This is a genomic window from Leifsonia lichenia, assembly GCF_054780215.1.
In genome coordinates, this window is the sequence record NZ_BAAGWT010000010.1 from 337,531 (window position 1) to 378,081 (window position 40,551).

At 69.7% G+C, this 40,551-nt stretch carries 37 protein-coding genes (1 of these 37 only partly in view); 16 read left to right on the top strand and 21 right to left on the bottom strand.

Annotated features, from left to right (window positions below):
- The 3 genes from ACYVGI_RS18890 to ACYVGI_RS18900 all read left to right on the top strand — a co-directional run.
- Positions 1-1,979, top strand: the 3' portion of a protein-coding gene (locus ACYVGI_RS18890) for an alpha-L-rhamnosidase-related protein (protein ID WP_460634122.1). Its footprint begins 577 nt before the window's first position; 1,979 of the gene's 2,556 nt are visible here — the last part of the coding sequence; the start codon falls outside the window, past its left edge; it ends in the stop codon at positions 1,977-1,979.
- A gap of 67 nt (positions 1,980-2,046) precedes the next feature.
- The gene (locus ACYVGI_RS18895; RefSeq protein WP_460634123.1) at positions 2,047-2,793 is read left to right on the top strand and encodes a nucleoside/nucleotide kinase family protein; all 747 of its coding nucleotides are present in this window, start codon (positions 2,047-2,049) and stop codon (positions 2,791-2,793) included.
- The gene (locus ACYVGI_RS18900) at positions 2,790-3,044 is read left to right on the top strand and encodes a glutaredoxin family protein (protein ID WP_460634124.1); all 255 of its coding nucleotides are present in this window, start codon (positions 2,790-2,792) and stop codon (positions 3,042-3,044) included. Before ACYVGI_RS18895 ends, ACYVGI_RS18900 begins: the two co-directional genes overlap by 4 nt.
- 58 nt (positions 3,045-3,102) lie before the next feature.
- Here the strand turns inward: ACYVGI_RS18900 and ACYVGI_RS18905 are convergent, their stop codons facing one another.
- The gene (locus tag ACYVGI_RS18905) at positions 3,103-3,732 is read right to left on the bottom strand and encodes an MBL fold metallo-hydrolase (protein WP_460634125.1); all 630 of its coding nucleotides are present in this window, start codon (positions 3,730-3,732) and stop codon (positions 3,103-3,105) included.
- A 114-nt stretch (positions 3,733-3,846) separates the two neighbouring features.
- Here ACYVGI_RS18905 and ACYVGI_RS18910 point away from each other — a divergent pair, with 114 nt between their 5' ends.
- Both ACYVGI_RS18910 and ACYVGI_RS18915 read left to right on the top strand, forming a co-directional pair.
- Positions 3,847-4,818: an aldo/keto reductase gene (locus ACYVGI_RS18910; protein WP_460634126.1), complete on the top strand. Its 972-nt coding sequence runs from the start codon at positions 3,847-3,849 to the stop codon at positions 4,816-4,818.
- Positions 4,815-5,675 (top strand): aldo/keto reductase, encoded by an 861-nt coding sequence (locus tag ACYVGI_RS18915; protein WP_460634127.1) that lies wholly within the window; start codon positions 4,815-4,817, stop codon positions 5,673-5,675. The genes ACYVGI_RS18910 and ACYVGI_RS18915 overlap by 4 nt, the downstream gene beginning before the upstream one ends.
- Before the next feature lie 111 nt (positions 5,676-5,786).
- Here the strand turns inward: ACYVGI_RS18915 and ACYVGI_RS18920 are convergent, their stop codons facing one another.
- From ACYVGI_RS18920 to ddaH, 7 genes are all read right to left on the bottom strand, one after another.
- Positions 5,787-7,415 (bottom strand): beta-N-acetylhexosaminidase, encoded by a 1,629-nt coding sequence (locus tag ACYVGI_RS18920; RefSeq protein ID WP_460634128.1) that lies wholly within the window; start codon positions 7,413-7,415, stop codon positions 5,787-5,789.
- A gap of 46 nt (positions 7,416-7,461) precedes the next feature.
- Complete coding sequence (locus ACYVGI_RS18925) at positions 7,462-8,343, bottom strand: LysR family transcriptional regulator (protein ID WP_460634129.1); 882 nt, start codon at positions 8,341-8,343, stop codon at positions 7,462-7,464.
- Between the two features lie 190 nt (positions 8,344-8,533).
- Entirely contained in the window at positions 8,534-8,842 is a 309-nt protein-coding gene (locus ACYVGI_RS18930; protein ID WP_460634130.1) for a hypothetical protein, read from the bottom strand.
- Positions 8,839-9,486, bottom strand: a complete 648-nt coding sequence (locus ACYVGI_RS18935; RefSeq protein ID WP_460634131.1) for an MOSC domain-containing protein — start codon at positions 9,484-9,486, stop codon at positions 8,839-8,841. Before ACYVGI_RS18935 ends, ACYVGI_RS18930 begins: the two co-directional genes overlap by 4 nt.
- An 87-nt stretch (positions 9,487-9,573) precedes the next feature.
- Complete coding sequence (locus ACYVGI_RS18940) at positions 9,574-11,061, bottom strand: peptide MFS transporter (RefSeq protein ID WP_460634132.1); 1,488 nt, start codon at positions 11,059-11,061, stop codon at positions 9,574-9,576.
- Between the two features lie 75 nt (positions 11,062-11,136).
- Positions 11,137-12,432, bottom strand: coding sequence for an ornithine--oxo-acid transaminase (rocD, locus tag ACYVGI_RS18945; RefSeq protein ID WP_460634133.1), 1,296 nt, complete (start codon positions 12,430-12,432; stop codon positions 11,137-11,139).
- A gap of 11 nt (positions 12,433-12,443) precedes the next feature.
- The gene (gene ddaH / locus ACYVGI_RS18950) at positions 12,444-13,304 is read right to left on the bottom strand and encodes a dimethylargininase (RefSeq protein WP_460634134.1); all 861 of its coding nucleotides are present in this window, start codon (positions 13,302-13,304) and stop codon (positions 12,444-12,446) included.
- Positions 13,305-13,490: 186 nt separating this feature from the next.
- Between ddaH and ACYVGI_RS18955 the strand changes: the two genes are divergently transcribed.
- The 5 genes from ACYVGI_RS18955 (at position 13,491) to ACYVGI_RS18975 (ending at position 17,091) form a co-directional block, all read left to right on the top strand.
- Positions 13,491-13,928 carry an Lrp/AsnC family transcriptional regulator gene (locus ACYVGI_RS18955; RefSeq protein ID WP_055891313.1) on the top strand — a complete coding sequence of 146 codons (438 nt, stop codon included), beginning with the start codon at positions 13,491-13,493 and terminating at the stop codon, positions 13,926-13,928.
- A gap of 66 nt (positions 13,929-13,994) precedes the next feature.
- Complete coding sequence (locus tag ACYVGI_RS18960; protein ID WP_460634135.1) at positions 13,995-14,417, top strand: SRPBCC family protein; 423 nt, start codon at positions 13,995-13,997, stop codon at positions 14,415-14,417.
- A gap of 95 nt (positions 14,418-14,512) precedes the next feature.
- The gene (locus ACYVGI_RS18965; protein WP_055889002.1) at positions 14,513-15,205 is read left to right on the top strand and encodes a response regulator transcription factor; all 693 of its coding nucleotides are present in this window, start codon (positions 14,513-14,515) and stop codon (positions 15,203-15,205) included.
- 66 nt (positions 15,206-15,271) lie between these two features.
- Positions 15,272-16,702, top strand: coding sequence for a sensor histidine kinase (locus ACYVGI_RS18970; RefSeq protein ID WP_460634136.1), 1,431 nt, complete (start codon positions 15,272-15,274; stop codon positions 16,700-16,702).
- Positions 16,699-17,091 carry a GntR family transcriptional regulator gene (locus tag ACYVGI_RS18975; protein WP_460634137.1) on the top strand — a complete coding sequence of 131 codons (393 nt, stop codon included), beginning with the start codon at positions 16,699-16,701 and terminating at the stop codon, positions 17,089-17,091. Before ACYVGI_RS18970 ends, ACYVGI_RS18975 begins: the two co-directional genes overlap by 4 nt.
- A 40-nt stretch (positions 17,092-17,131) precedes the next feature.
- Here ACYVGI_RS18975 and ACYVGI_RS18980 read toward each other — a convergent pair whose 3' ends face one another.
- The gene (locus ACYVGI_RS18980; RefSeq protein WP_460634138.1) at positions 17,132-17,959 is read right to left on the bottom strand and encodes an aldo/keto reductase; all 828 of its coding nucleotides are present in this window, start codon (positions 17,957-17,959) and stop codon (positions 17,132-17,134) included.
- A 29-nt stretch (positions 17,960-17,988) separates the two neighbouring features.
- Positions 17,989-21,630, bottom strand: a complete 3,642-nt coding sequence (locus tag ACYVGI_RS18985) for a proline dehydrogenase family protein (protein ID WP_460634139.1) — start codon at positions 21,628-21,630, stop codon at positions 17,989-17,991.
- Between the two features lie 157 nt (positions 21,631-21,787).
- Here ACYVGI_RS18985 and ACYVGI_RS18990 point away from each other — a divergent pair, with 157 nt between their 5' ends.
- From ACYVGI_RS18990 to ACYVGI_RS19000, 3 genes are all read left to right on the top strand, one after another.
- The gene (locus ACYVGI_RS18990; protein ID WP_460634140.1) at positions 21,788-22,681 is read left to right on the top strand and encodes a LysR family transcriptional regulator; all 894 of its coding nucleotides are present in this window, start codon (positions 21,788-21,790) and stop codon (positions 22,679-22,681) included.
- A gap of 67 nt (positions 22,682-22,748) precedes the next feature.
- Positions 22,749-24,410: a phytoene desaturase family protein gene (locus tag ACYVGI_RS18995; protein ID WP_460634141.1), complete on the top strand. Its 1,662-nt coding sequence runs from the start codon at positions 22,749-22,751 to the stop codon at positions 24,408-24,410.
- 95 nt (positions 24,411-24,505) lie between these two features.
- Entirely contained in the window at positions 24,506-25,072 is a 567-nt protein-coding gene (locus ACYVGI_RS19000; protein WP_460634142.1) for an SRPBCC domain-containing protein, read from the top strand.
- Between the two features lie 152 nt (positions 25,073-25,224).
- Here the strand turns inward: ACYVGI_RS19000 and ACYVGI_RS19005 are convergent, their stop codons facing one another.
- Complete coding sequence (locus tag ACYVGI_RS19005; protein WP_460634143.1) at positions 25,225-26,268, bottom strand: DNA-3-methyladenine glycosylase family protein; 1,044 nt, start codon at positions 26,266-26,268, stop codon at positions 25,225-25,227.
- A gap of 79 nt (positions 26,269-26,347) precedes the next feature.
- On the opposite strand from ACYVGI_RS19005, the gene ACYVGI_RS19010 reads away from it, so the two are divergent.
- Positions 26,348-27,730, top strand: coding sequence for an FAD-binding oxidoreductase (locus tag ACYVGI_RS19010; RefSeq protein WP_460634144.1), 1,383 nt, complete (start codon positions 26,348-26,350; stop codon positions 27,728-27,730).
- A gap of 85 nt (positions 27,731-27,815) precedes the next feature.
- On the opposite strand, the gene ACYVGI_RS19015 is transcribed toward ACYVGI_RS19010, so the two are convergent.
- The 4 genes from ACYVGI_RS19015 to ACYVGI_RS19030 form a co-directional block, all read right to left on the bottom strand.
- A complete protein-coding gene (locus ACYVGI_RS19015) occupies positions 27,816-28,361 on the bottom strand; it encodes a thioesterase family protein (protein WP_460634161.1) in 546 nt (181 codons plus the stop codon).
- A 177-nt stretch (positions 28,362-28,538) separates the two neighbouring features.
- The gene (locus ACYVGI_RS19020; RefSeq protein WP_460634145.1) at positions 28,539-30,410 is read right to left on the bottom strand and encodes a potassium transporter Kup; all 1,872 of its coding nucleotides are present in this window, start codon (positions 30,408-30,410) and stop codon (positions 28,539-28,541) included.
- A gap of 224 nt (positions 30,411-30,634) precedes the next feature.
- Positions 30,635-32,395, bottom strand: coding sequence for a 2-succinyl-5-enolpyruvyl-6-hydroxy-3-cyclohexene-1-carboxylic-acid synthase (gene menD / locus ACYVGI_RS19025; protein ID WP_460634162.1), 1,761 nt, complete (start codon positions 32,393-32,395; stop codon positions 30,635-30,637).
- Entirely contained in the window at positions 32,388-32,744 is a 357-nt protein-coding gene (locus ACYVGI_RS19030; RefSeq protein WP_055888961.1) for a PLD nuclease N-terminal domain-containing protein, read from the bottom strand. The genes menD and ACYVGI_RS19030 overlap by 8 nt, the downstream gene beginning before the upstream one ends.
- Positions 32,745-32,786: 42 nt before the next feature.
- Between ACYVGI_RS19030 and ACYVGI_RS19035 the strand changes: the two genes are divergently transcribed.
- Positions 32,787-33,080 (top strand): DUF4229 domain-containing protein, encoded by a 294-nt coding sequence (locus ACYVGI_RS19035; RefSeq protein WP_460634146.1) that lies wholly within the window; start codon positions 32,787-32,789, stop codon positions 33,078-33,080.
- 83 nt (positions 33,081-33,163) lie between these two features.
- Here ACYVGI_RS19035 and ACYVGI_RS19040 read toward each other — a convergent pair whose 3' ends face one another.
- The 3 genes from ACYVGI_RS19040 to ACYVGI_RS19050 form a co-directional block, all read right to left on the bottom strand.
- On the bottom strand, positions 33,164-34,141 hold the full coding sequence (locus ACYVGI_RS19040) for a 1,4-dihydroxy-2-naphthoate polyprenyltransferase (RefSeq protein WP_460634147.1): 978 nt from the start codon (positions 34,139-34,141) through the stop codon (positions 33,164-33,166).
- A gap of 26 nt (positions 34,142-34,167) precedes the next feature.
- Entirely contained in the window at positions 34,168-35,337 is a 1,170-nt protein-coding gene (locus tag ACYVGI_RS19045) for an AMP-binding protein (RefSeq protein ID WP_460634148.1), read from the bottom strand.
- Between the two features lie 66 nt (positions 35,338-35,403).
- The gene (locus tag ACYVGI_RS19050) at positions 35,404-36,315 is read right to left on the bottom strand and encodes a 1,4-dihydroxy-2-naphthoyl-CoA synthase (RefSeq protein WP_460634149.1); all 912 of its coding nucleotides are present in this window, start codon (positions 36,313-36,315) and stop codon (positions 35,404-35,406) included.
- A gap of 56 nt (positions 36,316-36,371) precedes the next feature.
- On the opposite strand from ACYVGI_RS19050, the gene ACYVGI_RS19055 reads away from it, so the two are divergent.
- Entirely contained in the window at positions 36,372-37,364 is a 993-nt protein-coding gene (locus tag ACYVGI_RS19055; protein ID WP_460634150.1) for an o-succinylbenzoate synthase, read from the top strand.
- A 4-nt stretch (positions 37,365-37,368) separates the two neighbouring features.
- Here ACYVGI_RS19055 and ACYVGI_RS19060 read toward each other — a convergent pair whose 3' ends face one another.
- The 3 genes from ACYVGI_RS19060 to ACYVGI_RS19070 are packed head-to-tail and all read right to left on the bottom strand — an operon-like array spanning position 37,369 to position 40,143.
- Positions 37,369-38,391, bottom strand: coding sequence for an HAD-IIA family hydrolase (locus ACYVGI_RS19060; RefSeq protein WP_460634151.1), 1,023 nt, complete (start codon positions 38,389-38,391; stop codon positions 37,369-37,371).
- Positions 38,366-39,310, bottom strand: coding sequence for a hypothetical protein (locus tag ACYVGI_RS19065; RefSeq protein WP_460634152.1), 945 nt, complete (start codon positions 39,308-39,310; stop codon positions 38,366-38,368). Before ACYVGI_RS19065 ends, ACYVGI_RS19060 begins: the two co-directional genes overlap by 26 nt.
- Positions 39,268-40,143 carry a hypothetical protein gene (locus ACYVGI_RS19070; RefSeq protein WP_460634153.1) on the bottom strand — a complete coding sequence of 292 codons (876 nt, stop codon included), beginning with the start codon at positions 40,141-40,143 and terminating at the stop codon, positions 39,268-39,270. Before ACYVGI_RS19070 ends, ACYVGI_RS19065 begins: the two co-directional genes overlap by 43 nt.
- Positions 40,144-40,551: the final 408 nt, after the last annotated feature.

A 40,551-nucleotide genomic window follows, 5' to 3' on the forward strand; every position in this document is an offset into this window, starting at 1 on the left:
CCGTCGAACGGGTGGATGCGCGCGAGCTCCCGACCGGCTGGGCCGGGCCGCGCTTCGACGACAGCGCCTGGGGTGCCGCGCAGCTCCGCCCCGCCGCGCACATCGGCGGTTTCGGCCGCACCCAGCCGCCGACCGACCCGTACGGCGCACTGCTCCCCCGCGGCACGGCGCCGGTCGGCGGCGTGACCGTCGGCCCGGCCGAGCTGCGCGTGAGCGGCCCGCTCAGCACCGCGACCCGTCCCGAACCTGTGGCTGCGCGTCCCGTGGATGCGCATCCCGTGGATGCGCATCCCGTGTCCCGCGTGCGCTCCGCCCTCGACGGGCACGACGTCTCCGCAGACCCGCTCGCCGCCTTCCCGGTGTCGGTGCCCGCCGGCGGGGTGCTGTCGCTGGACTTCGGCCGCGTCGTGGTGGGCACCGTGCACGTGCGGCTGGCCGCCGCATCCGGAACCGTCGTCGACCTGCTCTATCGCGAGCGCCGCCACCGCAACGACGAGCTGGAGAGCTTCTCCATCCCCAAGACCGGCGCGAGCTACACCGCCCGCGGCGAGGCCGACGTGTTCGACGCGGTCGAGGTCAACGGGATGCGCTTCGTCCACCTCCTGGTGTCGGCCGACACGGTCGTGGAGGACATCGAGGTGCGCGAGCGCGTGTACCCGCACAGCGGCGACGCCTTCTTCCGCTCCGACGACCCGGAGATCGACGCGCTGTACACCGCGGGCATCCGCACCGTGCAGGCGAACGCGCAGGACGCCTTCACCGACTGCCCCACCCGGGAGCAGCGCGCCTGGGTCGGCGACGGCGTCGTGCACCAGCTCGTGCACCTCACCACCAACGCCGACTGGCGGATGGCCCGCAACTATGTCGCGCTCGGCGACTCGCCTCGGCCGGACGGCATCCTGCCGATGAGTGTGGTGGGCGAGATCGAGTCGTCCGGTGGGTACACCATCCCGGACTGGTCGCTGCACTGGGTGCACGGCGTGCACAACCTGTACCGCTACCTCGGCGACGCCGACGAGGTCCGCGCGCTGCTGCCGACTGTCGAGCGCATCCTGCGCTGGTACCTGCCGTATGTGGACGAGCGCGGGACCATCGCCGACGTGCCCGAGTGGAACCTGGTGGACTGGTCGAGTGTGTTCGTCACCGGTCGCAGCAGCATCCTCACCGCCCTGTGGGCGCGTGGGCTGCGCGAGTTCGCCGAGCTGAGCTGGTTCGTCGGCAACCAGGGCTCCGCGATGTGGGCGGACGACATGCACGCGCGGGCCGCCGCCGGTTTCGAGGACTTCTGGGACGCATCCCGTAGCACATACCGAGACCACATCGTCGACGGTGAGCTGCTTCCCGCCGCATCGCAGGCGGCAGGGGCCACGGCGATCGTGTCCGGCCTCGCGCCGCGCTCGCGCTGGAACGCCATCGTGGATGCGATCACCGACCAGGACACCCTGGTGGTGCGCTCGTGGATCGGCGGCGACGACGGTTCGTACGACCAGCAGAAGATCGCCGACCAGATGCGCGGGGTGCAGCGCATCGACTGGGATGCGGAGCGCGAGGTGGTCATCGCCGAACCGTTCTACAGCTATCTCGTGCACGACGCCGTCGCGGCGGCCGGCCGCTCGGGCGACCTCGTGACGTTGATCCGCCGCTGGACGACGTTCCTCACCGACGGCTACGACACCTTCGGCGAGTGCTGGGGCTGGGGGACGCCGGTGCACGGCTGGAGCAGCACGCCCACGAAGGACCTCGTGCAGTACGTCCTCGGCGTCACCCCGGAGACACCGGGCTTCGCGACGGTGAGCGTCGCACCGGCGCTCGGCCCGCTGCGCTCGGTGGAGGGGTCCGTCCCGACACCGCACGGCTCCGTCCGCGTCTCCGTCGCGGACGGCGCGGTCACCGTCGCCACTCCCGTCCCCGGCACCCTCCACCACCCGGACGGCCGCACCACAGCGCTCCCCGCAGGCACCACCACCCTCCCCCTCTGACCCCCGCCATCGAGCCCAGGCTTTTTCACCGTATTCCGCGGTTTTGCGGTGAAGAACCCTGGGCTCGATGGCTGAGAATGAGGGAGTGAGCGAAGAGTGGGCCGCGCGGGCGGAAGAGGTGCTGCGCGCGGCGCGCGGTGGCCGGGTGCTCCTGGGCATCGCGGGCAGCCCGGGGTCGGGCAAGACGACGCTGGCGCGCGCGGTGGTGGAGCGCGTGAACGCGCGAGCGGGCGCGGCGCAGCAGGGCGCGCAGGGCGGCGGGCAGGGCGGCGGGCAGCACGGCGCGCATCCCGTTGCCGCTTCCCTGCCGATGGACGGCTTCCACCTCGCGAATGCGACCCTGGATGCGCTCGGTCGCCACGACCGCAAGGGCGCGATCGACACGTTCGACGCCTGGGGTTTCGTCGCGCTGCTCGAACGCGTGGCGACGGACCGGGAGCACACGGTCTACGCCCCCGGCTTCGACCGCACCGTGGACGAGCCGGTCGCCGCCGGCATCGCCATCGCACCGGAGACGAGGCTGGTGGTGGTGGAGGGAAACTACCTGCTGGTCGACGCTGAGCCGTGGTCGCGCATCCCGGGCCTGCTGGCGGAGAGCTGGTTCGTCTCCACCCCGGAGCCCGTGCGGCTCGCCCGCCTGATCGACCGGCACACCCGCCACGGCCGCACCCCGGAGGCGGCAGAGGGGTGGGCGCGCGACGTCGACGGCGCGAACGCCACGCTCATCGAGGCCACCCGGATGCGCGCGACCCGCATGGTGGACGGCTCGCGCGTAGACGCCTCTCAGCCTGCTGCGTTTAGGCTCGAATCATGACTTCCGCTGAAAAGTTCGACAAAGTGACCATGTTCGGTGCCGACTGGTGCCGCGACTGCATCCGCTCCAAGGCCCTCCTCGACCGCCTCGGCGCCGACTACGACTATGTCGACCTCGTGGCGACCCCCGAGAAGGCCGACGTCGCCCAGTCGATCAGCGGCCGCACGAACATCCCTGTCATCGTCTTCCCGGACGGCTCCCACCTCGTCGAGCCGACCGACCCGGAGCTCGAGGCGGCGCTGAGCCGCTGACGCTCAGCGGAGCGAGCGGCGAAGGCCGAGCAGCGAAGGCCGAGCAGCCGCGCGCCCTTCACCCATCGATCCGCCCCGGCGCCCCGTGCCCTGGGCAGACCAGGCGCGGGCGACGGGATGCGATCAGGTCGGCCGTCGCCAGCGCCTTCTCCTTGTCGCTGATGAGGAACCACGGCATCTGCACCAGCCGGCCTTTCGACACGCGCACAGCATCCCCGGCGAAGATCACGCCGCGCGCTTCGACCACCACGTGTCCGTCCGTGTGCCCCGGGGCCGGGATCGCTACGAGCCCGGGCACGATCTCCGTCTCGCCTGTCCCCGGGATCTCGTGCAGGTCGGCAGGAACGGGTGTGCCGGGGTAGACGCGACCGAGGAAGCGTCGGAAGCGCGTCGGCGCCGGGGCCTCGCCGCGCAGCACGGCCGCGTCCGCCTGCCCGATCCACACGCGCGCGCCGGTCTCGTTCTGGAGCACGGCCGCCGAGCCGGCGTGGTCGGGGTCGTAGTGCGTGAGGACGATGTCGGTCACCGGTGACAGGTCGCGCGCATCCCGCAGCTCGGCCAGCAGTTTCGTCGCGCCGCCTGGCGTTCCGGTGTCGACGATCACCGAAGCGCTGCCGGTGTCGACGAGGTAGGCGTTCGCGCCCGTGGCATTCTGCAGGCGGTAGACGCCGTCGGTGAGGAGCTGCATACGCTCAGCTTCGCACCGCAGCACTGGGTGCCGCATCCATTCATTCGCCAGCCTGCACAATCCCATCCACATCTCCTGTTGGACAGCTCACTCGCGCGGGCGGATGCTGGCGATATGGAGTACACACACCTGGGCCGGTCCGGCCTGAAAGTCTCTCGGCTCGCTCTCGGCACCATGAACTTCGGGCCGCAGACCAGCGAGGAAGACTCGTTCGCGATCATGGATGCCGCGCACGAGTACGGCATCAACTACTTCGACACCGCCAACGTCTACGGCCAGCACCGCGGCAAGGGCGCGACGGAGACCATCATCGGCGACTGGTTCGCTCAGGGCGACGGCCGCCGCGAGCGCACCGTGCTCGCCACCAAGCTGTACGGCGACATGGGCGACTGGCCCAACGACGGCAAGCTGTCCGCGCTCAACATCCGCCGCGCGCTCGACGCCAGCCTCAGCAGGCTGAAGACCGACCACATTGACATCTACCAGTTCCACCACGTCGACAGGGACACCCCGTGGGACGAGATCTGGCAGGCCATGGAGGTCGCCGTCGCGCAGGGCAAGATCCTCTACGCGGGGTCGAGCAACTTCGCCGGGTGGCACATCGCGACCGCGCAGGCCGAGGCCCGCAGGCGCAACTACACCGGGCTGGTCAGCGAGCAGTCGATCTACAACCTGCTCACCCGCCAGGTGGAGCTGGAGGTGCTGCCCGCCGCGCAGGCGAACGGCGTCGGCGTCATCGCCTGGTCGCCGCTGCACGGTGGCCTGCTCGGCGGCGTGCTGCGCAAGCAGAACGAGGGCAAGCGCCGCCTCGAAGGGCGCGCAGCGGAAACGCTGGAGAAGCACCGGGATGCGGTGGAAGCGTACGAGGCGTTCGCCGAGGAACTCGGCCACGAGCCGGGCGACATCGCGCTGGCCTGGCTGCTCGCCCAGCCCGCGGTGACCGCGCCGATCATCGGCCCGCGCACCAGCGAACAACTGGATGCGGCCGTCCGCGCCCTCGACGTCACCCTCGACGAGGCGGCTCTCGCCCGGTTGGACGAGATCTTCCCCGGCCACAAGACAGCACCGGAGGACTACGCCTGGTGAAGACACGCACAATCGCCGACGTCCAGGTGAGCGCGATCGGCCTGGGCGGAATGCCCATGTCGATCGAGGGCCGACCGGACGATGACCGCTCCATCGCGACCATCCACGCCGCCCTGGATGCGGGCATCACCTTCTTCGACACCGCCGACGCCTACCACCTGCACGCCGGGGAGGTCGGGCACAACGAGTCGCTGATCGCCGGGGCGGTGCGCAGTTGGGGCGGGGACGCATCCAGTGTCCTCATCGCCACGAAGGGCGGTCACCTCCGCCCTGGCGACGGGAGCTGGTACGTCGACGGGCGCCCCGAGTACCTCAAGGAGGCGGCCAAGGCGTCGCTGGCACGGCTCGGCGGCGACGCGATCGGGCTGTACCAGTTCCACCGGCCCGACCCCGAGGTGCCGTACGAGGATTCGGTCGGAGCGATCCGCGACCTCCTCGACGACGGCGTGATCCGCCTTGCGGGGATCTCGAACGCCAACCCGGAGCAGATCCGTCAGGCGCAGGAGATCCTGGGCGGTCGGCTCGCTTCGGTGCAGAACCAGTTCTCGCCGGCCTTCCGGTCGAGCGAACCGGAACTGGAGCTCGCCGACCAGCTCGGCATCGCGTTCCTGCCGTGGAGCCCGCTCGGCGGCATCTCGTCCGCCGCCGGACTCGGCGAACGGTTCGCGCCGTTCCAGCGGGTCGCGGATGCGCGTGGGGTGAGCCCGCAGGTCGTGGCGCTCGCCTGGCACCTGGCCAAGAGCCCGCACGTCATCCCGATCCCCGGAGCGTCCCGCCCCGAGTCCATCCGCGACTCCGCCACCGCCGTCGACCTCGCCCTCACCCCCGACGAGCTCGCCGCCCTCGACGCCGCCTAGCCCCGCCCGCTCCCCGCTCCCTGCTCCCTGCCTCCCCCGATAATCGAGCCCAGGGTTCTTCACGCTATTCCGCGCGAATACGGTGAAAAACCCTGGGCTCGATTGCGTCGGTCAGGGGGTGGGGGCGATGTTGGCGGTGAGGGCGGCGACAGTGGCCGCGCGGGCGGCCCGCGTGTCGATGCGGCCGGGGACGCCCGGCCTGGCCTGCCAGGGCAGCGGGCCGTCGGCGCGCCGGTACTCGACGCCGAGCGCGTCGAGCCGCGCGAGGTGCGCATCCAGCCGGGATGCGAACGCGTCGTAGTCGCGGTCGCCCGCCGTCCACAGCGCCTCGGCGAGCGCGCACAGCCGCGGGAACGCGAAGTAGTCGAGCGTCCGCGGCGAGTCGATGTACTCGGTCCACAGGTTGGCCTGGCCGCCGAGCACGTGCGCCCGCTCGCTCTCGGTGAGCCCCGCCGGAACGGGGTCGAACGCGTACACGTCGCGCACGGTGATCACGACCACCAACGGGATGGGCTCATCCGGATGCTCGGACTGGCGGTAGTTGAGATAGACCGTCTCGTCCGGGCACAGCACCACGTCGTGCCCCGCCCGCGCCGCCGCGACGGCCCCGGTCGATCCGCGCCACGACGCGACGGTCGCACCGGGGGCGAGGCCGCCCTCCAGGATCTCGTCCCAGCCGAACAGCCGTCGCCCGCGCGCGGTGAGGTGGTCGTCGAGCTGCCGCACGAACCAGCTCTGCAGTTCGTCCTCGCTCCGCACGCCGAGCTCGCGCATCCGCTCCTGCGTGCGCGCATCCGCCCGCCACTGGTCTTTGACGCACTCGTCGCCGCCCACACCGATGAACGCCGACGGGAACACGTCGAGCACTTCGTCGAGCACGTTCCGGAAGAACTCGACCGTGCTGTCCTCCATGTTGAGCACGTTGGGGATGATCCCCCACCGCGTCCCGACCTCCAGCGGCTCGCCCGTCACACCCAGCTCCGGGTACGCGGCTATGGCCGCCTGCACGTGCCCGGGCGATTCGATCTCCGGCACCACCGTGATCCCGCGCTGCTCGGCGTATGCGACGATCTCGCGCAGGTCGTCCTGCGTGTAGTAGCCGCCGTGCGGGCGGCCGTCGCCCGGCGCATCGGCCCCGTAGCCGACCTGCGACTCCCGCCGCCACGCCCCCACCTCGGTGAGCCGCGGATACCGGTGGATCTGGATGCGCCACCCCTGATCGTCGGTGATGTGCAGGTGCAGCACATTGAGGCGGTGCATCGCCATCAGGTCCAGGAAGCGGAGCACGTCGTGTTTCGGCAGGAAATGCCTGGCCACGTCGAGCATGACACCACGCCAGCGGAAGGCAGGCTCGTCGGCGACCTCGCAGGCGGGCGCGACCCAGCGCATCCCGTGTACGGCCGCACGCCGGTAGACCTGCGGCGGCAGCAGTTGCAGGAACGCGTGCACGCCGTTGCCGACCCCGGATGCGCTGCCGCCGGTGATGCGGACGCCGCCCGCCGCGACCGACAGCCGGTAGCCCTCCCGCGCGAGCGACGGGTCGACGGCGAGGGCGATCGCCTGCTCGCCGCGACCGTCGAACGCCCAGCCCGTGGATGCGCTCAGTGTCGCCCGCAGAAGCGCCGCCTGTCCAGCGGTGGGCTCGTCGGCCACGATGCGCGTGGAGGCGTCGAGCACGAACTCTCCCGAGCGGTCCTCGACGTGTCGCGGGCGGGGAAGGAGTCGGTCTGCGGCGCTCACGGACGCCAGCCTAACGGTGGGTGCGAGGATGGCCGCTCGGCGCTCGTTACGCCGCCGCCCCCACCGGCTGGAGCTGCCGCAGGAACGCGCCGGCCGCGGGGCTCGGCTCTTCCGCGACGGCGACCGCGACGTTCCACGCTGGCACGTCGCCGCGCAACTCCACGGCCCGCAACTGGTCCGGCCGTTTGCGTGCGAAGCTCGTCGGCACGATGGCGACCCCGAGGTTGTATCCGACCAGGTCGAGCAGGGGATGCACGTCGTTGACCTCCATCGCCGCCCGGTAGTCGAACCCGGCCGCCGCGAAAGCCCGCCGCGCGAGCGCCTGCGCACCCCAGCCCTCCTGGAAACCGATCAGCGCTTCGCCGCGCAGACTCTCCAGCGGGATGCTCGTCTCGGCCGCGAACCGGTGGTCGGGGTGGCAGAGCACCAGCATCTGCTGCGTGCTCAGCCGCCGCAACTGCACCCCGGCGGGCGTGTGGCCGGTGTCGACGACCAGGGCGACGTCCACGCGTCCGCCTGCGACCGCATCCACCAGTTCGACGGAGCCCGAGTAGCGCAGCCGCACCTCCACGCCGGGGTTGGCCGTGCGGAACGAGGCCAGCTCGGCGGGCAGGTCGACCGAGCCGAGGCACGGTTCCGCTCCGATCGTGAGGCGACCGCGCACCAGGCCGCGCACGGCCGCGACGGCGTTCCTGGCGGCGGCGGCGCTGGCGAGCGTGCGGACGGAGTCGGCGAGCAGGGCCTGACCGGCCGTCGTCAGCTCGACCCTGCGTGTGCTGCGGATGAACAGCGAGGTCCCGAGCTCCTGTTCAAGGGAGCGAATGGATGCGGAGAGTCCCGACTGCGAAATCTGCAGCAGTTCTGCCGCGCGGGTGAAGTGTCGCTCCTCCGCCACGGTGACGAAGTGCTCAAGCTGCCGGAGTTCCATTCAGCAATGGTACGACTGAATGGATGGTGGCTTGACCGCATCCACTGATGGTTGCGTTCCGTTCCCTGCAGCGCGGTCGGCTTCGCGATCGCCGAACGCGCCCACGGCCCCCGGTGTCGCAATCGAGCCCAGCCTTTTTCACCGCATTTTGCCCCATTGCGGTGAAAAAGGCTGGGCTCGATCGCGACGGTCAGGGATGCGCGGCGTGCAGGAGGGCGGCGAACGCGGCGATGTCGTCGGCGCGAGCGGCGTCGTAAAAGACACTGAGACGCCCACCGTGAGTGGGCGTGATCGACACCAGCTTCTTGCCGACGGTGATCGTCGGGCGGAACGTGATGTGCATCCGGTGCACGTCGGTGAGGCCGAACACCTCCAGGATGCGCCCGTCGAAGCTCAGCAGAATCGACTCGCTCACCCACGCCTCCACGACGGCGACGTCGCCGGCGACGTCAGCCCCGCCCGCACCGCCAGCCCCGCCCGCACCGCGCGCGTCGGTCACGCGCTCACCCGCGCCGCGATCTTGCGCATCGCGTGCGCGAGCTCGGGCACGATCGCCACGGTGCCTGCGCGCTCGGCGGCTTCCAGCGCATCCACTTGCCGGGCGTCTGGCGAGGTGAACCACGATGCGACGGTGACGCCGTGCCCCGGCCGTGACACCACCTCGATGCTGTCTCCCGCCCCGATGGTGCCCGCCTTGACGATGCCGAGATATGCTCCGGGCAGCCCGGCCTCGGTGAAGCGCTTGACCCACTGCCGCTCCCCCATGCGCCGCTGGAACGTCGCGCACGGTTCGCGCGGGCAGGTGACCTCGACCACGAGCTCGTCGCCGATCCGCCAGCGCTCACCGATCTCGGCCCCGTTGACGTCGAGCCCTGCCGTCCGCAGATTCTCCCCGAACAGGCCTGCCGGGATGTCGCGCCCGAGCTGACCGGCCCAGAACTCGGCATCCTCCTGCGCGTACGCATACAGCGCCTTGCTCAGCCCGCCGTGATGCTTGCGGTCGGCTTGCACGTCCCCGTACAGCCCATACGGTCGCACCCGCAACGGCTCCGCGACGGGCCGCTTGTCGATCGCGGTCACCCCCACGCTCCCCGCATCCGGGATCAGCTTGTCGACGCGGCACAGCTCCAGCAACTCAGCCATGCGTCCAGTCTGCCTCACGCACCATCGAGTGGTCCCGAATTGCCGTGCTGACGCGTGCGCCCACGGCAATTCGGGACCACTCGATGATCACCGCACCCCGCGCATCAGCTTCAGCACCCACGGGCTGAGCAGCGCGAGCACCACGCCGATCGCGATCGCGACGCCGCCGATCACGCCGAAGTAGATGCCTTCCGTCGCCGGTTCGTACAGCTTCGCGAGCTGGCCGGCCATCGCCGTGCCGAGCGCCACAGACAGGAAGTACAGCGCCACCATCTGCGCGCCGAAAGCGTGCGGCGCGAGCTTGGTGGAGGCGGACAGCCCGACGGGCGAGATGAGCAGTTCCGCGATCGTGAACACCAGCAGGATGCCCACCACCGCCAGCAGCGGCGTGCTGTTCTCGCCTCCGCCTGCCCAGAACAGGAACATCAGGAACGCGAGGCCCATCACCACCGTGCCCGCCGCGAATTTGAGCGGGGTCGACGGCTGCTTCGCTCCCCACTTCGTCCAGATCGCGGCGAAGACGCCGGAAAGGATGATGATGAAGATCGGGTTGATCGACTGCACCCAGGAGACCGGGAACTCCCAGCCGAAAAGGTCGCGGTCGAGGCGTTTGTCCGAGTAGATCGTCACCACCGTGAACTGCTGCTGGTAGAGCGACCAGAATGCCGCGTTCGTTATGAACAGGGGGATGAACGCCAGGATCCTGCTGCGCTCGTCCGCACTCAGCAGCTTCGACCTCAGGATGACCACGAAGTACGCGATCGCCGCCACGATCACCAGCCCGATCACGATGAGGGCGAGGTTCTGTGCCGTGATCACCCCGGTGAGCACCAGCGCGACCACCACGATCACCCCGGCGATGGCGATGCCGATCACCAGAGGGCGACGGGATGCGGGCAGCGGGTTCGGGATCTCGTGCGACTCCTCCGGCAGGCGCTTGCGTCCGAACGAGTACTGGATGAGACCGATCGCCATGCCCACCGCCGCCAGTGCGAAGCCCCAGTGGAACCCGAGCGTCGTCTGCAGCAGGCCCGTGAGCAGCGGCCCGAAGAATGCGCCGAGGTTGATGCCCAGGTAGAAGATCGAGAACCCGGCGTCGCGCCGCGGGTCCTTCTCCGAATACAGGGTGCCGACGATGCGGGTCGCGTTCGCCTTCAGGCCGCCGCTGCCGAGCGCGACCAGCATCAGACCGGCGATCACGCCGGAGACTCCCGGCAGGATGGCCAGGCAGATGTGCCCGGCCATGATGACGACAGCGCTCCAGAACAGCACGCGCTCCGACCCGAACATCCGGTCGGCGAGCCACGCTCCGAGGATCGTCGACAGGTACACGGCCCCGCCGTACGCCCCGACGATGCCGGCAGCGGTCGCCTGGTCGATGCCCAGGCCGCCGTCAGCCGCGGAGTAGTAGAGGTAGATGAGGAGGATGCCCTGCATCCCGTAGAAGGAGAACCGCTCCCACATCTCCACGCCGAAGATGTTGGCGAGAGACCGCGGTTGCCCGAAGAACGTCTTGCCGCCGTCGCGCCGTTCAGGCGCCGTTGCCTGTGTGCTCGGATCACTCATGGCGCCCATGCTTCCACTCGGACGCATCCGGCGCGACGGTAATCGAGAAGCTGTGGATAACTTTCGGCCGCCGACAAACGCGAACTACCGCCCGGACAACTCCCGCAGCACGGCCTCGAGCTGATCGACGGCCCAGTCCAGGTCGGCCGGGTCCACCACGATCGGCGGGGCCAGCCGGATGGTCGACCCGTGCGTGTCCTTCGCCAGCAGTCCGCGCTCCATCAGCAGCTCGCACACCTCGCGCCCGGTCGCCAGCGCAGGGTCGATGTCGATCCCCGCCCACAGCCCCGCCCCGCGCACCGCGAGCACGCCGTGCCCGATCAGCCGGGTGAGTCCTGCGTGCAGCCGCGCTCCGAGCAGGGCGGCGCGTTCCTGGGGCTCGCCCGACGCGAGCATCCCGACCACCGCTCGCCCGACGGCGGCAGCGAGCGGGTTCCCACCGAAAGTCGAACCGTGTTCGCCGGGGTTCAGCACCCCGAGCACATCACGGTTGCCGACCACGGCAGAGACCGGCACGATGCCGCCGCCGAGCGCCTTGCCCAGCAGGTAGAGGTCGGGTACCACTCCCACCAGGTCGCACGCGAACGTCGCCCCGGTGCGGCCGAGGCCGGACTGGATCTCGTCCGCGATCAGGAGCACGCGTCGCTCGTCGCAGAGCGCGCGCAGTTCGGGCAGGAAGCCGGCGGGCGGCACGACGATGCCCGCCTCTCCCTGGATGGGTTCGACGAGCACGGCCACCGTGTCGTCGTCGATGGCAGCGGCGACCGCGGCGGCGTCTCCGTACGGAACCGGGCGGAAGCCGGGCGTGTACGGACCGAAGCCGTCACGCGCATCCGGATCGTCGGAGAAGCTGATGATCGTGGTCGTGCGGCCGTGGAAGTTCCCGGCCATCACGATGATGTTCGCGCGACCGTCCGGCACGCCCTTCACGCGGTATCCCCACGCGCGCGCCACCTTGATGCCGGACTCGACGGCCTCGGCGCCCGTGTTCATCGGCAGCACCATGTCTTTGCCTGCCAGCGCGGCGAGCGCCTCCACGAACGGCCCGAGCTGGTCGTTGTGGAACGCGCGGCTCGTCAGGGTGATGCGGTCGAGCTGCGCACGCGCCGCATCCAGCAGCACCGGGTTGGAGTGACCGAAGTTGACCGCCGAGTACGCGGCGAGGCAGTCCAGGTAGCGCCGGCCGTCCACATCCGTGACCCAGGCGCCGTCCCCCTCGGCGACCACGACGGGCAGTGGATGGTAGTTGTGCGCTGTGTGCTCCTCCTCCCGCTCGATCGCCTCGGCCTGGCGCACGCTCGGCGCGGCGGTGCTGGGGTGGATGCGGTGGGCTGCGGTGTCTGCACCCGCCCGGTCGACCGTGTCGGTGTCGTTCGTCATGCGCTGTCCTTTCAGCGTCGCAGTTCGAGGGTGCAGCACTTGACGCCGCCGCCGCCGAGCAGCAGCTCGGAGAGGTCGACGCCGATCGGGTTGTAGCCGTGCGCGCGCAACTGCCGCTCGAAGTCGACGGCTCGGGATGCGATCACCACGTTGCACCCGTCGGAGAAGGAGTTGAGTCCGAGCACCGAGGCGTCCTCGTCGTTGACGACGATCGCATCCGGGTACCGTTCGGCGATGATGGCCCTGCTCGCGTCGTCGAACGCGGACGGCAGATAGGCGATGTGCTCCTGCCCCGGCGTCCCGTCGAGCACGGCGAGCGCGGTGTCGAGGTGGTAGAAGTTCGGGTCGACCAGCCGCAGCGAGACGACCTCGCGGCCGTAGATGGCGGCCAGCTCCTCGTGGCTCGCGCCCGTGCTGCGGAAGCCCGATCCCGCGAGGATGGTCTCGCCGACGAGCAGGAAGTCGCCCTCGCCCTCGTTCACGTTCCGCGGCTCGGCGACCTCATAGCCGTTGGCGCGGAACCACTCCATGTACGCGGGGCCTTCCGGCTGCCGCTCCGGGTAGGTGAAGCTCGCGCCGTATGCGATGTTGTCGATCACGAATCCGCCGTTGGCCGCGTAGACCATGTCGGGCAGCCCGTCGATCGGGTCGATGAGCTGCACGTCGTATCCGAGGTCGACGTACGTGCGGTGCAGGGTGTCCCACTGCTGCACCGCGAGGGAGGTGTCGGTCGGCAGGGCGGGGTCCATCCACGGATTGATCCGGTAGACGACCACGAAGTGCTGCGGCCTGCACATGAGCACCGAGCGGCGCGTCGGGGTGCGCGTCGGCCGGTCTGTCCGCGGCTCGGCGTCTTCGTGCGTGATCGACATGGGGATAGTGTCACACACGATTGTCGGCGAATGGATGCGTTGTGACGCATGTAATCGTCGTTATCGCCCGCGTTCGCGCCAGTTCCGTGCATTTGCCTGTAGCGAGAGCGAATCGTTACACACCCCGCGCAACTTTTCCGCGTAACACCGGGCGGCGACGCAACGATCCACCGTATGCTTGCGCTCGTGGACAACCTCGATCGCAGCATCCTCGACCTGCTCCGCCAGAATGCCCGTGCGGGGTACGGGGACATCGGCTCCGTCGTCGGCCTGTCCGCGTCCGCCGTGAAGCGCCGCGTCGACCGTCTCGTCTCGGACGGCGTCATCCGCGGTTTCACCATCCAGGTCGACCCGGCGATCGACGGCATGAGCACCGAGGCGTACGTCGAGCTGTTCTGCCGAGGGACCGTCGCGCCCGACGAGCTGCTGCGCATCCTCTCCGCTGTGCCTGAGGTAGTGGATGCGGGCACGGTCACGGGCAGCGCCGACGCGATCGTGCACATCCGCTCGCGCGACATCCCGAGCCTGGAGGCGGCCCTGGAGAAGGTGCGTCTCGCGCCGAACGTCGACCACACGCGCTCCGCCATCGTGCTCTCCCGCCTCATCAGTCGCGGCAACGCCTGAGCCAGGCGGGCTCTGCCCGTCGCATTTCTTCAAGCCAGAGCCGCCGAACGCGCGCACGATGGTGAGATGACAGAGACAGCAGAGGCCTCCATCCTCATCGACGCCGCCCCGGACGCCGTCTGGCGTGCCATCACCGACCCGGAGATCATCGCGCGCTACCTCTACGGCACGCGCGTGGAGTCGGAGTGGCGGGTCGGCAGCCCCATCGTCTACCGCGGCGAGTGGGAGGGGAAACCGTACGAGGATCACGGCACGATCCTCGAGTTCGTGCCGGGCGAGCGCCTGGTGAGCAGCTATTACAGCCCGCTCAGCGGCAAGCCGGACGTGCCGGAGAGCTACCAGGACGTCGCGTATGCGCTCAGCCCGGAGGACGGCGGCACCCGTGTCACCGTCACCCAGAGCGGATGCGCCGACCGTGCAGAAGCCGACCGGATGAGCAGCAACTGGGCCACGACCCTGGAGGGCCTGCGCACGGCCGTCGAGGGCTGAAAACCCAGGATGATCTGCGAGAACCTACAGGAAACGCCCTGCCGGATCAAAGCCGATCCGAGCGCGGCCACGGGAATCGGTGGCACGATGTTGCCATGAAGCTCCTCGTTGTCGAAGACGATCCCGACATGGGAGGCCTCGTCGAGCGCGGCCTCACGGCCGAAGGCTACGACGTGACCCTGGTCACCAACGGCGTCGACGCGCTCATCGCGCTGCGCACGGACACGTATTCGGCGGCCGCGATCGACGTCATGCTGCCGGGCATGAGCGGCTTCGAACTGTGCCGCCACATCCGCGAGGCGGCCAACCCGATGCCCATCCTGCTGCTCACCGCCCGTGACGCGATCGAGGACCGCGTGCACGGCCTGGACTCCGGCGCAGACGACTACCTCACCAAGCCGTTCGCGTTCGCCGAGCTGGCCGCGCGCGTCCGGGCGCTGCTGCGCCGCGAACCGTCCGGGATGCGCCCCCAGGTCACGGTCGGCCGTCTCACCATCGACTCGCACGAGCACCGCGCCCTCGTCTCCGGGCACGAGATGCCGCTGAGCCGCCGCGAGTTCACGCTGCTGCGCCTGTTCGCCACGAACCCGGACAAGACACTCGCCCGCTCCGACATCCTGGAGACGGTGTGGGGCACCACCGAGAACATCGGCACGAACGTCATCGACCAGTACGTGTCGTACCTGCGCAAGAAGCTGGAGCTGGCAGGCGCCGGTCTCGCGATCGTCACCGAGCGTGGCCGCGGCTACCGACTGGACGCCAAGAACGCCGAGGTCGCGACCTCGTGAGTCGCCCCGCGCTCGCCAACGCTCTTCCCGGCCGCTCGGGATGCGCGGAACCGGCGTGACGCGACCGTGAACCGTCTCCGGCGCCTGTCGATCACCGCCCGCATCACGATCGGCAGCCTGATCGTGGCAACACTGTTCGGCCTGGTCGCCGTCGAAGTGGTGCGGTTCGGCGTCGCGTCGATCCTGCACAACGCCACGGTGACGCTGCTCGACAACGACGTCGCCGCGCCCGCCGCCGCTCTCGGCAACAACCCGGACGGGCCGTTCGATCTGCCGGGCGGCGGGCAGGAGCTCGCGATCGTGGATGCGTCCGGCACGGTGCTCGCATCCACGTTGCCCGGCGCGCTGGAGGAGGACATCGGCGGCCTGCTGAAACTGGGCGACCAGGCCACGAGCGTGAAGATCGGCGACGACCAGTACCTCGTGCTGGTGCGCGAGGTAATCACGCCGAACGGGGTGATGCACGTCGTCGCCGCCAGGAACAACGAGACGACGGACCTCATCCTGGACCGGCTGACCGGCGCTCTCGCGATCGGTGCGGTGCTGCTGGTGATCGGGTTCGGCGCCGCGTCGTGGCTGCTGACCCGCGCCGCTCTGCGCCCGGTGAGCAGGATGCGCGAGCAGGCAGAGCGCATCGCAGATGTGCAGTCGACGGGGCTGCTGACCGTCAGCCCGGCGCGTGACGAGCTCGCGGAGCTGGCAGGCACCCTCAATGACCTGATCAGGAGGCTGCGGGCGTCGGCGGAGCGCGAACGGCAGATGGTGTCGGATGCGAGTCACGAGCTGCGCACGCCGCTGGCCGTCCTCCGCGGCCAGCTCGAGCTGGCGGAGCTGGACGCCGGCGACGCGAACGCGCTGCTCGCGGACATCCGCTCGTCCCGCAGCACGGCTCTTCGTCTCGGCCAGCTCGCGAACAACCTGCTGGAGCTGTCCCGCATCGAGGCCGGCCCTGCAAGCGGTCGCACAGACTGGCGAACCCTGACCGACGAACTGGCCGACGCCATCGACCGCGCCCGCCTTCTCGCCGCCAGCCCGGAGGAGACCACCCCGCCGATCTCGATCGACTTCGACTACAACCCGCGCAAGACGCCCTCCGGCGAGCGGCTGGTCGGTCTCTCCCCCACGGATTTCGGCCGCATCCTGGACAACCTCATCGGCAACGCGATCACCGCCATAGCGGCGGCGGAGGAGGAGGATGCGACGGTCACCGCCGACCTCACGGCCACCGACGCGGAGGTCATCCTGACGGTGAGGGACACCGGCCCGGGGATGCCGGACGAGTTCATCCCGGTGGCGCTCGACCGGTTCACGCGCGCGGATGGTGCTCGCACGGCGCACTCCGGAGGCGGGCTGGGTCTGGCGATCGTGGGCGCGCTCGCTGGTTCTGCAGGCGGTAGCGTCGTGTTGGCGAACGCGCCAGGAGGCGGGCTCGTCGTCACCGTGGTGCTTCCGCTCGTCGACAGCGCACCGATCTCAGGGAAGGCGGACCAGCCGTGACCGACTCCAGCACGCCGGGTTTCCTCGCCGGCGCTATCGACCCGTCGGCGACCGCGCCGCCGTTCGAGCAGTTGAAGTCGCACATCCTCTCGGCGGTTGCTTCGGGCGCCGCCGCTGTCGGGACGCGTCTCCCGCCTGTCCGCGCCTTGGCCGACGCGCTCGGGCTCGCCCCCAACACGATCGCGCGCGCCTACCGCGAGCTGGAGCACGTCGGCGTCTTGGAGACGCGCGGCCGCGCGGGGACGTTCGTGGCGGCCCCGGACGCCGCCCAGCGTGAGGCCGCCGCAGCAGCAGCGGCCTTCGCCGACCGCGCAGCGGACCTGGGCCTCACCGTGGATGCGGCCCTCACCCTCGCCCGCGCCGCCCTGGAGTCGCGCCAGCCCTACTGACCGGCGCGAGGCCAACGCGACCCCAACGCGACGCCTCTGGTCAGTGCCCGCTGCGGTCCGAGTCCACTCCCGCGTCCGGTCCCTCGTCGAGCGTGTCGATGTCGGCCAGGTCGGCGGCGTCGAGCTCGAACCCGAACACGTCGAAGTTCTCCGCGAGCCGCTGGGCGTTGCTGGACTTCGGGATGACAACGAGCCCGTTCTGGATGTGCCAGCGCAGCACCACCTGCCCCGGTGTCTTCTCGTGCTTGCCGGCGATCCGGGCGAGGACCGGCGAGCGCAGGAGGTCGCCGCCGGCGCCGAGCGGGCTCCACGACTCGGTGACGATCCCGTGTTCGGCGTCGTACGCGCGCTGTTCGCGTCGCTGGATCGCCGGGCTGAGCTGGATCTGGTTCACCGCGGGCGTCACGCCGGTCTCGGCGATCAGCCGTTCGATGTGCGCCGGCTTGAAGTTGGAGACGCCGATGGCGCGCGCCTTGCCTGCCTCACGCAGACGGATGAACGTCTCCCAGGTGGACACGTACTCGTCGCGCCCCGGCAGCGGCCAGTGGATGAGCAGCAGGTCGACGTAGTCGAGCCCCAGCCTGGCGAGGGAACCGTCCAGCCCGTCGACCGCACGGTCGTCGCCCTGGTACGTGCCGTCGAGCTTGGTGGTGACGAACAGCTCTTCCCTGGCGATGCCGCTGTTCTTCACCCCGGCGCCGACCCCGGCCTCGTTGCCGTACTTGACCGCGGTGTCGACGTGGCGATACCCGATGGCCGCCGCCTCGATGATCGCGCGCTCGACCTCCCTGTCGTCGAGCGGCCAGGTGCCGAGACCGAGCTGCGGGATGGACGTTCCTGAGTTGAGGGGAAGGGTGGGTGTCGTCATGCTTTCAGGCTACGCGGGCCCGTCTCCGATCAGATGACTGTTTCGGAAAGCTGCGTGGGGTTTCCGAACCGGTGGTTGGTGATCGAGATCGCCTGCTCGTGGAGGAAAGGCAGCACCTCGATGCGCCCGGACGGCGTGACCTGGTTGGCGTACACGGCCACGTCCGGGGTGCCCCCGAGCGCAGCGGCCAGCTCGGACGCGTCTCCGCCGATGAGCCGGATGCGGTGCGGCCGCGTCGCGTGGGACCGGATGCGCGACAGCCAGTGCGCATCGGACTCCACGACGACCTCGATCTCGCGCTCGCGCAGGAGCTGGTGCATCGTCCTGGGCAGCTTGACCGCCGTGCTCACCGTGAACGGCGAGTTCGCGACGGTCCCCGCCGCCATCACACGCAGCAGCTCGGGAAGCCCCGCGCCTTCGGAGAGCCGGATGGTCACCGGCACCGGCCGGTAGCGGAACAGGTTCCGCTCGACCCCGATGGCCGAGACGTCTTTGACGGCGTGGTACTCGGTGGCCGCCGCGATGGCGTCGCTGAGCGCCGACCGTCGTACGACGTCGAACGCCGCGTAGTCCATCGACGACTGTCCGGACTCGATGAGATCGGACACCCGCTTGTCGAGGCCGCGCAGGTGCAGGCTGGCGCTGGAGCTGCCCGCGTCAGGCACCCACGAACCGAGCCCGATCAGGTAGTTCGGCCCACCGGCCTTCGTGCCCGCGCCGACGGACGACCGCTTCCACCCACCGAACGGCTGCCGCTGCACGATGGCGCCCGTGATCCCGCGGTTGACGTAGAGGTTTCCCGCCTCCACGCTCTCGAGCCAGAGCGCCAGCTCCTCGGAGTCCAGCGAGTGCAGTCCTGCGGTGAGCCCGTACTCGATGGCGTTCTGGTAGCGGATCGCCTCGTCCAGGTTCTTCGCCGTCATGATCCCGAGCACCGGGCCGAAGAACTCGGTGAGGTGGAAGTACGAGCCCGGCTGCACTCCCGCGCGGATGCCCGGCGACCACAGCCGGCCGGTGCCGTCCAGTTGCTTCGGCTTCACCAGCCATTCCTCGGATGCGCCGAGCGTGGTGAGCGCGTGCAGCAGCTTGCCGGACGCCGGCTCGATCAGCGGCCCCATCTGGCTCGTCGGGTCTTGCGGGTAGCCGATGCGCATACTGGTGGCCGCGTCGATGAGCTGGTTGCGGAAGCGATCCGACGTGGCGACCGAGCCGACCAGGATGACGAGGCTCGCCGCCGAGCATTTCTGGCCGGCGTGGCCGAAAGCGCTCTTCACGATGTCGGAGACGGCGAGGTCGTAGTCGGCGCTCGGCGTCACGATGATGGCGTTCTTGCCGCTCGTCTCGGCCAGCAGCGGCAGATCGGGACGCCACGATCTGAACAGCTTGGCCGTCTCGTACGCGCCGGTCAGGATCACGCGGTCGACGCGCGGATCGGAGACGAGGGACTGTCCGAGCTCGTTCTCCGCCACATCCACGAGCGCCAGCAGTTCGCGCGGGATGCCCGCCTCCCAGAGCGCCTCGACCATCACGGCGCCGGATCGCTTGGCCTGAGGAGCCGGCTTGATGATGACCCCGCTTCCCGCGGCGAGCGCGGAGAGGACGGAACCGGCGGGGATGGCGACAGGGAAGTTCCACGGAGGCGTGACGACGGTGACCTTCGACGGCACGAAGCGTGCTCCCTGGACCGCATCCAGCTCGCGCGCCCTGCTGGCGTAGTAGTGGGCGAAGTCGATCGCCTCGCTCACCTCCGGGTCGGCCTCCGCGATGGTCTTGCCCGTCTCGGATGCCATCACCTCGATGAGCCTGTCGCGGTTCGCGGCGAGCGCGATCCCCGCGCGGTCGAGGACGGCAGCGCGGTCGAAACCGCTGCGCGCGCCCCAGGCCTCGCCGTTGATCTTCACCGTCTGGAGGAGCGCGTCGAGCTGTCCGGCGTCGGTGACCGCTGCGGACGCGATGGTCTCGACTCCCAGCTCCGACGCCGCCGACCTGGCGAGGATCTTCCGTCCCCACGATCGGTTCGCGGCGAGCGAGGGGTCGGTGTCGGCGGCGTTGTGGAAGCCGCGCATCACGTCGACGGTCATCGGCTCTCCGACGACCCCGTCGCCGCTCGACCCGCGCCGCAGTCCGAGCACGACACTCGTCAGCCCTTCGTCGCCGCCGGCGGCCGGCTCTGGAGCTGATGGCCGGGTGAACGCCTCCGCGCTCGCCTCGTCCCACTCTCGCGAGCGGTCCTGCTGCCGGTTGGGCAGCGGCGCGACGCCCCAGGGCTGCGTGTCGGCTTCGAGCTCGGCGATCGAGGCGAGGAACCGCTGCTTCTCCCGCTCGAACAGGCCGGCGTCCGAGTCGAGCTCGAACACGGCCGACATGAAGTTCTCCTGGCTCGCGTTCTCTTCGAGACGACGGATCAGGTAAGAGATGGCCACGTCGAACTCGGCCGGGTTCACGACGGGTGTGTAGAGCAGCAGGCTGCCGACGGTCTTCTTGACCGCTTCCGCCTGTGCCGTCGCCATCCCGAGCAGCATCTCGAAGTCGATGCCGTCCGTCACCCCGCGGCGGGAGGCAAGCAGCCAGGCGTACGCGACGTCGAACAGGTTGTGCCCGGCGACGCCGATCTTCACGGCGTCGGTGTGCTCCGGCGTGAGCGCCCAGTCGAGCACGCGCTTGTAGTTGGTGTCTGCGGCCTGCTTGCTGCCGTAGGTGGCGAGCGGCCAGTCGTGGATGGCAGCATCCACCCGCTCCATCGCCAGGTTCGCTCCCTTGACCACGCGCACCTTGATCGGGGCGCCGCCCGCCGCACGCCGCTGGCTGGACCACTCCGTGAGGGTCTGCAGCGCATCCAGCGCGTCGGGCAGATAGGCCTGCAGCACGATGCCGGCTTCGAGCTTCGCGAACTCCGGCTTGCTCAGGATGCCCGTGAAGACCGCCATCGTCAGGTTGAGGTCGCGGTACTCCTCCATGTCGAGGTTGATGAACTTCGGCTTCGGCGACGACGCAGCCAACTGGTACAGCGGGGTGAGCCGTTCCACCACCCGCTCGACCGTCTCGTCGAACGACCACATCGAGAGCTGCGAGGCGATCGACGACACCTTGATCGAGACGTAGTCGACGTCGTCGCGCGCGAGCAGCTCACGCGTGCCGTCCAGACGCCGCGCTGCCTCCTTCTCTCCGAGCACGGCTTCGCCGAGCAGGTTGAGGTTCAGCCGCGCTCCGTGCCCGTGCGGATCGTTGGGCGTGCGCAGGTGGGCGATGGCGGGACCGAGTTTCTGCGGCGTCGCGTCGACCACCAAGTGGCCGACCATCCCGCGCAGGACGCGGCGCGCGATCGGGATGACGATCCACGGCAGCACCGGTCCGAACACGCCTCCCAGCCAGATGGCGAAACGCATGTACCAGGGCAGGAACGACGGGATGCGCTTGGCCACCTTCTGCAGGTTGTATCCGGCCACGAACAGGTCTTGCGGGCGGGCGACGCCGTCCACGAATCCGACCGCGAAGTCGAGTCCGTGCGGGTCTTTCAGCACACCCGCGAGACGCTCCGCCGCCGGGTCTTGGGCCGGTGCGGCGCCGTCGGCCGTCGCGGAGCTCTGAGCGAGCCAGGTGCGCACGAGTTCGACCGCCTCGTCCGCGATCTGCGACGGGCGCGTCTCGTTGCCATCCGTGTGATTGACCATGTCCACGACTGTATTCCTCGCTGCTCGGGGGATCGCTGAGGCCCGCGAAATCTGTTCAGAACCGACCCCTGTGGAAACAGTGTGCATCCTCGGTATCATCAGCAAAAGCGAATGTTTATGAACGATATCGTTCACCTCAACCGAATGAAGGCATCGGATGCTCGATGTGCGCAAACTCCGCCTCCTGCGCGAACTCAACGTGCGCGGCACCATCACCGGCGTCGCGGAGGCGCTGTCGTACTCTCCGTCCTCCGTCTCGCAGCAGCTCTCCGCTCTGGAGAAGGAGTCCGGCGTCGTCCTGCTCGAGAAGGTGGGCCGCCGCGTGCAGCTCACTGCCCAGGCCGAGATCCTGGTGCGGCACACGGCAGACATCCTCGACCTGCTCGACCGGGCGGAGGCCGAGCTGACCGCATCCCGCACCACGGTCGCCGGCGTGGTGCGGATCGCGGTCTTCCAGTCTGCGGCGCACGCCATCATCCCGCGTGCCCTCTCCACGCTCGCCGCCGAATACCCCGAGCTGCGCGTCGAAGTCACCGAGCGCGAGCCGGAGCAGGGTCTGTTCGAGGTGTCTGCGCGCGACTTCGACCTGGTGATCGCCGAGCAGTACCCCGGCAGCACGCGCGGTCTCCGCGCAGACCTCGACCGGGTCGAGCTCGCCTCGGACGCCATCCACCTGGCGAGCAGCTCCAGCGTGGATGCGCGGGTCGCGACCACGAGCCTGGCGGGTGCCGCCATCCTCCCCTGGGTGATGGAACCGCAGGGAACGGCCGCCCGCACCTGGGCCGTCCAGCTCTGCCGTGCGGCCGGATTCGAGCCGGACGTCCGCTACGAGACCGCCGACCTGATCGCGCACATCCGCCTGATCCGTTCCGGGAACGCGGTCGGCATCCTGCCCGATCTGGTCTGGGCGGGCGAAACCCCGAGCGTCCGCCTGATCGACCTGCCGGGGTTGCCGCAGCGCACCGTCTTCACCTCGGCGAGGCGGTCGTCTGCAGAGCGTCCTGGTGTGGTCGCGTGCCGTGACGCGCTCGCACGCGCCGTCCCGTCCTGACGCTGGCCCGTCGCGTAGACACCGATTGCGTTGATGCCGGATCGGCGCTCCGCATAGGCTCGGACGCATGACCGCCACTTCAGCTTCCTCCGCCGCGCCAGAGCAGGCATCGACGCAGGCATCGACGCCAGCACCGACGCCAGCACCGACGCACGATGTCGTGATCGTCGGCGGCGGCCACAACGGCCTCACCGCGGCCGCATACCTCGCCCGCGCCGGCAAGAGCGTGATCCTCCTGGAACGCCTCGAATCCGTCGGCGGCGCTGCGGTCAGCGCGCAGGCGTTCACCGGCGTCGACGCCTGGCTGTCGCGATACTCCTACCTCGTGAGCCTGCTGCCGCAGCGCATCGTCGACGACCTCGGGCTGCGCATCCAGCTCGCTCGCCGCCGCTACTCCTCGTACACGCCCGTCCCCGGCGACGAGTCCGGCGCCGCCCTCCTCATCGACAACACGGATGCGGACGCCACCGCCGCCTCCTTCGCCCGCATCGGCGCCGCGGACGACGCTGACGCATTCCACCACTTCTACGAGACGACCGGCGCCCTCGCGCAGTCCCTGTGGCCGACGGTCACCGAACCGCTCCTGACGCGCAGCGAGGCGAAGGCTCTCGTCGGCGACGACGAGCTGTGGGAGTCGGTCTTCGAGCGGCCGATCGGCGAGCTCATCGAGTCCCGCATCTCCAACGACCTCGTGCGCGGAGTGGTGGCGACGGATGCGCTGATCGGCACCTTCGCCAGCGTGTCCGACCCCTCGCTCGCCCAGAACCGCTGCTTCCTCTACCACGTCATCGGACAGGCCACAGGGCAGTGGGACGTCCCCGTCGGCGGCATGGGAACGGTCACCGGCGAACTCGCCAGAGCCGCCCGCGAGGCCGGCGCCCGCATCGTGACGGATGCGGAGGTCACCTCGATCAGCGCGGACGGCGTCGTCGAGTACGACCGCCACGGTCACGGGCGCCGCGTGGTCGGCAGGCACGTGCTCGTCAACGTCGCGCCGGATGTTCTCGACCAGCTCCTCGTCGAACAGACCGGCACCGCGGCCACGGACGATGCCGCCCCGTCCCGCCCCCGAGCGGAGGGCGCACAGGTCAAGGTCAACCTCCTCCTCGAACGCCTCCCCCGGCTGCGCGACGAAGCCGTCGACCCCGCGGCGGCGTTCGGCGGAACGTTCCACATCAACGAGACGTACACACAGCTCGAAGACGCGTTCGCCGGAGCGGTCCGCGGCGTCATGCCCGACCTCATCCCGTGCGAGATCTACTGCCACTCGCTCACCGACCCGAGCATCCTGGACCCGGAGCTCGCCGCATCCGGAGCCCAGACCATCACGGTCTTCGGCCTGCACACCCCGGACCGCTGGCTCACCGACGACAACAACGACGCCACCAGGCAACGGCTCCAGGATGCGGTCATCGCGTCCCTGAACTCCGTCCTGGCCGAGCCCATCGAGAGCCTGCTCCTCACCGACGCCGACGGCAATCCGTGCATCGAGACGAAGACCACGCGCGACATCGAGCATGCCCTCAACATGCCGGGCGGCAACATCTTCCACGGTCCGCTGTCCTGGCCGTTCGCCGAGGACGACGACCCGCTCGACACCCCCGCCCGACGGTGGGGTGTGGCGACCGAGCACCCGCGCATCCTGCTGTGCGGCTCCGGTGCGCGCCGCGGAGGCGCGGTCAGCGGTCTCGGCGGGCACAACGCGGCGATGGCCGTGCTGGAGGGCTGAGGCTGGCGGGAGCCGAGCGTGTGAGGACTCACACCGCATCCACTGCCGGAAACCGCGCAACGTGACTAGTGTGAGGGTTTAGCGGGAGGTGCACCATGATGCCGCAACCAACGGGTCGACTCGTACGCAAAGACGACGGGGTCTACGTGGTCCTGGACAGGATCTTCAAGGCTCCGATCGAGGACGTCTGGTCCTATTTCTCACGATCTCCGCGCCTCGCCGAGTGGATCGGCGAGCTCACGGGCACCCCGTCCACCGGAGCCGCGCGCTTCCGGATGAACGCCGAGGGCAACGAGGCGGAGTGGGAGAACGTCACCATTCTGGAGTGTGACGCCCCGCACCGGTTCGCGGCCGACATCGGGCCGTCCGGAACCTCGCGGCGCGTGTACGTCCACCTCACCGAGGCCAGCGGGCACACGACGGTGACGCTCGGTCAGCGCCTCCGCTCGCTCACGGACGAAGCCGTGATCGGGGTCGGCTGGGACTATTACTTCGACCGCCTGATCGCTGCGCGCAGCGGCAAGCCGATGCCGGCGTGGAACGACTACTACCCGCTGTTTCTCGAGCACTACGAGAACCTGTGCCGCGAGCTCAACCAGGACATCAAGGCCGAGAACGCCACCCTGCACGCGGTCGGCAGGGCCAACGGCACCACCGGCTGACACCCGCCTGCCGGCCCGCCCGCCTGTCGGCCCGCCCACACGTCAGCCCGCCCACGCCATCGAGTGGTCCCGAATTGCCGCGCCCCCACCTGTGCACGCGGCAATTCGGGACCACTAGATAGACCGACGACGCGACGCACGACGCGACGCACTCAGTGCCAGCGGTGGTCCTGCAGCGTGATGCGCGGTCCGCGCCGCTCGAACCGGTGGCCGCTGGCGAGGATGAGCCGGATCACACGCTGCCGGTGCCCCGCCCACGGCGCCAGCAGTTCGAGCATCCCGTCGTCGTCGACGCGCTGTCCGGTGAGAGCTTCGCCGACGTAGTGCGCCAGGTGGTAGTCGCCGACGCTGACGATGTCCGGGTCGCCGGTGGCCCGCTGCAGCGCCTCGGCCGCCGTCCACGGCCCGATGCCGGGAATCGTCTGCAGCGCCCTGGCGGCAGCATCCGGCGCGGCCGCATCCCGCGCGGCCGCATCCCGCGCAGCCGCATCCCCCGCAGCCCCACCCCGCGCGGCGCCATCCCCCGCGTCCGCCTGCCCGGCCGCGCGTGCCACAGCGCGCTCGAGCGACGCCGCGACGGCGAGCGCCGCCTGCGCCGTGCGCGCCCTGCCCGGGTCGACACCGGCGCGATGCCAGTCCCACGAAGGTATGCCGCGCCACTGCGCGACGGTCGGCACAACGCGCATCCCCTCCGGTGCCGGCCCCGGCGCCGGCTCGCCGAACCAGCGCAGCAGCCGCGCCCAGGAGCGGTAGGCCTCCAGGCTGGTGACACGCTGCTCGATGATGGCGGGAAGGAGTGCCTCGAGCAGACGATTCGTGCTCGACAGTTTCAGCCCGACGTTGCGGCGGCGGCTGTCGTGCAGCAGCGGCGTCCTGCTCACGTCGAGGCCGTCCCAGTCGTCGTCGCGCCCGAGCAGAGCGGGAACCGCGTCGATCGCCCACTCCGCGCCCGGCCCCCACGCCGTGGCTCGAACGCTGCCGTCCGCCCCCGGATAGTGGATGCGCACGGTCGCCGCCCCCGCGGGCGTGCGGAAGGTGCGCCACACGCCTCCCGCGTCCCACCGGGTGGTCGGGTCGTGCGGGCCGCGGCCGAGCACGGAGAGCGTGCTTCGCACATCCACGGGCGCCGCTGGACGGTAGACCGTCTCGACCGCGCCACCGGCCGCGGCCGGCGCTGCGGGAAGGACGGTGCTCATGCAGGGAATGGTACGTCAGAGCGCTGACACCATACCGGCTGTGATTCCCAGTGTCGGCCGTCTCCTCTACATTCTCCCCATGGGAATCGAAATCAACGACGATGCCGTCGCGCGCCTGCGCGGCGCCATCGCAGGAACTGTCTACCTCCGGGGGGAGGAGGGGCTCGCGGCCGAGGTCGCCTGCTTCAACCCGGTGATCGTCCACGATCCAGACATCGTGGTCGCCGTCACCAGTGAGCACGACGTCGCGGAGGCGCTCCGCTTCGCGCGCGACGAGGGCATCCCCGTGCGCGTGCAGGCGACCGGGCACGGCTCCGAGTCGCCCATCGTCGGCGGCATGATCATCGCCACGCAGGCGCTCGACACCATCGCCATCGATCCGGATGCACGGCTCGCCACTCTCGGCGCAGGCGTGCGCTGGGCGCCGGTCGTCGTCGCGACCGCGGAGCACGGACTCATGCCGGTCACCGGTTCGTCCACCAGCGTCGGCGCGGTCGGCTACACGCTCGGCGGCGGTGTCGGCCCGCTCGCGAGAAGCCACGGCTTCACCTCCGATTGGGCACGCGGGTTCCGCGTCGTCACCGCCGACGGCGACATCGTCACGGCCGACGCCGACTCGAACCCCGACCTCTTCTGGGCGCTGCGCGGCGGCAAGGGCGGGCTGGGCATCGTGACCGAGATGACGCTCGAACTCGTGCCGCTGCGCACGCTCTACGCCGGCAGCGTGTTCTTCGAGGGCGACGCCATTGCAGACGCGTTCGGAGCCTGGGCCGACTGGTCGTCACAGCTCTCCGAGGAGGCGACGACATCGGTCGTCTTCCTGCAGATCCCGGACATGGAGGGGCCACCGCCCCCTCTGCGCGGCCGATCGCTGCTCAGCGTGCGCTTCGCGTTCCCCGGCGACGCAGCGGAGGGCGAGCGACTGTTCGCACCGATGCGCGCGGCGGCGCCGGTGTATCTCGACATGGTCGGCGAGATGCCCACCACCGCGGTCGCGACGATCCACAACGATCCTGAGCAGGGTGCGCCGAGCTGGATCCGCGGTCTGATGCTTGACTCGTTCGACCGGCAGACAGGCGAAGCGCTGCTGGAGGTTGCCGGGCCAGGAACCGGGTCGCCGTTCCTCGCCCTCGAGATCCGTCAGCTCGGCGGCGCGACAGCACGGGATGTCCCTGAGGGCTCGGCGGTCGGCGGCCGCGACAGCAGATACACGGTCTCGACGCTCGCGGCCGACCCGTCGACGTTCGCCGAACTCGCCCCTGCTCGCGCTGCCGCCGTCGCCGAGGTGCTCGCCGACCGCGTCTCGGAGATCACGAACGTCAACTGGTCGGCGGGGCTCAGCGACGCCGAGGCGTTCGAGCACACCTGGCCGCCCGCGATCTTCGACCGCCTGGCCACCGTCCGCGCCACCTGGGACCCGCACGGCGTCTTCGCCTTCGGCCCCGCTCCCGTCCCGCGTTAGCGCCCCAGCAATCGACTCCGAACCTGTTCATGCGCCACGCCGATCCTCAGCGTGAACAGGTTCGGACTCGACGCGGTCCGCCCCGCTACTCTGCCCAGACGCTCGGCGCTGCGGCCTTGGTGGACGGAAGGGCTGCATCCGCGCCCCACTGCAGCAGCCACTCGGGAACCGTGACGTCGGAGGGCGCGACGCCCACCGCATCCAGCAGCTCCTCGTTGGTCACGATTCCGCCGCCGCGCTTGAGGAAGCGACCCCGGATGAACGCCTGCGTGTAGATCTCGCCGTTCACGGTGAACCGCTGCTCCACGTACACGGCCCGCTCGTCGAAGCCCAGGATGCGCGACTCCACCACGAACGGCTGCCACAGCTCCAGCGACTTCCGGAACGAGATCGTCTCCGACGCGACCACCGGGTACCACCCGCGCTTCTTGAAGATCGCCCACACGCCGTTCCGGCTGAGCAGGTCGAACCGCCCGATGTCGGCGATCGACAGATACACGCCGTTGTTCATGTGCTTCAGGATGTCCAGGTCGGTGGGCAGCACGCGGAACCTGGTGCGGGCCACATCCCAGTGCCCCAGCCGAGGGCCGAAGCGCGAGATCAGGAAATGAAGCATCGTCCGAAAGATCATGTGCACCCGGTCATGCTAGCCAGCAGCCAACGATCTCTCACTTCCGTTGTCGACGGCCTCCAAACCGTGGGGGCCCGCCCCGGCGGCCGGTTGTGCGATCCGCGATCCGCGATCCGCGAGCCGCGAGCCGCGAGCCGCGAGCCGCGAGCCGCGAGCCGGCACCGCCACCGCCGAACCTCAGATCTCGACGTCACTCCCCATCGTGACGGTCCGGAGTGCAGGGAGCCCGAAGCGCGCAGCGGGATCCGCGGCGTTGTGGGCGAGCGCGATGAACAGCGAACGGCGCCACCTGACCATCTTCGTCGTCCGGGTGGTCCGGATCGCTCCGCGGGAGATGAAGTACGAGGCGTCATTGAAGTCGCGGGCGTGGAGCGGCAGCACTCCCGCGTAGCAGGCGGCTCGCAGCGCCCGCGGGAGGTCGGGCTTATCCGAGAAGCCGAAGCGGATCGTCAGATGCTCGATGCCGTCGTCGGTGTAGCCGAGCTCGTCGTACGAGAACGCCTCCATCCGCGGAACGTGCGGCACCTGGGCCGTGGTCACCGACACGATGATGACCGTCTCGTGCAGTACGTGGTTGTGGTCCACGTTGGCGCGCAGCGCGAGCGGGGTGCTGTCTTTGTTCGGATGCGGGAAGATCGCGATCCCCGGCACGCGCGGCAGGTTCTTCGTGCGCACATCCTCGATGAACTCGGCGAGCGAACCTTCCTTCTTCTTCCTGTCCTCCTGCACCAGGAGCCGTCCCCGGCGCCAGGTGGTCATGACGAGGATGACGGCGGCGGCGATCAGCAGGGGAACCCAGCCGCCGTTCACGATCTTCGAGAGGTTGCCCGCGAGGAACGCCAGCTCGAGGCCGCCGAAGACGATTGCTGCGGCCGCCATCTTCCACGGCCCCCATCCCCACAGCGGTCGGGCGACCAGCACCAGGAGGAGAGTGTCGACGACCAGCGCCCCTGTGACCGAGATCCCGTACGCGGTGGACAGCCGGTCGGAGGAGCCGAAGGAGAGCATAACGGCCATCACGCCGATGAAGAGCAGTGCGTTGATCGCGGGCATGTAGATCTGGCCGCCCTCGCGCTTGGAGGTCTGCCGCACGGTGAGCGGCGGCAGCAACCCGAGCTGCACGGCCTGCCTGGAGAGCGAGAACGCTCCGGAGATGACGGCCTGGCTGGCGATCACGGTCGCGGCCGTCGCCAGGATGACGACGGGCAGTCGTCCCCAGTCCGGGATCAGCAGGAAGAACGGGTTGGCCTTCGCTGCGGGATTATGCAGGATCAGCGCGGCCTGGCCGAGGTAGTTGATCGTGAGCGCGGGGAACACCAGGAAGAACCAGGCTCGGCGGATCGGCGAACGACCGAAGTGCCCCATGTCGGCGTACAGCGCCTCGGCGCCGGTGATCACCAGGACGACCGCGCCCAGCGCGATGAACGAGATCGATGGATGCGCGACGATGAAGACCACCGCGTAGGTCGGCGACAGCCCGAGCAGCACCGACGGGTACTGGATGACCATGCCGAGTCCGGCCGCGGCGAGCACGACGAACCAGAGCACCATGATCGGGCCGAACAGCACGCCGACCTTGCCCGTTCCGAATCGTTGCACGATGAACAGGCCGATCAGGATCACGGCCGCTATCGGAATCACGAGGTGCGAGATCGAGGGGATTGTGACGTGCAGACCTTCGACGGCCGACAGCACACTGATCGCGGGAGTGATGATCGAGTCGCCGTAGAACAGTGAGACGCCGACGATGCCGATAACGAGAAGGATCCCGGCCTTGCCTGCCTTCTTCTTGTACAGGCGTTGCGCCAGTGCGGCGAGCGCCATCACGCCGCCTTCGCCATCGTTGTCGGCGCGCATCAGGATGCCGAGGTACTTGATGGAGACGACGATCGTGATGCTCCAGAACATCAGCGAGATGACGCCGAAGACGTCGCTCTCGTTGGCGCGCACAGCGCCGCCGTCGAGGAGGAAGACCGTTTTCAGCGCGTAGAGCGGGCTGGTGCCGATGTCGCCGAAGACGACGCCCAGGGCGGCGATGGCGACGGCCACCAGCGGCCCCCGGCGGTGGCCGTGGCCACGGTCGGGAGAAGGTCGATTCGTGCGTCCTGCCTCGGCGCTACCCGGCCGAGGGGAGACTGACCGAGTCATTCGGCTCCACGACACCGTGAGCGACGAAACCAGCTACCTTGCATTTTCGTCACGTTACCCCTCCGCGGGCACCGGAGAACCCGACCCGCGCAAGTACACGGCGAGTTGGCGGGATCCGCAGACTGTCACCGCCCCAGCGGAACTTCGACGATGCTCACGCCCGCTGGCGGAGCGGACAGCGCCTGGTCGAGTTCGCCTTTCGTGCGGACCACCTGGTGCGCCCATCCATAGGCCTGCGCGAGCACTGCAAGCTCGACGCGTTGGGGCGTGTACAGCACGCGGTCGAACGCGCTGGCTGGCGCGCTCGTCGCCACCTCGAGGCCGTCGAAGATCGTGCCGCCGCCGTCGTTGCCGACGATCACCTGCAGGTGCGGGCGCCGCTCTCCCTCGCCGAACAGCAGCGACCCGACATCGTGCAGCATGGCGATGTCTCCGAGCAGCAGCCGGGTCACGCCGGTCGGCGCGCCGGCCGCTTCCGCCGCCGCCTGGCTCTCCAGCGCGATCCCGATGGCCGTCGCGATCGTCCCGTCGATCCCGGCGAGACCGCGGTTCGCGTGCACCCGAAGCTTCTTCCCCGGAACGATCCTGTCCGCATTCCGCACCAGTCGTGAAGCACCGAACAGCAGGCGGTCGTGCGGCCAGGTGTAACGCCACAGCGCCTCGGCGAGCAGCGGCCGCGTGATCGGGGCGCGGACGGCGGCCAGCTCGGCCTTGGCGAAGGCGAGCGCATCGGCCGGGTCGTAGGAACGAGCCTTGTCCACGTCCGGGGCCGTGGCTGCTGGGTCGGCGGCGCGCTCAGCGTCCTCGATCAGGCGGCGGCTGCCGAACACCCAACTGCCCACCCACGCGCGCACGTCTGGAGACCGCAGGTCGATGGATGCGGGCGGCAGCACCCCACCGACGATCCGCGCCCGATGCCCTGGGTTGTACGCCTGGGTGCCGCGGGGCGCGACGACGACGACCTCGACGTCCTCCCTGGTGAGCAGCACAGGCACTTCGCGGCTGAGCGTCGGGTGCCCGAAGACGACGGCGCGCTCGACGCGACCGCCGAAGTCCTCCTCGTGCAGCAGTTCCCGGTATGCGACGACCAGGTTCGGCCCGAACCGCGACCCGCTCGACACCTCAGCCAGCAACGGTGCTCCGGATGCGCGGGCGAACTCCTCAGCGTCCGGCCCGGCGTCCGCGCCCGCGATCACCACGGTGCGCGGCCCGTCCGAGAGTTCGATGGTCTCGCGCCCGAGCGCCTCCGGCCCCGCCGTGGCCGGTCGTTCGCCGGGTTCGATGCGAGCGAGTTCGGGGACGGCGACGGACAGCGGCTCGCGGAACGCGATGTTCAGGTGGACGGGACCCGGGTCGCCGGTGTCCGCGCCGACGGCCTCGCGCACGGCGGAGCGCGCGAGCGCAGCAGCGTCGTCCTGCTCGTCGGCTGCGCCGGTCGGTGCGGCGACGTCGCGCGTGAGGCGCACCGCGACGCCGTAGAGGCCGTCCTGGTGGGTGGTCTGGTTGGCGCGGATGCCGCGGAGCTCGTCCGGTCGGTCGGCGGTGAGGACGATCAGCGGGATGCCGGACTCGTGCGCTTCGAGCACGGCCGGGTGCAGGTTAGCGGTGGCTGTGCCGCTCGTGGTGATGACCACGGCGGGCGTTCCGCCTTCGCGAGCCAGGCCGAGCGCGAGGAAGCCGGACACGCGCTCGTCGATGCGCACGTGGAGGCGCGCGGAGCCGGAGCGTTCGAGTTCGGCTGCTACGAGCGCGAGCGCTTGGGAGCGCGAGCCGGGACTGACGATGAGGTCGCGCACGCCAGCGCGCACGAGCGCGGTGAGGAGTGCGATGGAGTAGTCGGTGGCGGGGTTTCCCGTGCGGGCGGGCTGTGCGGTGGGTTCACCCATCCCGGCGGCCGGTTTGGTCGTTGTCTGGTCCGTTGTCATCGAGTTCGGCGAGTTCCTTCTCCAGTTGCCGGATGCGCTCTTCCTGGTCATGGTCGACGCGGAGGCGCTTCAGGAATTCGGGGTCGTCGTCCGGTGCGACGGTGCGTCGGCCGATGCCGTTCTTGCGTCGACCGCGTCCGATGAGGAACCAGAGCACCCCGCCGATGACCGGGAACAGGATGATGACGAGAAGCCACACGGGCTTGGGAAGGCCGCGCACCCGGGAACGGTCGAAGAAGGCGCAGTCTGCCACGGAATAGATGTAGAAAACCGCGGCAGCGACGCCGAGGACTATCCAGAGGCGAACCATGTGTCAATCGTAACTCTCAGAGAGTGTCTCTAAGCTGGGAGGGTGAAACGCATTCCCTCCTGGGTCACTTATTCGGTGCTCCGCCTCCTGTTGTTCGCGATCCCGCTCGCGATTCTGCTGGTGCTGCGCATCGACTGGTGGATCGCGGTCATCGCGGCGGCACTCATCGGGCTCTGCCTTTCGTACATCTTCCTCAGCAAGCCGCGCAACGCCGTTTCCACGGACCTCTACGCCGCTCGCCACCGCGACAAGCCGGCCACGACCGTCGACGACGACGCCGAAGACGCGGTCGTCGACGCCGCCGAGCACCCGGAACGCACCGACAAGGCCTCCTGAGCCCGCAACTCCGAGCTCCGCTCCCCTGACGCCTTCCCCCTGACGCCTTCCCCCTGGCGCCTTCCCGCTGACGCCTTCCCGTGTCAGAACGCGTATGCGGCTCCCAGTGCCAGCGCGACCAGCAGCCCGGTGAAGCTGGTCAGTTGCAGCGCGGTGACCAGCTCGCGCGGCGTCTTGGCGAACAGCGTGATGACGCAGGCGGGCAGCGCTGCCAGCAGGGCGAACATCCCGAACCAGGCGAACGGGTAGAGCAGGGCGAGCACCGCCAGGATGACGAACGGCACCAGCAGCAGCACGCAGAAGACGATGCGGGATGCGACGTTGCCGAGCAGAACGGCGAGCGTCCGCTTGCCCGCCTGCTTGTCCGGCCCGATGTCGCGGATGTTGTTCACCATGAGAACCGCGCAGGCGATCAGTCCGGCGATGACGGCGCCGAACCACGCCTCCTGGTTCACGATGCCCGCCAGCATGTACGTGGTCCCGGCCGTGGCGACCAGCCCGAAGAACAGGAACACGAACACCTCGCCGAGCCCGAAGTATCCGTACGGCCGCTTGCCTCCCGTGTAGAACCAAGCCGCGACGATGGCAGCGGCTCCGACGATGAGCACCCACCAGTGCTGGGTGAGCAGCACGAGCGCCAGCCCGGCGACCGCGCCGAGCGCGAAGAAGACCAGCGCGACCGTGAGAACACGCCTGGGCGCCGCCTTGCCCGAGCCGGTCAGTCTGCTGGGCCCGACACGGAACTGGTCGGTTCCGCGGATGCCGTCGGAGTAGTCGTTCGCGTAGTTGACGCCGATCTGCAGGAACACCGCCACCGCGAGGCACAGCAGCGCACGCACGGGGTGCCAGATGCCTGCGCCGTCCGCCACCTTCGCCGCGCCGACACCGATGATGACCGGAGCGATCGCCAGCGGAAGGGTGCGCAGCCGGGCCCCGGCGATCCAGTCGGATGCGGTCGCCGGTTTGACCTTGACCTTCGCTGCCCCGGGACGTCCAGGCTTGCCGCCGTTGCGGCGCTGCGCCGGCGTCATCCGTTGCATTCGTGGCTTGTTCTGACTCATCACAGAGCGAATCGTAACAACAACGGCTATGCCGTTTCGTCCGCGGCGATCTGCCGCGCCGCCACCCGGTCCGGCTTGCCGCTGCTGAGGTGAGGGAGCGCATCCACCTGCACGATGGCCGCCGGGGCGGCGGCCCGCCCGACCTTCTCGGATACGCTGGCGCGCACCGCGGCGAGCGCGGTCGACGCTGCGACGCTGTTGCGTTCGACGACCACGACCGGCACCTGCCCCCACTCCGCATCGTCCACGGCGACCACGACCGCCCCGCCGAACCCGTCCAGCGCCCGCACCGCACCCTCGACGGCGTCGAGCAGCACCTTCTCTCCGCCGGAGGTGATGACATTGTCCGCGCGTCCGAGCACGGTCACCAGTCCTTCGTCGTCCACCCGCCCGAGGTCGCCGGTGCGATACCACCGCTGTCCGTCGGCCTCGTGGAACATCGCCGCTGTCCTCTCCTGGTCGCCCAGGTAGCCCTCCGCGAGCACAGGACCGGCGATCTCGAGCATCCCGTCGATCGCCCGCACGCTGGTCGTCCCGATCGGACGCCCGTCATACACGCACCCGCCCGCCGTCTCACTCGACCCATAGGTGCTCAGGATGCGCACCCCCGCCGCCAGCGCGCGCTCCCGCAGTTCCGAGGTCAGCGCCTGGCCGCCGACCAGGATTCCGTCGAACCTCTGCAGTGCGTCCCCCACCGATCTGTCGTCGGCTTCGTGCGCCGCCACCAGTCTCGCGAGCTGCACGGGCACCAGGGACACGAACCGTAGATCGTGCTGCAGCCGACCGGCCGCCTCCGCGAACCGCACAGGGTCGAAGTGTCCGTCGCCGTAGTACACCGGCTCCGTTCCTGCCGCGAGCGAGCGCACGAGCACTTGCGCACCGGCCACATAGTGGGCGGGCAACGCGAGCATCCACTGTCCCTGTCCGCCCATCGCCCCGGCCGATGCGGCAGCACTCGCGAGCAGAGCATCGGCCGACAGCGCCACACGCTTCGGCACCCCCGTCGATCCCGACGTCTCGATCACCAGCGCCACGTTCTGCGCCACCCGTTCATCCGCGCCCGGCCACGCGCCCACGCCGCCACCGCCGCCCTCGCGCGGCACGACGGCTGCTCCGCCACCGCCAAGCGCCTCATTCAGCGCTTCGTACACCTCCTCCGGACGCCCGGAGTCCACCACCCGCAGCGCCCGCGTCACCGCATCCTCCCCGCGGCCATCATCACCCGCACACCCGTCTGCACCAGAGCCCGCACCACGCCCCGCTCAGAACTGCCAGGGGAACGGCGACCAGTCCGGGTCCCGCTTCTCCAGGAACGAGTCGCGCCCCTCGACCGCCTCGTCCGTGCCGTACGCCAGCCGCGTCGCCTCCCCGGCGAACACCTGCTGCCCCACCAGCCCGTCATCCACCGCGTTGAACGCGAACTTCAGCATCCGAATGGCCGTCGGCGACTTGGTTAGGATCTCGTTGGCCCACTCCAGCGCCGTGCGCTCCAGCTCCGTGTGCGGCACGACCGCGTTCACCGCGCCCATCTCGTACGCGCGCTGCGCCGAGTACTCCCTTGCCAGGAAGAACACCTCCCGAGCGTTTTTCTGACCGATCTGCCTGGCGAAGTACGCGCTGCCGTACCCGGCGTCGAACGAGCCGACATCCGCGTCCGTCTGCTTGAATCGCCCGTGCTCCGCACTCGCGATGGTCAGGTCGCAGACCACGTGCAGCGAGTGGCCGCCGCCCGCCGCCCATCCGGGAACGACCGCGATGACGACCTTCGGCATGAACCGGATGAGCCGCTGCACCTCCAGGATGTGCAGTCGCCCGCTGCGCGCAGCGTCGATGCCGGACGCCGTCTCCCCCTCCGCATACTTGTACCCGTCGCGACCCCGGATGCGCTGGTCGCCTCCCGAGCAGAACGCCCACCCACCGTCTTTCGCACTTGGCCCGTTTCCCGTCAGCATCACGACGCCGATCCGCGGGTTGGTGCGTGCGTCCTCCAGCGCTGCATAGAGCTCGTCTACCGTGTGCGGCCGGAACGCGTTGCGCACCTCTGGCCTGTTGAACGCCACGCGTGCCACCCGCCCGGCGACGTCGTGATGGTACGTGATGTCGGTCAGCTCCTCGAAGCCGGCGACCTCGTTCCACGCGCTCTGGTCGAAGATCTCTGAGACTGCTTTTGCCATGCCCCCAGCCTACGGTTCACCGTCGCGGCGCGGATCGGCCGTGCAAGACTTGTGGAATGTTGCCCGAGCTCGCCGACCTGTTGAAAACTGCTCGTGTCGTCGCGCTGCCGATGACCTCGAAGTTCCGCGGAATCACCATCCGCGAAGCGGTGCTGTTCGAGGGTCAAGAGGGCTGGACCGAGTTCTCCCCCTTCGTCGAGTACGGGGACGCTGAGGCAGCCCACTGGCTGCACGCCGCCATCGACTTCGGCTGGCGCGCCACCCCTCCCGCGCTGCGCGATCGCATCCCGGTCAATGCGACCGTCCCAGCCGTCGCTGCCGACCAGGTTGCAGGGGTCCTCGACCGCTACCCCGGCGCGAGGACGGCCAAGGTCAAGGTCGCCGAGCCCGGCCAGACGCTCACGGACGACATCGCACGCGTTCGTGCCGTTCGCGACCACCTCGGCCCTGAGGGGCGCATCCGCATCGACGCGAACACCCTCTGGAACGTCGACGAGGCCGAGCACGCGATCCACGCGCTCGCCCCCTTCGACCTCGAGTACGTGGAGCAGCCGTGCGCCTCCGTCGAGGAGCTGGCCGAGATCCGTCGCCGAACCGCATACATGGATGTTCCGATCGCCGCAGACGAGAGCGTGCGAAAGGCCAGCGATCCTCTCGCCGTCGCTCGCGCGGGCGCCGCGGACGTTCTGGTCGTCAAGGCACAACCGCTCGGCGGCATCCACTCGGCGCTGCGCATCGTCGCGGAGGCCGGTCTGCCTGTCGTCGTCTCCAGCGCGATCGATACCTCCGTGGGCATCGCAATGGGCGCGCATCTCGCCGCCGCAATCCCCCAGCTCGAATTCGACTGCGGTCTCGGCACGGCCGCGATGTTCGTCGACGACGTCACCGACGAACCGCTCCGCCCGGTCGGCGGGAGCATCCCCGTGGTCCGCCCGACCGTCTCCGCTGCGCGTCTCGACGCTCTCGCGGCCGACGACGACCGTCGCGACTGGTGGCTCGACCGCGTCCGCCGCTGCTACCGCCTCGTCGAGAGGGCGACAGCGCTCTGACACCTCAGCTGTACAGCCGCTCCGGAACCTCGAGCCCGTAGATCGCGCGACCGGAACCCCAGATCGCTGCGCACGCAGCGCGCAGCAGGTTCAGCTCGTCATCGCCCTCGCTCTGGATGCGCACATCGTTGCCGTCGATCGACACGGATGCTTTCCCCACGGTGGCGGTGCGACCGTCTTTGCTGAACTCGGTCGCCGGGTACGGCTCGCTCAGCCCGCGCAGGTCGCCGAGGATGTACGTTGGTCGAGAGTTCGCATCCGCTGCGATCAACTGCTTGGCGCGATCGACCCCGGTCAGCACCAAGACCGAGTCGATTCCCGCGCGATTGGCGCCGAGGATGTCGGTGTCGAGCCGGTCGCCGATGAACAGGGCTTTCGACGCACCGAAGCGCGTGACCGCCTCCTCGAAGATCGCGACCTCCGGCTTGCCCGCCACGATCGGGAGCCGTCCCGCCGCGGTGTGCACGGCCGAGACCAGAGTGCCGTTGCCCGGGGCGATCCCGCGGGCGACGGGGATGGTCCAATCGGTGTTCGTGGCGACCCAGGGCCGCTCCTCGTCCGACCTGCCCTGCAGCGCGAACGCCGCTTCGGCGAGCTGCGTCCAACCGACCTCGGGCGCGAAGCCCTGGATCACGGCTGCCGGCTCGTCATCGGCTGATCGCGTCACCGCGAATCCGCCCTTCTGCACCTCGTCGACCAGGCCGTCGCCGCCGATGACCAGGATGGTCGCTCCGGCTGGCACGTGCTGTGCAAGCAGCCGCACGGCCGCCTGCGGCGAGGTCACCACATCCGCCGGCTGCACGTTCAGGCCGAGATCGGTGAGGTGCCCGGCAACGGATGCGTCAGTGCGGGATGCGTTGTTGGTGATGTAACCGACTCGCACGGTTTCGGCGACCCGGTTGAGGCTTTCCACCGCGTGCGGGATCGCATCGGGGCCCTTGTACACAACTCCGTCGAGATCGGCCAACACCAGATCGACTCCGTCGAGGGGGGTCACGGTCTTAGCGCTCCGGCGAAACATGGCCATCGGTCGTGTCGTCCTCCGCGTCGTCCTGGTCAGTGTCGTCAGCCGGCCCCGCGTCGCCGCCCTCGGCGGCAGGCTCGGCGCCGTCGAGTTCCACGTCGTCTTCGTCGGCAGGCTCGGCGACTTCGAGTTCCACATCGTCTTCGTCGGCAGGCTCGGCGACTTCGAGTTCCGCGTCGTCCTCGAGTTCAAGCACGATGTCCGCGTCCTCGTCCACGGAACCTGCGTCGCCGATCGCGATGCTGTCCTCGCCGTCGACGTCGAACTCGTACTCTTCCTCGATGACATCCACGGTCTCGTGCTCGTCCATCGACAGCGCGTCGCCGATCGCCTCTTCCGCCCGGGTGGCGCGCTCACGCCATACCTCGGAATCTTCGGCGCGCCCGAGTTCGCCGAGCACGTCGGCGTATGCGTGGAACAGGTCGGGGCTCCAGCTAAACGCCCTGTTCGGGTCGAGCTGGGGAATCTCGAGTTCGGCCAGCGCTGCTTCCGGCTGCTCGAGGTCGAGGCGGGCTCCGGACATCGCGATAGCGAGCGACACCTGCACATCGTTCGGCAGCGTGGACCTGTCGACGGAACGTCCGAGTTCGAGCGCCCGATCCGGACGCCCGACCCCGCGTTCACTGTCCACCATCAGCGGAAGCTGGTCGTTGGAACCGGAGATGCGCCGGTACGTGCGCAGTTCCCTCAGGGCCAGGGCGTAGTCACCCGTCGCGTATGCGGTGATGGCGAGCGTCTCGCGAACGACCGCGATGCGCCCCGCCCTCCGCGCTGCGGAGAGCGCGTGCGTGTGAGCCTGCTCCGGATCTTCCTCGATCAGCTGCGCGGCCATCACCAGGTGACGCGCCACCCAGTCGGCGTTGTCCTTGCTCAGTGTCTTCAGCTCAACGCGCGCACCCTTGTCGAGGTCGCGCGCCTGCACCGACTCGGGAATCTCCGGGTCGTCATGCCGCGGGCGAACCGACCGCAGCTCGCGCGCCATGCGCTCTTCTTCGGTGAGCTCCCGCTCGTAGTCCCTCGCGTCACGGTCGCCGCGTGCTGGTCGACCGTCCCTGGTCCACAGCTTGTCGCCGCGACCTCCGTCCCGTCCATCGCGACTGTCGCGACCATTGCCGCGTCCGCCGCCGTCCCGGTCGTAGCCACGGGATGCGCCCCCACGCCCACCAGAAGGAGCACCGCCCCGCTGCCCGTCCCGCGAACTCGCTCCACGGTATCCGTCGCGCGAACCACCCTCACGCGGAGCACCCTCGCGCGGAGCGCGGTCACCCCGATACCCATCGCGCGAACCACCAGTGCGGGGAGCGCCGGCACCGCTGTTGCCGCGGTAGCCCCCGGAACGCTCGCCGTCACGCGGCGCACGGTCACCGCGGTATCCGTCACGCGGAGCACCCTCACGCGGAGCGCGGTCACGGTCACGGTCACCCCGATACCCATCGCGCGAACCACCAGTGCGGGGAGCACCGGCACCACTGTTGCCGCGGTAGCCCCCGGAACGCTCGCCGTCACGCGGCGCGCCCCCACGGTTCCCGCCCTCGCGCGGAGCGCGGTCACCGCGGTATCCGTCGCGCGGAGCCCCGTCCCGCTGAGCACGGTCACCCTGATAGCCACCACGCGAACCACCCTCGCGCGGAGCGCGGTCACCCCGGTAACCGTCACGCGGGGCGCGGTCGCCGCGATAGCCATCACGCGAACCTGCATCCCTGCCACCGCGCTCAGCACCATTCGAGCCACCGTCACGACCGCGATATCCGTCACGCGGCGCCGAGTCTCGGTTGCCCCGATAGCCATCGCGCTGCGCTCCGTCGCGGGCCGCCCCATCGCGTGGAGAGCGGTCGCCACGGTATCCGCCAGAGCGCTCGCCGTTCCGGCCACCGTCGCGCGGTGCACGGTCGCCGCTGTATCCGCCGCCCGATCGCTGACCATCGCGCGAGCTGGAGCCACGGTAACCGTCCGCCCCTCCGCGGCCACCCTGGTTCGGGCGCCCGGTCCCATTGTCGGAGCGGCGCGGTCCGTCACCTCGCGAACCACCCGAGCGCGCACCGGATGCGCCGCCTCGATTGTCGGCGCTGCGCGCGTCTCGCTGGTCGTCTGCCGGTGTGTCGCTCACGACTTCTCCTGTTGGGTGGCGGGATCGTTGCCCAGCCTACGTCGTTGGTGGGGTTG

Bases quoted from the DNA above. Each gene is read 5' to 3' on its own strand.
- ACYVGI_RS18935 (WP_460634131.1), bottom strand. From the start codon at position 9,486: ATGGCTGAGTTGCTGGAGCTGTGCCGCGTCGACAAGCTGATCCCGGAT.
- ACYVGI_RS19060 (WP_460634151.1), bottom strand. From the start codon at position 38,391: ATGGCCATGTTTCGCCGGAGCGCTAAGACCGTGACCCCCCTCGACGGA.
- ACYVGI_RS19055 (WP_460634150.1), top strand. From the start codon at position 36,372: ATGTTGCCCGAGCTCGCCGACCTGTTGAAAACTGCTCGTGTCGTCGCG.
- ACYVGI_RS19050 (WP_460634149.1), bottom strand. From the start codon at position 36,315: ATGGCAAAAGCAGTCTCAGAGATCTTCGACCAGAGCGCGTGGAACGAG.
- ACYVGI_RS18940 (WP_460634132.1), bottom strand. From the start codon at position 11,061: ATGGGCGCCATGAGTGATCCGAGCACACAGGCAACGGCGCCTGAACGG.
- ACYVGI_RS18900 (WP_460634124.1), top strand. From the start codon at position 2,790: ATGACTTCCGCTGAAAAGTTCGACAAAGTGACCATGTTCGGTGCCGAC.
- ACYVGI_RS18965 (WP_055889002.1), top strand. From the start codon at position 14,513: ATGAAGCTCCTCGTTGTCGAAGACGATCCCGACATGGGAGGCCTCGTC.
- ACYVGI_RS19005 (WP_460634143.1), bottom strand. From the start codon at position 26,268: ATGAGCACCGTCCTTCCCGCAGCGCCGGCCGCGGCCGGTGGCGCGGTC.
- ACYVGI_RS18905 (WP_460634125.1), bottom strand. From the start codon at position 3,732: ATGCAGCTCCTCACCGACGGCGTCTACCGCCTGCAGAATGCCACGGGC.
- ACYVGI_RS19030 (WP_055888961.1), bottom strand. From the start codon at position 32,744: ATGGTTCGCCTCTGGATAGTCCTCGGCGTCGCTGCCGCGGTTTTCTAC.
- ACYVGI_RS19000 (WP_460634142.1), top strand. From the start codon at position 24,506: ATGATGCCGCAACCAACGGGTCGACTCGTACGCAAAGACGACGGGGTC.
- ACYVGI_RS18980 (WP_460634138.1), bottom strand. From the start codon at position 17,959: ATGACGACACCCACCCTTCCCCTCAACTCAGGAACGTCCATCCCGCAG.
- ACYVGI_RS18960 (WP_460634135.1), top strand. From the start codon at position 13,995: ATGACAGAGACAGCAGAGGCCTCCATCCTCATCGACGCCGCCCCGGAC.
- ACYVGI_RS19040 (WP_460634147.1), bottom strand. From the start codon at position 34,141: ATGAGTCAGAACAAGCCACGAATGCAACGGATGACGCCGGCGCAGCGC.
- ACYVGI_RS18925 (WP_460634129.1), bottom strand. From the start codon at position 8,343: ATGGAACTCCGGCAGCTTGAGCACTTCGTCACCGTGGCGGAGGAGCGA.
- ACYVGI_RS18895 (WP_460634123.1), top strand. From the start codon at position 2,047: ATGGCTGAGAATGAGGGAGTGAGCGAAGAGTGGGCCGCGCGGGCGGAA.
- ACYVGI_RS18995 (WP_460634141.1), top strand. From the start codon at position 22,749: ATGACCGCCACTTCAGCTTCCTCCGCCGCGCCAGAGCAGGCATCGACG.
- rocD (WP_460634133.1), bottom strand. From the start codon at position 12,432: ATGACGAACGACACCGACACGGTCGACCGGGCGGGTGCAGACACCGCA.
- ddaH (WP_460634134.1), bottom strand. From the start codon at position 13,304: ATGTCGATCACGCACGAAGACGCCGAGCCGCGGACAGACCGGCCGACG.
- ACYVGI_RS19015 (WP_460634161.1), bottom strand. From the start codon at position 28,361: ATGATCTTTCGGACGATGCTTCATTTCCTGATCTCGCGCTTCGGCCCT.
- ACYVGI_RS18985 (WP_460634139.1), bottom strand. From the start codon at position 21,630: ATGGTCAATCACACGGATGGCAACGAGACGCGCCCGTCGCAGATCGCG.
- menD (WP_460634162.1), bottom strand. From the start codon at position 32,395: ATGGGTGAACCCACCGCACAGCCCGCCCGCACGGGAAACCCCGCCACC.
- ACYVGI_RS18990 (WP_460634140.1), top strand. From the start codon at position 21,788: ATGCTCGATGTGCGCAAACTCCGCCTCCTGCGCGAACTCAACGTGCGC.
- ACYVGI_RS18910 (WP_460634126.1), top strand. From the start codon at position 3,847: ATGGAGTACACACACCTGGGCCGGTCCGGCCTGAAAGTCTCTCGGCTC.
- ACYVGI_RS19010 (WP_460634144.1), top strand. From the start codon at position 26,348: ATGGGAATCGAAATCAACGACGATGCCGTCGCGCGCCTGCGCGGCGCC.